General features: G+C 71.4%; 51 protein-coding genes and 3 tRNA genes (2 of these 54 running past the window's edge). 30 read left to right on the top strand and 24 right to left on the bottom strand.

Annotated elements, in window-relative coordinates; all coding sequences use genetic code 11:
- The 3 genes in view from DX116_RS17090 to nudC are tightly spaced (at most 4 nt apart) and all read left to right on the top strand, a layout consistent with a single transcriptional unit that may run on beyond the window.
- Positions 1–3,215: the 3' portion of an ATP-dependent helicase gene (locus DX116_RS17090; protein WP_119705389.1), read on the top strand. The gene continues 10 nt to the left of window position 1, outside the view; 3,215 of the gene's 3,225 nt are visible here — the last part of the coding sequence; its start codon lies beyond the left edge, outside the window; the stop codon is at positions 3,213–3,215.
- Entirely contained in the window at positions 3,212–6,391 is a 3,180-nt protein-coding gene (locus DX116_RS17085) for an ATP-dependent DNA helicase (protein ID WP_233556861.1), read from the top strand. The genes DX116_RS17090 and DX116_RS17085 overlap by 4 nt, the downstream gene beginning before the upstream one ends.
- A gap of 4 nt (positions 6,392–6,395) precedes the next feature.
- Positions 6,396–7,268, top strand: a complete 873-nt coding sequence (gene nudC / locus DX116_RS17080; RefSeq protein ID WP_119705388.1) for an NAD(+) diphosphatase — start codon at positions 6,396–6,398, stop codon at positions 7,266–7,268.
- Between the two features lie 103 nt (positions 7,269–7,371).
- Here the strand turns inward: nudC and DX116_RS17075 are convergent, their stop codons facing one another.
- Positions 7,372–7,614, bottom strand: coding sequence for a mycoredoxin (locus DX116_RS17075; protein ID WP_119705387.1), 243 nt, complete (start codon positions 7,612–7,614; stop codon positions 7,372–7,374).
- Positions 7,615–7,777: 163 nt separating this feature from the next.
- Between DX116_RS17075 and DX116_RS17070 the strand changes: the two genes are divergently transcribed.
- Both DX116_RS17070 and DX116_RS19995 read left to right on the top strand, forming a co-directional pair.
- A complete protein-coding gene (locus DX116_RS17070) occupies positions 7,778–9,832 on the top strand; it encodes an ATP-dependent DNA helicase UvrD2 (RefSeq protein WP_119705386.1) in 2,055 nt (684 codons plus the stop codon).
- A gap of 381 nt (positions 9,833–10,213) precedes the next feature.
- Positions 10,214–10,387 carry a hypothetical protein gene (locus DX116_RS19995; RefSeq protein ID WP_158592023.1) on the top strand — a complete coding sequence of 58 codons (174 nt, stop codon included), beginning with the start codon at positions 10,214–10,216 and terminating at the stop codon, positions 10,385–10,387.
- Between the two features lie 60 nt (positions 10,388–10,447).
- Here DX116_RS19995 and DX116_RS17065 read toward each other — a convergent pair whose 3' ends face one another.
- Together DX116_RS17065 and DX116_RS17060 are read right to left on the bottom strand one after the other, a co-directional pair.
- Entirely contained in the window at positions 10,448–11,323 is an 876-nt protein-coding gene (locus tag DX116_RS17065) for an HpcH/HpaI aldolase/citrate lyase family protein (protein WP_119705385.1), read from the bottom strand.
- A gap of 23 nt (positions 11,324–11,346) precedes the next feature.
- Complete coding sequence (locus tag DX116_RS17060; RefSeq protein ID WP_119705384.1) at positions 11,347–12,396, bottom strand: HpcH/HpaI aldolase/citrate lyase family protein; 1,050 nt, start codon at positions 12,394–12,396, stop codon at positions 11,347–11,349.
- A 185-nt stretch (positions 12,397–12,581) separates the two neighbouring features.
- On the opposite strand from DX116_RS17060, the gene kdpF reads away from it, so the two are divergent.
- Genes kdpF through DX116_RS17030 form a run of 6 tightly spaced genes read left to right on the top strand, consistent with a single transcriptional unit; the run spans position 12,582 to position 20,135 of the window.
- Entirely contained in the window at positions 12,582–12,671 is a 90-nt protein-coding gene (gene kdpF, locus DX116_RS17055; protein ID WP_119705706.1) for a K(+)-transporting ATPase subunit F, read from the top strand.
- Positions 12,672–12,677: 6 nt separating this feature from the next.
- Positions 12,678–14,336, top strand: coding sequence for a potassium-transporting ATPase subunit KdpA (kdpA, locus tag DX116_RS17050; protein WP_119705383.1), 1,659 nt, complete (start codon positions 12,678–12,680; stop codon positions 14,334–14,336).
- Positions 14,333–16,327, top strand: a complete 1,995-nt coding sequence (gene kdpB, locus DX116_RS17045) for a potassium-transporting ATPase subunit KdpB (protein WP_119705382.1) — start codon at positions 14,333–14,335, stop codon at positions 16,325–16,327. Before kdpA ends, kdpB begins: the two co-directional genes overlap by 4 nt.
- Before the next feature lie 2 nt (positions 16,328–16,329).
- Positions 16,330–16,923, top strand: coding sequence for a potassium-transporting ATPase subunit KdpC (gene kdpC, locus DX116_RS17040; RefSeq protein ID WP_119705381.1), 594 nt, complete (start codon positions 16,330–16,332; stop codon positions 16,921–16,923).
- 12 nt (positions 16,924–16,935) lie between these two features.
- Positions 16,936–19,458 carry an ATP-binding protein gene (locus DX116_RS17035; protein ID WP_233556860.1) on the top strand — a complete coding sequence of 841 codons (2,523 nt, stop codon included), beginning with the start codon at positions 16,936–16,938 and terminating at the stop codon, positions 19,456–19,458.
- Positions 19,455–20,135: a response regulator gene (locus DX116_RS17030; protein ID WP_119705380.1), complete on the top strand. Its 681-nt coding sequence runs from the start codon at positions 19,455–19,457 to the stop codon at positions 20,133–20,135. Before DX116_RS17035 ends, DX116_RS17030 begins: the two co-directional genes overlap by 4 nt.
- A gap of 88 nt (positions 20,136–20,223) precedes the next feature.
- On the opposite strand, the gene DX116_RS17025 is transcribed toward DX116_RS17030, so the two are convergent.
- The 7 genes from DX116_RS17025 to DX116_RS16995 form a co-directional block, all read right to left on the bottom strand.
- On the bottom strand, positions 20,224–21,078 hold the full coding sequence (locus DX116_RS17025) for an NAD-dependent epimerase/dehydratase family protein (protein ID WP_119705379.1): 855 nt from the start codon (positions 21,076–21,078) through the stop codon (positions 20,224–20,226).
- A 57-nt stretch (positions 21,079–21,135) separates the two neighbouring features.
- Positions 21,136–21,453 (bottom strand): TFIIB-type zinc ribbon-containing protein, encoded by a 318-nt coding sequence (locus tag DX116_RS17020; protein WP_119705378.1) that lies wholly within the window; start codon positions 21,451–21,453, stop codon positions 21,136–21,138.
- A 54-nt stretch (positions 21,454–21,507) separates the two neighbouring features.
- Positions 21,508–21,744, bottom strand: coding sequence for a hypothetical protein (locus DX116_RS17015; RefSeq protein ID WP_119705377.1), 237 nt, complete (start codon positions 21,742–21,744; stop codon positions 21,508–21,510).
- 40 nt (positions 21,745–21,784) lie between these two features.
- Positions 21,785–22,126 carry a TraR/DksA family transcriptional regulator gene (locus DX116_RS17010; RefSeq protein WP_233556858.1) on the bottom strand — a complete coding sequence of 114 codons (342 nt, stop codon included), beginning with the start codon at positions 22,124–22,126 and terminating at the stop codon, positions 21,785–21,787.
- Between the two features lie 4 nt (positions 22,127–22,130).
- On the bottom strand, positions 22,131–22,550 hold the full coding sequence (locus DX116_RS20375; RefSeq protein WP_158592022.1) for a pyridoxamine 5'-phosphate oxidase family protein: 420 nt from the start codon (positions 22,548–22,550) through the stop codon (positions 22,131–22,133).
- Positions 22,551–22,647: 97 nt separating this feature from the next.
- Positions 22,648–22,720: transfer RNA gene (locus DX116_RS17000), tRNA-Lys, on the bottom strand.
- A gap of 42 nt (positions 22,721–22,762) precedes the next feature.
- Positions 22,763–24,310 (bottom strand): phytoene desaturase family protein, encoded by a 1,548-nt coding sequence (locus DX116_RS16995; RefSeq protein WP_119705374.1) that lies wholly within the window; start codon positions 24,308–24,310, stop codon positions 22,763–22,765.
- Between the two features lie 97 nt (positions 24,311–24,407).
- Here DX116_RS16995 and DX116_RS16990 point away from each other — a divergent pair, with 97 nt between their 5' ends.
- A complete protein-coding gene (locus DX116_RS16990; protein ID WP_119705373.1) occupies positions 24,408–25,394 on the top strand; it encodes a pirin family protein in 987 nt (328 codons plus the stop codon).
- A 39-nt stretch (positions 25,395–25,433) separates the two neighbouring features.
- On the opposite strand, the gene DX116_RS16985 is transcribed toward DX116_RS16990, so the two are convergent.
- Together DX116_RS16985 and DX116_RS16980 are read right to left on the bottom strand one after the other, a co-directional pair.
- Positions 25,434–26,024, bottom strand: coding sequence for a hypothetical protein (locus DX116_RS16985; protein ID WP_147393702.1), 591 nt, complete (start codon positions 26,022–26,024; stop codon positions 25,434–25,436).
- Between the two features lie 30 nt (positions 26,025–26,054).
- Positions 26,055–26,720: a histidine phosphatase family protein gene (locus tag DX116_RS16980; protein WP_119705371.1), complete on the bottom strand. Its 666-nt coding sequence runs from the start codon at positions 26,718–26,720 to the stop codon at positions 26,055–26,057.
- 96 nt (positions 26,721–26,816) lie between these two features.
- On the opposite strand from DX116_RS16980, the gene DX116_RS16975 reads away from it, so the two are divergent.
- A complete protein-coding gene (locus tag DX116_RS16975; protein WP_119705370.1) occupies positions 26,817–28,577 on the top strand; it encodes a glycerol-3-phosphate dehydrogenase/oxidase in 1,761 nt (586 codons plus the stop codon).
- Entirely contained in the window at positions 28,574–29,362 is a 789-nt protein-coding gene (locus DX116_RS16970) for a DUF4097 family beta strand repeat-containing protein (RefSeq protein WP_119705369.1), read from the top strand. The genes DX116_RS16975 and DX116_RS16970 overlap by 4 nt, the downstream gene beginning before the upstream one ends.
- Before the next feature lie 58 nt (positions 29,363–29,420).
- On the opposite strand, the gene DX116_RS16965 is transcribed toward DX116_RS16970, so the two are convergent.
- Both DX116_RS16965 and orn read right to left on the bottom strand, forming a co-directional pair.
- Positions 29,421–29,493: transfer RNA gene (locus DX116_RS16965), tRNA-His, on the bottom strand.
- Between the two features lie 61 nt (positions 29,494–29,554).
- On the bottom strand, positions 29,555–30,166 hold the full coding sequence (gene orn, locus DX116_RS16960) for an oligoribonuclease (RefSeq protein ID WP_119705368.1): 612 nt from the start codon (positions 30,164–30,166) through the stop codon (positions 29,555–29,557).
- A gap of 144 nt (positions 30,167–30,310) precedes the next feature.
- Between orn and DX116_RS16955 the strand changes: the two genes are divergently transcribed.
- Positions 30,311–31,090: a DsbA family protein gene (locus tag DX116_RS16955; RefSeq protein ID WP_147393701.1), complete on the top strand. Its 780-nt coding sequence runs from the start codon at positions 30,311–30,313 to the stop codon at positions 31,088–31,090.
- Here the strand turns inward: DX116_RS16955 and DX116_RS16950 are convergent.
- The 3 genes from DX116_RS16950 to DX116_RS16940 form a co-directional block, all read right to left on the bottom strand.
- Entirely contained in the window at positions 31,087–31,437 is a 351-nt protein-coding gene (locus DX116_RS16950; protein WP_119705366.1) for a fluoride efflux transporter FluC, read from the bottom strand. The genes DX116_RS16955 and DX116_RS16950 overlap by 4 nt on opposite strands.
- Positions 31,434–31,817 (bottom strand): fluoride efflux transporter CrcB, encoded by a 384-nt coding sequence (gene crcB / locus DX116_RS16945; RefSeq protein WP_119705365.1) that lies wholly within the window; start codon positions 31,815–31,817, stop codon positions 31,434–31,436. Before crcB ends, DX116_RS16950 begins: the two co-directional genes overlap by 4 nt.
- Positions 31,818–31,949: 132 nt before the next feature.
- Complete coding sequence (locus DX116_RS16940) at positions 31,950–32,573, bottom strand: LysE/ArgO family amino acid transporter (RefSeq protein WP_119705364.1); 624 nt, start codon at positions 32,571–32,573, stop codon at positions 31,950–31,952.
- Between the two features lie 71 nt (positions 32,574–32,644).
- On the opposite strand from DX116_RS16940, the gene DX116_RS16935 reads away from it, so the two are divergent.
- On the top strand, positions 32,645–33,517 hold the full coding sequence (locus tag DX116_RS16935; protein ID WP_199716110.1) for a LysR family transcriptional regulator ArgP: 873 nt from the start codon (positions 32,645–32,647) through the stop codon (positions 33,515–33,517).
- A gap of 72 nt (positions 33,518–33,589) precedes the next feature.
- Complete coding sequence (locus DX116_RS16930) at positions 33,590–34,402, top strand: mycofactocin-coupled SDR family oxidoreductase (protein ID WP_119705362.1); 813 nt, start codon at positions 33,590–33,592, stop codon at positions 34,400–34,402.
- Between the two features lie 14 nt (positions 34,403–34,416).
- Here DX116_RS16930 and ykgO read toward each other — a convergent pair whose 3' ends face one another.
- The 4 genes from ykgO to DX116_RS16910 are packed head-to-tail and all read right to left on the bottom strand — an operon-like array spanning position 34,417 to position 36,085.
- Positions 34,417–34,539 carry a type B 50S ribosomal protein L36 gene (ykgO, locus tag DX116_RS16925; protein ID WP_119705361.1) on the bottom strand — a complete coding sequence of 41 codons (123 nt, stop codon included), beginning with the start codon at positions 34,537–34,539 and terminating at the stop codon, positions 34,417–34,419.
- On the bottom strand, positions 34,536–34,724 hold the full coding sequence (gene rpmF, locus DX116_RS16920; protein ID WP_119705360.1) for a 50S ribosomal protein L32: 189 nt from the start codon (positions 34,722–34,724) through the stop codon (positions 34,536–34,538). The genes ykgO and rpmF overlap by 4 nt, the downstream gene beginning before the upstream one ends.
- 39 nt (positions 34,725–34,763) lie before the next feature.
- Complete coding sequence (locus DX116_RS16915) at positions 34,764–35,840, bottom strand: GTP-binding protein (RefSeq protein WP_119705359.1); 1,077 nt, start codon at positions 35,838–35,840, stop codon at positions 34,764–34,766.
- Positions 35,837–36,085, bottom strand: a complete 249-nt coding sequence (locus DX116_RS16910; protein WP_119705358.1) for a type B 50S ribosomal protein L31 — start codon at positions 36,083–36,085, stop codon at positions 35,837–35,839. The genes DX116_RS16915 and DX116_RS16910 overlap by 4 nt, the downstream gene beginning before the upstream one ends.
- A 68-nt stretch (positions 36,086–36,153) precedes the next feature.
- Here DX116_RS16910 and rpmB point away from each other — a divergent pair, with 68 nt between their 5' ends.
- The 3 genes from rpmB to rpsN are packed head-to-tail and all read left to right on the top strand — an operon-like array spanning position 36,154 to position 36,865.
- On the top strand, positions 36,154–36,390 hold the full coding sequence (rpmB, locus tag DX116_RS16905; RefSeq protein ID WP_119705357.1) for a 50S ribosomal protein L28: 237 nt from the start codon (positions 36,154–36,156) through the stop codon (positions 36,388–36,390).
- Positions 36,390–36,560, top strand: coding sequence for a 50S ribosomal protein L33 (gene rpmG / locus DX116_RS16900; protein WP_119705356.1), 171 nt, complete (start codon positions 36,390–36,392; stop codon positions 36,558–36,560). Before rpmB ends, rpmG begins: the two co-directional genes overlap by 1 nt.
- A complete protein-coding gene (gene rpsN / locus DX116_RS16895) occupies positions 36,560–36,865 on the top strand; it encodes a 30S ribosomal protein S14 (protein ID WP_119705355.1) in 306 nt (101 codons plus the stop codon). The genes rpmG and rpsN overlap by 1 nt, the downstream gene beginning before the upstream one ends.
- Before the next feature lie 75 nt (positions 36,866–36,940).
- Here rpsN and DX116_RS16890 read toward each other — a convergent pair.
- Positions 36,941–37,017, bottom strand: a tRNA-Arg gene (locus DX116_RS16890).
- A 70-nt stretch (positions 37,018–37,087) separates the two neighbouring features.
- Between DX116_RS16890 and DX116_RS16885 the strand changes: the two genes are divergently transcribed.
- The 5 genes from DX116_RS16885 to DX116_RS16865 all read left to right on the top strand — a co-directional run bounded on the left by DX116_RS16885 (position 37,088) and on the right by DX116_RS16865 (position 43,978).
- Positions 37,088–38,275, top strand: a complete 1,188-nt coding sequence (locus tag DX116_RS16885) for a PrsW family intramembrane metalloprotease (protein ID WP_158592021.1) — start codon at positions 37,088–37,090, stop codon at positions 38,273–38,275.
- Positions 38,276–38,377: 102 nt separating this feature from the next.
- Positions 38,378–40,090: a dynamin family protein gene (locus tag DX116_RS16880; protein WP_158592020.1), complete on the top strand. Its 1,713-nt coding sequence runs from the start codon at positions 38,378–38,380 to the stop codon at positions 40,088–40,090.
- Positions 40,087–41,736, top strand: a complete 1,650-nt coding sequence (locus DX116_RS16875) for a GTPase (protein ID WP_119705353.1) — start codon at positions 40,087–40,089, stop codon at positions 41,734–41,736. Before DX116_RS16880 ends, DX116_RS16875 begins: the two co-directional genes overlap by 4 nt.
- A 71-nt stretch (positions 41,737–41,807) precedes the next feature.
- Entirely contained in the window at positions 41,808–43,490 is a 1,683-nt protein-coding gene (ettA, locus tag DX116_RS16870) for an energy-dependent translational throttle protein EttA (protein WP_119705352.1), read from the top strand.
- Positions 43,491–43,495: 5 nt separating this feature from the next.
- Complete coding sequence (locus DX116_RS16865) at positions 43,496–43,978, top strand: GNAT family N-acetyltransferase (protein ID WP_199716109.1); 483 nt, start codon at positions 43,496–43,498, stop codon at positions 43,976–43,978.
- 80 nt (positions 43,979–44,058) lie between these two features.
- On the opposite strand, the gene DX116_RS16860 is transcribed toward DX116_RS16865, so the two are convergent.
- A complete protein-coding gene (locus DX116_RS16860) occupies positions 44,059–44,532 on the bottom strand; it encodes a MarR family winged helix-turn-helix transcriptional regulator (protein WP_199716108.1) in 474 nt (157 codons plus the stop codon).
- A gap of 99 nt (positions 44,533–44,631) precedes the next feature.
- Here DX116_RS16860 and DX116_RS16855 point away from each other — a divergent pair, with 99 nt between their 5' ends.
- On the top strand, positions 44,632–45,177 hold the full coding sequence (locus tag DX116_RS16855) for a YceI family protein (RefSeq protein ID WP_119705350.1): 546 nt from the start codon (positions 44,632–44,634) through the stop codon (positions 45,175–45,177).
- A gap of 84 nt (positions 45,178–45,261) precedes the next feature.
- Here DX116_RS16855 and DX116_RS16850 read toward each other — a convergent pair whose 3' ends face one another.
- Complete coding sequence (locus DX116_RS16850; RefSeq protein WP_119705349.1) at positions 45,262–45,837, bottom strand: TetR/AcrR family transcriptional regulator; 576 nt, start codon at positions 45,835–45,837, stop codon at positions 45,262–45,264.
- Between the two features lie 103 nt (positions 45,838–45,940).
- Here DX116_RS16850 and DX116_RS16845 point away from each other — a divergent pair, with 103 nt between their 5' ends.
- The 4 genes from DX116_RS16845 to DX116_RS16830 all read left to right on the top strand — a co-directional run.
- Positions 45,941–47,086 (top strand): acyl-CoA dehydrogenase family protein, encoded by a 1,146-nt coding sequence (locus DX116_RS16845; protein WP_119705348.1) that lies wholly within the window; start codon positions 45,941–45,943, stop codon positions 47,084–47,086.
- Positions 47,087–47,131: 45 nt separating this feature from the next.
- Entirely contained in the window at positions 47,132–48,349 is a 1,218-nt protein-coding gene (locus DX116_RS16840) for an acetyl-CoA C-acetyltransferase (RefSeq protein WP_119705347.1), read from the top strand.
- The gene (locus tag DX116_RS16835) at positions 48,349–49,131 is read left to right on the top strand and encodes an SDR family oxidoreductase (protein WP_233556856.1); all 783 of its coding nucleotides are present in this window, start codon (positions 48,349–48,351) and stop codon (positions 49,129–49,131) included. Before DX116_RS16840 ends, DX116_RS16835 begins: the two co-directional genes overlap by 1 nt.
- A 230-nt stretch (positions 49,132–49,361) precedes the next feature.
- Positions 49,362–56,115, top strand: partial view of a type I polyketide synthase gene (locus DX116_RS16830; RefSeq protein ID WP_119705346.1) — the 5' portion only. 2,261 nt of this gene lie beyond the right edge of the window; the window shows 6,754 of its 9,015 coding nt (coding positions 1–6,754); the start codon lies at positions 49,362–49,364; its stop codon lies beyond the right edge, outside the window.

The following is a 56,115-nucleotide window of genomic DNA, read 5'->3' as shown; positions in this document are numbered from 1 at the left end:
AGTACGTGCTGCAGACGCCCGACGTCCAGCCGCCGCGCGTGCCCGAGCTCGACGACGAGCAGCGGGCGGTCGTCGACCACCCGGGTGGTCCGCTGCTGGTGCTGGCCGGCCCCGGCGCGGGCAAGACGTCGACGCTGGTCGAGGTGGTGGCCCGGCGGGTCGACGAGGGCTTGGCGCCCGAGCAGATCCTGGTGCTGACGTTCAGCCGCAAGGCCGCCGACGAGCTCAAGTCGCGCATCGCCCGCCGGCTGGCCCGCACCACGGCGTCCACGCCGGCGATGACGTTCCACTCCTACTGCTACGCCCTGGTGCGCCAGCAGCAGGACCCCAGCGACTTCGTGCGTCCGCTCCAGCTGCTCAGCGCCCCCGAGCAGGACGCCATGATCCAGCGCCTGCTGGGCGAGGGCGACGCCGAGGAGTGGCCGCCGCTGCTGCGTCCGTCGCTGCGCACCAGGGGCCTGGCCGACGAGATGCAACGCTTCTTGTCCACCGCACGGTCGCGCAACCTCGACGCCGTCGACATCCTGCGCCTCGGCGAGCAGCACGGCCGCGACGAGTGGACGGCCGCGGCCCGCTTCTTCGACGACTACACGGCGGTCGCGGCCTTCGACAACACGATCGACTACTCCGACCTGGTGTTCCAGGCCGTCCAGCTGCTGCGCGACCCCGCCCGGCGCGACCGGGTCCGCTCGGCCTACCGGCTGGTCGTCGTCGACGAGTACCAGGACACCGACCCGCTCCAGGTCGAGCTGCTGCAGGCTCTGGCCGGTGACGGCAACGACGTGATCGTCGTCGGCGACCCCTACCAGTCGATCTACGGCTTCCGGGGGGCCGACGTGCGCGGCATCCTCGACTTCCGCACGCAGTTCCCGAAGGCCGACGGACGTCCGGCCGACCTCGTCGTGCTGAGTCGCACGAGCCGGTACGGGGCCACCATCTCGGCCGCGGCAGCATCGATCGTCACCAACAAGGGGGTGCTCGGGGCGCTCGACGGCCGCGAGCACGACCGGCTCCGGCACCTCACCCCGCGCCGCCGGCGCGACGGCGACGTGCACGTCGAGACCTTCGCCACGCCCACCGCCGAGGCCGAGCACATCGCGCTGATCCTGCGCGAGCAGCGGCTCGCCCGCGAGGTGCCGTGGGGCGACATGGCGGTGCTGGTGCGCACGGCCGCCGACATCGCGCGCTACCAGCGCTCGCTCAGCGCCGCCGGGGTGCCGGTGGTGGTGGCCGGTGACGAGCTGCCGCTGGCCGCCGAGCCGTCCGTCCGGGCCCTGCTCGCGGCGCTGCGGGCCGCCGACGACCTCGCCCACGACCGAGCGCTCGACCCTGCGGCGGCCGACGCGCTGCTGTCCGGGCCGTTGTGCGGCCTCGACGCGCCCGCGCTGCGGCGCGTGGGTCGGGCGCTCCGCGAGGCCGACCGCAGCGACGAGAGCGGCCCCCGCCCGTCCCGCCTGCTGCTGGCCGAGGCGCTCTCGCAGCCGGCGGTGCTGCGCACGCTGGCGCGCCCCGACCAGCCGCTCGGGCAGTCGGCCGCTCGAGCCTCGCGCCTGGCCTCGCTGCTGCGGCGCGCCGCCGACCAGGTCACGGCGGGCGAGCCGGCCGAGCGGGTGCTCTGGACGTTGTGGTCGGGCACCCCGTGGCCCGAGCGGCTGCGCGCCGAGGCGCTCGGCGACGGCGAGGGAGCGGCCCGGGCCGATCACGACCTCGACGTCATGTGCGCCCTCTTCGCCCAGGCAGCCCGCGCCGAGGAGGAGCAGCAGCGCCGCGGCCTGACGACCTTCGTCGCCGAGCTCGAGGCCCAGCAGATCCCGGCCGACACCCTGGCGCAGGGAGCCATCGCCCCCGACGCCGTCCAGCTCATGACGGCGCACCGCTCCAAGGGGCTCGAGTGGCGCACCGTCGTCGTCGCGGGCGTGCAGGACGGCACGTGGCCCGACGTCCGGCACCGCGGCAGCTTCCTGCGCACCGAGCGGCTCGGCCCCGGCGGCGAGATCACGCCGCCCACGGCCAAGGAGGCGCTCCGCGAGGAGCGGCGGCTGTTCTACGTGGCGTGCACGCGGGCCGAGGAGCACCTCGTCGTCACCGCGGTCGAGAGCGGCCGCGAGGACGGCGACCAGCCGTCGGTGTTCGTCACCGAGCTGTGGGACCACCTGCACCCGCCCGTCGACGGGCCGGTCGAGCGGGCCCCCAAGCGCCGTCCCGACCGGCCGCTGTCGCTGCGCGGGTCCATCGCGGCCTTGCGCCGGCTGGGCGAGACGACGCAGAGCGACGTCGTGCGCGACCGGGTGGCCCGCTCGCTGGCGATGCTCGCCGAGCGTCCCGGCGCCGCCACGCGACCGGCGCGGCCCGAGCGCTGGTGGGGCATGAGTGGCGTCACCCGCAACGAGACGCCCATGGTCGCGCCCGACGCCACCATCCGGCTGTCCGGCAGCTCGGTCAGCTCGATCGTCGAGTGCCCGCTCAAGTGGTTCTACGACCACGAGGTCAAGGCCTCCACCGGCACCACGACGGCCCAGGGGTTCGGGTCCGTCGTGCACGCCGTCGCCGCCGAGGTCGCCGAGCAGCGGCTGCCCGCCGACGCCGACGCACTCGGGGCGTACGTCGACTCGGTGTGGGACCAGCTGGCGTTCGCCGCCGACTGGATCGGCCAGCGCGAGCGGGCCGAGGCCCGCGACGCCCTCGTGCGATTCGTGCAGTGGCACCTGCAGCACGGGCGCACGACCCTGGCGGCCGAGCACGAGTTCCTCGTCACCACCGCGATCGAGGGGCGCACCGTCGCCCTCGGCGGCTCGATGGACCGCGTCGAGCTCGACGACGACGGCGTCCACGTGGTCGACCTCAAGACCAGCAAGTCCGTCGCCGAGCGCAAGGACCTCGCCGAGCACCCGCAGCTGGGCTTCTACCAGCTCGCGGTCGACCTCGGTGCCACCGACGACCTGGCCCCCGGTGCGCGGGCGGCCGGTGCCGAGCTGGTGCAGCTGCGCAACGGCGAGAAGAAGCTCCCCGACTACCCGGTCGTGCAGCCGCAGGACGCCCCACCGGCCGACCTGCCGTTCTTCGCGCTCGAGCAGCTCACGCGCTCGGTGCGCGTCATCGCCGACGAGCAGCTCGCCGCCACGCCCAGCGAGAAGTCGTGCCGGCACTGCGAGTTCCGCCGGGCGTGCCCCGCGGTGCCCGAGGGTGCGACGATCCTCGGGGGAGGCCAGGCATGACCGAGCTGCGCACGACCGACGACCTCGACCACGTCTTCCAGGGCATGTTCCCGGCGCCGCCGGGGCGTGAGCCCTTCCGGTTCTCGCCGCCCCAGCTGGCGGCCATCACGGCCCCCGTCGACCGTCCCAGCGTCATCATCGCCGGTGCCGGATCGGGCAAGACCACGGTCATGGCCGCCCGTGTCGTGTGGCTCGTGGGCCACCACGGCATCGCCCCCGAGCGCATCCTCGGCCTGACGTTCACCAACAAGGCCGCCGCCGAGCTCGGCGTCCGCATCCGCCGGTCGCTCACGGCTCTCGACGTCGAGGCCGACGGCGAGCCCACCACGTCGACCTACCACGCCTTCGCCGGCACCCTCATCGCCGAGCACGGGCTGCGCCTCGGCATCGAGCCCGATCTGCGCATCCTCTCCGACGCCTCGCGCTTCCAGCGGGTCGCGCAGGCCATCGAGTCGTACGACCGGCCGCTGCTCGAGGTCACCACCAGCGTGCCCCGCCTGGTCGGCGACGTCATGGCGCTCGACGGCCAGCTGTCCGAGCACCTGGTCACGACCGACGAGCTGCGCGCCTTCGACACCGCCCTCGTCGCGTCGCTGCAGGGTGCCGACAAGCACTACGCGGTGCAGGACGCCGGCATCGCCGCCGCGCGCAAGCGCACCGAGCTCAGTCACCTCGTCGACCGCTACCGCAGGGCCAAGGCCGTTGCCGGCGTCATGGACTTCTCCGACCAGATGGCCTGGGGAGCCGAGCTGTCGGCCGTCGCCGAGGTGGCCGACTCGCTGCGCGAGCGCTTCGACGTCGTCCTGCTCGACGAGTACCAAGACACGTCCGTCGCCCAGCGCGACCTGCTCAAGAACCTGTTCTCGGGCCCCGACGCCGACCACGGGCGCGGCCACCCCGTCATGGCGGTGGGCGATCCGGCGCAGGGCATCTACGGGTGGCGCGGGGCAGCAGCGGGCAACCTGATCGAGTTCCTCGACCAGTTCCCGACGTCCGACGGGGGCCGTGGCGCCCAGTTCTCGCTGGTCGAGACCCGCCGGTGCGGCAAGAGCATCATCGGCGCGGCCAACGAGCTCGCCGCCGAGTTCTACGCCACGTCGGCCGACGTCCAGCCGCTGCAGGCGCACCCCGAGAACGCCGAGGGCGAGGTCGAGGTAGCACTGCACCCGACCGTGGCCGACGAGGTCGCGGCGGTCGTCTCCGGCGTCCGCGCGGCGATCGAGGCAGGTCACCCGCTGTCGGAGATCGCCGTCCTCGTGCGCGTGGGCGGCGAGAACGGCGAGATCGTCGCAGGTCTTCGCGAGGCCGGCATCCCGTTCGAGGTCGTCGGGCTCACCGGGTTGCTGGCGCAGCCCGAGGTGCAGGACCTGGTCTCGGTGCTCGAGGTCGTCGACGACGTCACGGCCAATCCCGCGATGCTGCGACTGCTCACGGGCCCGCGCTGGAACATCGGCGCCCGTGACCTGGCGCTGCTCGGGCGCCGGGCCGCGGCCCTCAGCGGACGCGTGTTCGGGCGCGAGGGCGACCTCAGCCTCGACCAGCAGCTCGCCAAGGCCGTCGAGGGGGCCGACCCCACCGAGATCGTGTCGTTGGCCGACGCCGTCGAGGACCCGGGCGACCTGCCCTACTCGCCCGAGGCTCGCGTGCGGTTCCAGTCGCTGTCCGCCCTGCTGTCGGGCCTGCGCTCGCACGTCGGCGAGCCGCTCTACGACTTCGCCCGCCGCGTCATGCACGCCCTCGACCTCGACGTCGAGCTCGAGGCGTCCGGCTCACCCTCGGGCCTCGACAACATCGCCCTGCTGCTCGACGCGATCGCCGCGTACTCGGCCGACGACGCCTACGCCTCCCTGGCGGGCCTGCTGGCCTATCTCGAGGCCGAGGAGCGCTACAACGACGGCATGGAGGTCTCCACCCCGTCCGACGCCGACTCGGTCAAGCTGCTGACGGCGCACAAGGCCAAGGGCCTGGAGTGGCGGGTCGTCTTCGTGCCGTTCATGGCCAAGGGCGTGTTCCCGCACGCTCGCGGCCGCTCGCGATGGGTCGGCAGCGCCACGACGCTGCCGGTGGCGCTGCGCGGAGACGCCGACCAGCTGCCCGACATCGAGGAGTGGACCTTCGCCGGCGACAAGGAGTACCGCGCGCTCAACTCCGCCGATGCCCTGCAGGAGGAGCGACGGCTCGGCTACGTCGCCTTCACGCGCGCCAAGCTCGAGCTGCACGTGTCGGGCCACTGGTGGGGACGCACCGCGACCCGTCCGCGCGGTCCGTCCCCGTTCCTGGTCACGACCCGCGACTGGTTGGCGGCACGCGGCGTCGAGCCGCGTGTGTGGGCCGACGAGCCCGCCGCCGACGACCGCAACCCGCTCGCCGAGCAGCGTCTCGCGGTGTCGTGGCCGGCGTCCCCGGCCGACCTGACGGCCCGGCACCGGCTGGCCGCTCTGGTCGACGCCCACATCGACGACCCCGGGTCGCCGGCACTGCCCGAGTTCGGCGCCCCCGACGAGCAGGCCGAGCTCGCGATCGTCCAGCAGATCGAGGACGAGCTCGAGCTGCTGGTCGCCGAGGCCGACCGGGCGGCCGACCCCGTCCGCACCATCAGCCTGCCGCCGACCCTGTCGGCCACCACGGCGCTGCGCCTGGGCGGCGAGCGCGACGACCTGCTGGCCGAGCTGGCCCGTCCCATGCCGCGCGAGCCGGTGGCGGGCGCCCGGTTCGGCACCCGCTTCCACGCCTGGGTCGAGGCGCAGCTCGAGGGAGGCCAGCAGACGCTGCTCGACCCCGCCGACCTGCCGGGGCGCGGCGACACCGACATCGGCAGCGACGCCGAGCTCGACGAGATGACCGCGAAGTTCCTGGCCGGTCCCTACGGCGGCACCACGCCGTACGCGATCGAGGCCCCGTTCTCGATCATGCTGGGCGGGCAGCAGGTCATCGGACGCATCGACGCGGTCTACCGCACCGACCGGGGCTTCGACGTCGTCGACTGGAAGACCAACCGGCAGCCGACCTCCGATCCGCTGCAGCTGGCCATCTACCGGCTCGCGTGGGCCGAGCTGCAGGGCATCGACCCCGCGACGGTCGACGGCGTCTTCTACTACGTGCGTCTCGACGACGTCCGGCGCTACACCGACCTGCCCGACCGCGCCCAGCTCGAGGAGCAGCTCGGGCTAACGTGAGGGAGTGGACTTCGCCTTCGATCACGCCCAGCACGACCGAGCAGGACACCTCCGCAAGGACGATGCGTGGCGCACGCTCCCGCCCGGCGCCCCCGAGATCCAGGTGCTCGTCATCGGCGGTGAGCACGTCCCCACGACCGGTGGATCCGGCCTGCGGTGGGTCTCGCTCGACGAGGCGCCCGACGGCGAGTGGCTCTTCCTCGGCCTGAAGGGCGATCAGCGCTACGCCGCCGTGATGGTCGACCGCGTCCCCGACGAGCTCGAGCCCGCCAGCCTGCGGATGCTGGGCCCCAGCATCGACCCGGGTGAGGCGTCGCTGGCCGTGCACGCCGTCGGCATCGCCCGCTGGCACCAGACGCACCGCTTCTGCGCGCGCTGCGGCGCGGCGACCGACGTCGCCGCCGCCGGGCACGTCCGCATCTGCCCGGTGTGCACGGCGCACCACTTCCCGCGCACCGATCCGGCCGTCATCATGCTGATCACCGACGACCAGGACCGCGCCCTGCTCGGTCGTCAGCCGGTCTGGCCCGAGGGCCGCTTCTCGACGCTCGCGGGCTTCGTCGAGCCGGGGGAGACCCTCGGCGACGCCGTGCGACGCGAGGTGATGGAGGAGGTCGGCGTGCCGGTCGGCGACGTGACCTACGCGGCCAGCCAGCCGTGGCCGTTCCCGTCCAGCCTGATGCTGGGCTTCTTCGGCCGTGCGCTGTCGTACGACATCCGGGTCGATCAGGACGAGATCGCCGAGGCGCGCTGGTTCACCCGCGACGAGGTGACCGAGCTGACGGGCTCGGGCGAGCTGCTGCTGCCGCCGAACGTCTCGATCTCCCGGTGGCTGCTCGAGCAGTGGCACCAGGGGCCGCTGACGGGTAGCTGGTGAGTCAGCTCACGTCAGCCCGATGCCCGTCAGCGGCACGCGCTCGTCCCTCGCGCTCCACCGCGCTCCGCGCGGCCTGCTCGGCTCGCTGACGCTCGCCGCAGGGTCAGGAGGCGAGCTGGGCCTTGATCTGCGCCAGGCTCGGGTTCGTCAGCGCCGTGCCGTCGGCGAAGACGAGCGTCGGGACGGTCTGGTTGCCGTTGTTGGCCTTCTCGACGATCAGCGCGGCATCGGGCTGCTGCTCGATGTCGACCTCGTCGAAGGCGATGCCCTCGCGCTTGAGCTGACCCTTCAGGCGGTGGCAGTAGCCACACCACGGGGTCGAGTACATCGTGAATGTCTCGGACATGAGGCGCCCTCTCTGACGACGGTTGCTGGGGTGTCAACCGATCGTGCGGATCGTACATTCCCGGCCACGGGCGCCTGTGGCCGCACGGCTCGGGCTGTCGGACCGGACGACTAGGGTTGGGGTGTTCGCCCACGACCTGCCGTGATCTTCTCGAGGAGCCTGAGTGCCTGATGCCGACGACCTGCTGATCGGCCTCGACCCCGAGCAGCGTGAGGTCGCCCTGGCCCTGCGCGGGCCGGTCAGCGTCGTCGCGGGAGCCGGCACCGGCAAGACCCGCGCCATCACGCACCGCATGGCGTACGGGGTGGCCACGGGCGTCTACAAGCCCACCGAGGTGCTGGCCGTCACGTTCACGACCAAGGCCGCCAACGAGATGCGGGTGCGCCTGCGCGCCCTGGGCGCCGAGGGGGTGCAGGCCCGCACGTTCCACTCCGCCGCGCTGCGACAGGCGCGCTACTTCTGGCCGCACGTCTACGGGGGCGAGTTCCCCGAGGTCACGCAGTCCAAGTTCTCGCTGGTCGCCGAGGCGATGCGACGCCTCGGGCAGCGTGCCGACACCCCGTTGCTGCGTGACCTGTCGTCCGAGATCGAGTGGGCCAAGGTCTCCAACATCGTGCCCACGGCCTATGCGGCGGCCGCCGGACCGGCCCGCCGCGAGGTCGCCGACCTCGACCCGGGCCAGGTCGCCAACGTCCTCGCGGCCTACGAGGAGGTCAAGCGCGAGCGGGGCCGCATCGACATGGAGGACATCCTGCTCGTCACGGCCGCCATCCTGGCCGACGACGAGCGCATCGCGGCCACCGTCCGCCAGCAGTACCGCTGGTTCGTGGTCGACGAGTTCCAGGACGTCAACCCGCTCCAGTCCACGCTGCTCGACCTGTGGCTCGGCGGACGCAACGACATCTGCGTCGTCGGCGACCCGCGGCAGACGATCTACTCCTTCGCCGGGGCGTCGCCGCGCATCCTGGCCTCGTTCGCACGGCGCCACGAGGGCGCGCAGCGCATCGAGCTGGTGCGCAACTACCGGTCGACCCCGCAGATCGTCGCCGCTGCCAATGCCGTGTTCGCCCGGGCGGCCACGACCGACGACATCCGGCTGCAGTCGCAGCAGGAGCCCGGCGACCCGGTCAGCTACATCGGCTACCCCGACGAGCCGGCCGAGGCCAGCGCCGTCGCCAGCGAGATCGCCCTGCTGCACCGGCGCGGCATGCCGTACCGCGAGATGGCGATCCTGTTTCGCATCAACGCCCAGTCCGAGGCCTTCGAGGAGGCCCTCGGCGAGCACGGCATCCCGTACGTCATGCGCGGTGCCACCGGCTTCTTCAACCGGGCCGAGGTGCGCCAGGCCGTGACGCTGCTGCGCGGCTCGGCCCGTGGCGGAGAGGCCGAGGGGCAGCACCTCGTCGACGACGTCCGGGCGATCCTGTCGGCGATGGGCCACACCGACGAGCCGCCCAGCGGAGCGGGAGCCGTCCGCGACCGGTGGGAGTCGCTGCACGCGATCGTCTCGATGGCCACCGACCTGGCCGAGAGCGATCCCGACGCTGGCATGACGACCCTGGTCGCCGACCTCGACCGCCGCATCGAGCAGGCCCACGCGCCCGAGGCCGACGGCGTCACCCTCGCCACGCTGCACTCGGCCAAGGGCCTGGAGTGGGACGCCGTGTTCTGCGTCGGCATGCACGAGGGCATGATGCCCAGCGTCCACGCCGACACCCCCGAGATGGTCGAGGAGGAGCGGCGGCTGTTCTACGTCGGCATCACCCGGGCCCGCCACGACCTGATGATCTCGTGGGCGGCCACCCGCAAGGCCGGCGGTCGCGGCAACCGGCAGCCCACCCGCTTCCTCGACACGCTGCTGCCGTCCGGCCACGCGGCACGTCAGGTGTCGTCGCAGGCCAGGCAGCGCAAGGTCGCCAAGTGCCGCGTGTGCAACACCGTGCTCGCCGTCGCCGACCGCAAGCTCGGCCGCTGCGCCGACTGCCCGGCCACGTACGACGAGACGCTCTACGAGGCGCTGCGGACGTGGCGCAAGGAGCAGTCGACCGAGCAGGGCAAGCCGGCGTACGTCGTGTTCACCGACGCGACGCTGCAGGCCATCGCCGAGTCGAAGCCGGCCGATGTCGAGTCGCTGGCCAAGGTGCCGGGCGTCGGGCCGGCCAAGATCGACCAGTACGGCGAGGCCGTGCTCGAGCTGGTCACCGCCTCCGCGAGCTGACCCGCCCCGACACCCGCGCGGTGGACAGGCTGTCGGCGACTGCGCTACGTTGCTTCGACTGCTCGACCCATCAAGGAGGTGGACCCATGAACCCGTTCTTCGCTTCGCTCACCCACGTGACGCGCCGTGATGCCGTCTCGTTCTTCGCCGGTCACACCTCCGGAGCAGCGCACCTGAAGTAGCCCACGTCTGTTGGCACTTCTGCCGCTCCGGATCACCGATCCGGGGCGGTTTTTCGTTGTCCCGATCCATCTACCCGAACCTCACGAAAGGAGGCGCGCCATGAACACCACGCTCGACACATCTCTCATGCCCGCTACGCAGAACCCCACCCCGCCCTTCCACCACGTCACTAAGACTCACGGAACACACGGAGAGGGGGTGAACGAAGTGGCACTCTTCGAGCCCCGCAACGACCGCGTGGCGCGCGCCTGGGACGAGCTGTCCGAGATCGACCGTCAGGTGCTCCTGGAGTCGGTGCGTCAGCGCCGCGCGTACCAGGCGCACAAGTCCAGGATCTACACCGAGCTGTACGGCATGCGCGTCAACAAGTAACCCGCTGGACGTCGTCCCCGGCGGAGCCCGTGGCTCCGCCGGGGACGACCCGCGTCCGGCTCAGCGGGCGGCGATGGCCTCGGCGAAGGCGAGGATGCGCCGGGCGTCGCGCACGTGGAGCTCTTCGACCATGCGGCCGTTGAACGTCACGACGCCCTGACCGGCGGCCTTGGCCTCCTCGAACGCGCTGATCATGTCGTGGGCGTGGGCGATGTCGTCGTCGGACGGTGCGAAGGCCACGTTGGCCGGCTCGACCTGGGACGGATGGATCAGCGTCTTGCCGTCGAAGCCCATCTCGCGCCCCTGCCGCGCCTCGGCCTCGAAGCCCTCGAGGTTCTTCACGTCGTTGTAGACGCCGTCGATGATGACCTTGCCGCTCGCGCGGGCGGCCAGCAGCGACAGCGACAGCGCCGTGAGCACCACCGGGTTGCGCCCCGGCACGTGCAGGCCGAACGTCTCGTTGACGACGTCGTTGGTGCCCATCACGATGACCGTGAGCCGCTCGTGGGCGGCGCAGATCTCCTCGGCGTGCAGCAGCGCGCCGGGCGTCTCGATCATGGCCCACAGCTGGGTCTTCTCGGGTGCGCCGGCGGACTCGAGGGCCGCCACGAGCTGCATCACCTCGTCGGCAGAGCCGACCTTCGGCACCAGCACGGCATCGGGCCCCGCCGCGGCTGCGGCCGCGATGTCGTCGTCGTGCCACTGCGTGCCGATGCCGTTGACGCGGATCGCGAGCTCGCGGTGCCCGTACTCGCCCGACCTGACCGCGGCGCACACGCGCTCGCGTGCCTCGGGCTTGCTGTCGGGCGCCACGGCGTCCTCGAGGTCGAGGATCAAGGCGTCGGCGTCGATGCCCTTGGCCTTCTCGAGCGCGCGCTCGTTGGCCCCGGGCATGTAGAGGACGGAGCGGCGGGGGCGGAGGATTGCGTCAGTCATGTGCGTCCTTCGGGGGTCTGGTCTCAGAGGTCGTAGGCGGCGGCGAGCTCGGGATCGCGCTCGGCCAGGGCCTTGGCGAGGTCGAGCATCACGATGCACTGCTTGCAGGACGCGTCGTCCTCCATCTTGCCGTTGATCATGACGGCGCCGGAGCCGTCGCCCATGGCCTCGACGACCTGCTTGGCGTGCGCGACGTCGGCGGGGTCGGGGGAGAAGACCTTCTTGGCGATGTCGATCTGCACGGGGTGCAGGCTCCACGCGCCGACGCAGCCGAGCAGGAACGCGTTGCGGAACTGGTCCTCGCACGCCACGACGTCCTTGATGTCGCCGAACGGTCCGTAGAACGGGAGGATGTCGTTGCCCGCACAGGCGTCGACCATGCGGGCGATCGTGTAGTGCCACAGGTCCTGCTGGTACGTGGTGCGGCCCTGCGTGAGGTCGTCGCCGGTGGGGTCCTGGCGCACGAGGTAGCCGGGGTGCCCGCCGCCCACGCGGGTGGTCTTCATGCGGCGGCTGGCCGCGAGGTCGGCCGGGCCGAGCGAGATGCCCTGCATGCGCGGGCTGGCGGCGGCGATCTCCTCGACGTTGGTCATGCCCTCGGCGGTCTCGAGGATCGCGTGCACGAGGATCGGGCGGGTGATGCCGGCGCGGGCCTCGAGCTGGGCGAGGAGACGGTCGACGTAGTGGATGTCCTGCGCGCCCTCGACCTTGGGCACCATGACGACGTCGAGCTTGTCGCCGATCTCGGTGACCAGCGTGATGAGGTCGTCGAGCGCCCAGGGCGAGTCGAGGCTGTTGATGCGGGTCCAGAGCTGCGTGTCTCCGAAGGTGGTCGCCTTCGCGATGTCGACCAGGCCCTGACGGGCGGCTTCCTTGTTCTCGATCTTGATGGCGTCCTCGAGGTTGCCGAGGATGATGTCGACCTTCTTCGCGATGTCCGGCACCTTCGCGGCCATCTTCGGGTTGCTCGGGTCGAAGAAGTGGATCATCCGGCTCGGACGGAACGGGATGTCGGCGACGGGCGTGGGAGCGCCGACGGCGAGGGGACGGAGGAAGGCTCGGGGATTGCGCACGCGGGGGCATCTCTCGATCGGGAACAGTCGTCGGACGACAAAACTACCGGCCAGTATGTCTGTCGCCACCTGCAGCGTCGGCAAAGCGTGGCGCACGTCTCACCGGGCGTATGGATCGCGTCAAGACGTGTCAGCGTCCCGTCAAGGACGTCGAACGGCGGTCGCGGCGGGTGTGGTGTGGTCACATGACCTTCGAATCCGTCCTCCTGCTCGTGATCGTGGCGGCGCTGTTGACCTATCTGGTCGCGGCCCTCGTCCGTCCCGAGAAGTTCTGAGCCGCCATGTCAGACACAACCTCCGGCCTGCTCACCATTCTCACCCTCGTCGTGGTGCTCGCCGCCGTGTACGTGCCGTTCGGCGACTACATGGCCCGCACCTTCACCTCGACCTCCCACACGCGGGTCGAGTCGCGGCTCTACCGCCTCGTCGGGGTCGACCCCGACTCCCCGCAGACCGCCCGGTCCTACACCGTCAGCGTCCTCGGGTTCTCCGTCGTGAGCATCGTCGCGCTGTACGCGATCCTGGTCGGCCAGCAGGCGCTGCCGTTCGGGCGCGACCTGCCCGGCATGCCGTGGGACATGGGCATCAACACGGCCGTCTCGTTCGTGACCAACACCAACTGGCAGTCGTACGCCGGTGAGTCGACGCTCGGCTTCGCCGCCCAGGCCGGTGGCCTCGCGGTGCAGAACTTCCTGTCGGCGGCGGTCGGCATGGCCGTCGCCGTCGCGCTGCTGCGCGGCTTCATGCGCACCCGGTCGGACGACCTCGGCAACTTCTGGGTCGATCTCGTGCGCACGACGTTCCGCATCCTGCTGCCCGTCGCCTTCGTCGCGGCGATCCTGCTGGTGTCGTTCGGTGCGATCCAGAACTTCGCCGACCACACGGTCAACGCGGTCGCCGGCGGGACGCAGGTCGTCCCCGGAGGCCCCGTCGCCAGCCAGGAGGTCATCAAGGAGCTCGGCACCAACGGCGGCGGCTTCTTCAACGCCAACTCGGCACACCCCTTCGAGAACCCCAACCCGCTCAGCAACCTCCTGGAGATGTTCCTGATCCTCGTCATCCCCATCAGCCTGACCCGCACGGTCGGGACGATGCTGGGCCGCCGCAAGCAGGGCCTGGCCGTGCTGGGCGCCATGACGGTGATGATCGGCGCGGCGCTGGCCGTCGCCACGTGGGCCGAGGCCGGGGGCCACTCGCAGGCCGCCCGTCTGGCCGGCGGTGCGATGGAGGGCAAGGAGACGCAGCTCGGCACCTGGGCGTCGGCGATGTTCGGCGTCTTCACGACCGGCACCTCCACGGGCGCGGTCAACGCCGCCCACGACTCCTTCACCCCCGCCGGTGGCGGCACCGTCCTGGTCAACATGATGCTCGGCGAGGTCTCGCCGGGCGGTGTCGGAGCCGGCATCTACGGGATCTTGATCATGGCGATCCTGACGGTGTTCATCGCCGGGCTCATGGTCGGCCGGACGCCGGAGATCCTCGGCAAGAAGATCGGCACCAAGGAGATGACGTACGTCGCGCTCTACACGCTGAGCGTCCCGGCGATCATCCTCGTCGGCGTCGGAACGGCGATCGCGCTGGGCAGCACCCCGGACGCCATGGGCAACCCGGGCGGCCACGGCTTCAGCGAGGTCGTCTACGCCTTCACGTCGGCCGCCAACAACAACGGCAGCGCGTTCGGCGGCATCACGGTGACGTCGCACTTCTTCCAGATCGCCCTGGCGCTCGCGATGCTGCTGGGCCGGTTCGTCCCGATCGTCCTGGTGCTGGCCCTGGCCGGCTCGCTCGCCAGGCAGGGCAAGGTGCCGACGACCGCCGGCACGCTGCCCACCCACACCCCCTTGTTCACCGGCCTGCTCGTCGGCGTGATCCTCCTGATCACCGGCCTGACGTTCTTCCCGGCGCTTGCTCTCGGACCCCTCGCGGAGGCACTCGCATGACGCTCACCACCCTGCTCGCCCAGCTGCCCTCGGCCCTGAGGAAGCTCGACCCCCGCCACCTGTGGCGCAGCCCGGTCATGTTCATCGTCTGGATCGGCTCGGTCATGACGACCGTCATCGCGATCGCCGACCCGTCGGCGTTCGCGTGGACGATCACCGTGTGGCTGTGGCTCACGGTCGTCTTCGGCAACCTCGCCGAAGCCGTCGCCGAAGGCCGCGGCAAGGCGCAGGCCGCGTCGCTGCGCGCGGCCCGCACCGACGTCTCGGCGCTCCGGCTGCTGCCCGACGGCACGGAGGAGACCGTCGCCGGCACCGAGCTGCGCGTCGGCGACCTGGTGATCGTGCAGGCCGGCGAGGTCGTGCCGGGCGACGGCGACGTCGTCGAGGGCGTCGCGTCGGTCGACGAGTCCGCGATCACGGGCGAGTCCGCGCCCGTCATCCGCGAGGCCGGTGGTGACCGGTCGGCGGTCACGGGCGGGACCAAGGTCCTGTCGGACCAGATCACGGTCAAGATCACGTCCGCTCCGGGTGAGACCTTCCTCGACCGGATGATCGCCCTCGTCGAGGGCGCGTCGCGCCGCAAGACGCCGAACGAGATCGCCCTGTCGATCCTGCTGGTCAGCCTCACGATCGTGTTCGTGCTGGCTGTCGTGACGCTCAAGCCCATGGCCGACTACGCCGGGGCCCCCCAGGACACGCTGGTGCTGATCGCGCTGCTGGTCTGCCTCATCCCGACGACGATCGGAGCGCTGCTCAGCGCGATCGGCATCGCCGGCATGGACCGGCTCGTGCGCGTCAACGTCCTCGCGATGTCGGGTCGTGCGGTCGAGGCCGCCGGTGACGTCAGCACCCTGCTGCTCGACAAGACCGGGACGATCACGTACGGCAACCGCCGCGCGTCCCGCCTCGTGCCCGCCGCCGGCGTGACGCAGGACGAGATGCGCGACGCCGCCCGGCTCTCGAGCCTGGCCGACCTGACCCCCGAGGGACGCTCGATCGTCGAGCTGGCCCTGGCCGAGGGCGCGCCCGCCGAGGTCGCCACCGACGGCGCCACGTTCGTCGAGTTCACGGCGCAGACCCGCATGTCGGGCGTCGACCTGGCGAGCGGGCGGGCCGTGCGCAAGGGCGCCGGCGGCTCGATCGCCGCGTGGGGCGGTGGAGTCCCGGACGACGTCCGGGCCACGATCGACGAGATCAGCGGCTCCGGTGGCACCCCGCTGGTCGTCGCCGAGCAGACCGACGGAGTCACGCGTGTGCTGGGCACCGTCCACCTCAAGGACGTCGTCAAGGAAGGCATGGTCGAGCGCTTCGCCGAGCTGCGGCGCATGGGCATCCGCACCGTCATGATCACGGGAGACAACCCCTTGACCGCCGCGGCGATCGCGAAGGAGGCGGGCGTCGACGACTTCCTCGCCGAGGCCACCCCCGAGGACAAGATGCGGCTGATCCACCAGGAGCAGGAGGGCGGACGCCTCGTCGCGATGACCGGCGACGGCACCAACGACGCACCGGCCCTCGCCGCCGCCGACGTGGGCGTCGCGATGAACTCGGGGACGTCCGCGGCCAAGGAGGCCGGCAACATGGTCGACCTCGACTCCGACCCGACCAAGCTGATCGACATCGTCGGCATCGGCAAGCAGCTGCTCATCACCCGCGGCGCCCTCACGACGTTCTCGATCGCCAACGACGTCGCGAAGTACTTCGCGATCATCCCGGCGATGTTCCTGGTCGCCTACCCGTCGCTCGACCGGCTCAACGTCATGCACCTGGCGACACCGCAGTCGGCGATCCTCTCGGCGGTGATCTTCAACGCCCTCGTCATCGTGGCGCTCATCCCGCTGGCGCTCAAGGGGGTCGCGTACCGGGCCGCCTCGGCGGCGGCGATCCTGCGGCGCAACATCCTCGTCTACGGCGTCGGCGGAGTCGTCGCACCGTTCGTCGGCATCAAGCTCATCGACCTGATCGTCTCCACCATCCCAGGGATCGGATAACCATGAACCGTCTCCACCTCTCGAGCGGCTTCGTCCGCCAGAGCCTCGTCGGGCTCAAGCTGCTCGTCGTCATGACCGTCGTGCTCGGCGTCGTCTACCCGGCCGCCGTCTGGGGCATCTCCCAGACCGCGTTCCACGAGAAGGCCAACGGCCAGATCGTGTCGGTCGACGGCAAGGACGTCGGCTCGAAGCTGATCGGCCAGAACTTCGCCACGAAGGACGACGACCTGTTCCACGGTCGACCGTCGGCGGGGGACTACGACGGCCTGGCGTCGGCGCCGTCGAACCTCGGCCCGTCCAACCCGGACCTGCTGTCGGCCATCAAGAAACGGCAGGCGACGATCGCCGCGATCGAGGGCGTCGACGTGGCCGACATCCCCGCCGATGCTGTGACGGCGTCCGGCTCGGGCCTCGACCCGTACATCTCACCGGAGTACGCGCGGCTGCAGGTGCCGCGCGTCGCGAAGGCCCGCGGTCTCACGACGGGTGCGATCGAGAAGCTCGTGGCCGACCACACCGACGGCCGTCAGCTGGGCTTCCTGGGCGAGCCGAAGGTCAACGTGCTCGAGCTCAACCTGGCGCTCCCGGACCGGTAGGACGGGCCCGGGGTGCAGACTGAGGACGTGCAGGGCGACGAGGACCGGCGGCGACAGCGCGGCGTGCTGCGCGTCTACCTCGGTGCCTCGCCCGGCGTCGGCAAGACGTACGCGATGCTCGACGAGGGACGCCGGCGGGCCGAGCGGGGCACCGACGTCGTCGTCGGCTTCGTCGAGACCCACGGACGCGTCCACACCGCGGCCCAGGTCGAGGGCCTCGAGGTCGTGCCGCGGCTCGTGGTCGACCACCGCGGCACGCGCCAGGAGGAGCTCGACGTGCAGGCCGTCCTCGCCCGGATGCCCGAGGTCGTGCTGGTCGACGAGCTGGCGCACACCAACGTGCCGGGCGTCGGCCACGAGAAGCGCTGGCAGGACGTCGAGGACCTCCTCGCCGCCGGCATCTGCGTCATCACGACGGTCAACATCCAGCACCTGGAGTCGCTCAACGACGTCGTCGAGTCGATCACCGGCATCCGTCAGCGCGAGACCGTCCCCGACAAGATCGTGCGCGGTGCCGATGCGATCGAGCTGGTCGACATGAGCCCGCAGTCGTTGCGCCGGCGGATGGCGCACGGCAACGTCTACGCCCCCGACAAGGTCGACGCCGCGCTGTCGCGGTTCTTCCGCGAGGGCAACCTGACGGCGCTGCGCGAGCTGGCGCTGCTCTGGCTGGCCGACCGGGTCGAGGAGGGGCTCGACCGCTACCGCGACCAGCACGAGATCGACTCCACCTGGGCGACGCGCGAGCGCATCGTCGTGGCCGTCACCGGCGGCCCGGAGTCGGAGGTGCTGATGCGGCGGGCCGCCCGCATCGCCTCGCGCACCGGCGGGGGCGAGTGGCTCGGGCTCTACGTCACCCGAGGCGACGGCCTCGTGCAGATGGACCCCGCACGGCTGCACCGGCTGCACGTCATGACCGAGGACATGGGCGGCACCTTCCACTCCGTCGTCGGCGACGACACGGCCACCGCGATCCTCGACTTCGCGAAGGCCGAGAACGCCACGCAGGTGCTGATCGGGGCCAGCCGGCGCGGTCGCCTGTCGACGCTCGCCAACCCCGGCGTCGGCGAGATCGTCATCGCCGAGTCGGGCGACATCGACGTCCACATCGTCACGCACGACCAGGCACGGCGTACCAAGACCAACGTGCGGGCCACGCCCGAGCTGAGCCGTCGGCGCCGTCTGTACGGCTACCTGCTCGGGGTGCTGGGACCGTTCGTGCTGTCGGGCCTGCTGCTCGTGACGCCCGACTTCCACGGCCTGCCGACCGAGGCGATGTTCTTCATGGCCCTGGTCGTCGGGACGGCCATCGCGGGGGGACGCTGGCCGGCGGTGGCGTGCTCCCTGATCAGCGGCTTCGCGCTCAACTTCTTCTTCACGCCGCCGCTGCGCACCGTCACGATCGCCAGCGGCGACAACGCCTTCGCCGTCGTGCTGTTCGTCGTGGTGGGTGTCGCGGTGTCGTCCGTCGTCGGGCTGGCAGCGCGTCGCACGGCGCAGGCCGAGAAGGCCAGCGCCGAGGCGGACGCCCTGACCGTGCTGTCGCACAGCCTGCTGCACGCCGGCGACTTCCAGACCCTGCTCTCGAACGCCTGCGAGCTGTTCGGCATGGCCGGGGCGGCCGTCGTCACCGGCGACGGAGAGGTCCTCCACGCCTACGGCCGGCCGATCGAGAGCACCGATGCCGCCGACGTCGTGATGCCCATCGACGCCGACTCGAGCCTGGCCCTGGTCGGCCGTGCGCTCCCGGCCGCCGACCAGCGGCTGCTCAAGGCGTACGCGGCGCACGCGTCGGTGCTGGGCGAGCGGCGTCGCGCGGCTCAGGAGCGCAGCGAGCGTCGGGTGCTGGCCGAGACCGATCGCACCCGTACGGCGCTGCTCGCCGCTGTCTCCCACGACCTGCGCTCGCCCCTGTCGGCCGTGAAGGCTGCCGTCAGCAGCCTGCGCAACACCGAGATCCGCTGGTCGCCCGAGGACGAGCAGGCGCTGCTCGAGACGGTCGAGGAGGGCGCCGACCGGCTCGATGCCCTCGTGGCCAACCTGCTCGACATGAGTCGCATCCAGATGGGTGCGGTGACGGCCCACGTCGACGAGGTCGAGGTCGAGGCCGTCGTGCACGTCGCCCTGTCGCCGCTGACCGGGGCCGACCGCGTCGACGTCGAGGTCGACGACGCCGCGGCACTCGTCGTCGCGGACGCCGGCCTGCTCGAGCGTGTCGTGGCCAACCTCGTCGGCAACGCCCTGGCCTACGCGCCGGCACCGACGCGCGTGCGCGTCGACGCGACGGCATCTGCCGGCCGGGTCGTCGTGCGGGTCGTCGACACGGGCCCCGGCGTCCCCGCCGAGCAGCAGGAGCGGTTGTTCGAGGCCTTCCAGCGGCTCGGCGACGTCCCCCAGGGCGAGGGCATCGGTCTTGGCCTGGCGGTGGCCCGGGGGTTGACCGAGGCGATGGGCGGTACGTTGACGGCCGAGGACACGCCCGGTGGCGGGCTGACGTTCGTCCTCGACCTGCCGGGGACGGGAGCGCCGCGATGACCTTCGTGCTGGCGGTCGACGACGACCCGGCCATCCTGCGCACCCTCTCGATCAACCTGCGGGCCCGCGGGTACGACGTCGAGACCGCCGGCGACGGCCGCTCGGCGCTGCAGGTCGTCGACGAGCGCATGCCCGACGCCGTGATCCTCGACCTCGGCCTGCCCGACCTCGACGGCGTGGCGGTGCTCAAGCGGCTGCGGAGCTTCACACAGGTGCCGGTCGTGGTGCTGTCCGCCCGCCACGAGTCGGACGACAAGGTCGAGGCACTCGACGAGGGGGCTGACGACTACGTGACCAAGCCCTTCGACATGGAGGAGCTGCTGGCCCGGGTCCGCTCAGCGATCAGGCGGGCCGGGGCGGCAGAGGCGTCGCTGGTGGTCGTGGCGGGCGACGTGCGGCTCGACGTCACCGAGCGCCGCGCCACGCGGGCCGGTGACGAGGTGCGGCTGACGCCCACGGAGTGGCACATCGTCGAGGTGCTGGCGCGGCGCCAGGGGCGGCTGGTGCGTCAGGCCGAGCTGCTGCACGAGGTGTGGGGCCCGGGGTACGACCGCGAGACCAACTACCTGCGCGTCTACCTCGCGCAGATCCGTCGCAAGCTCGAGTCCGATCCGTCCCGGCCCACGATGTTCATCACCGACCCGGGCATCGGCTACCGGCTCGTGACGCCGGGCTGAGCTCGCCCGGGGCCCGAGGCGGCGCACCGCAGACGCCGTGCGGTGGGTCAGCGACCTGTCAGAGTCGCTGACCCACCGCCTCGCCGACTCACTCGGCGGTGGAGTAGCCCTTCGAGAGCAGCTCGACGAGCGTCGGACGCGTCGGGCTCCACCCGAGCTCGGACTTCGCGCGCTGGCCGTCGGCCTGCTGGTCGAGCAGCAGCGCCTCGCCGAACCCGCCCAGGCGGGCCACGGTGGCCTCGTCGGACTCGGGGACGACGGTCTCGGCGATCGCCTCGCCCAGCTCGCGCACCGTCGGGTTGACGCCCGAGACGCCGATGTAGGCCTTGCCGCCGGGTGCCTGGGTCAGCACGCGGACGTACAGATCGGCGAGGTCGTCGACGTGCACCGTCGTCCAGTGCTGCTCGCCGCTGCCGATGAGCGTGAGCCGGCCGTCCTCGACGCCGTCGACCAGCATGGCCGGGATGCCCGCTCCGCGGCCGTAGACGATGCCCGGCTGCACGACCGATGCCTTGACGTCGGACTCCAGCACGCGCTGCTCGCCGGCGGGACGCCAGGAGGTGATGGACGGCGGGTTCGGCGCATCGGTCTCGACGAACGAGTCGCCGGATCCGTAGGTCCAGATGCCGCCCGTGTGGACGAACGGCTTGTCGGTGCCCGCGAAGGCGTCGAGTGCCGCGGTGATGACGGCGTCGTTGAGGGCGGGGTCGCGCTCGTCGCTGCCGGCAGCGGCGTGCACGAGGCCGTCGTGGTGGCGCAGCTCGGAGGCGAGCCACGAGGCGTCGAACAGGTCGCCGATGACGCCGGTGGCGCCGAGATCGCTGGCCTTGAGCGACGACTGCTGGCTGCGGACGACGGCCGTCACCTGGTGCCCCTGCGCGACGAGCGCGGAGGTGACGGCTGACCCGATGAGACCGGTGGACCCGGTGAGCAGAATCTTCATGTCGTGGTCAACCCGTGCCATACCGGCGGTATTCCGGCCAGCGAGGCTCCGCCCGGCTCAGTCGAACAGCTCGGAGAGCCAGTGCTCCTTCTTCTTCTTGCGGTACGGCTGCTGCCCGTAGCCGCCCGAGCGGCTGTCGTGGCGGGGCTCCTCGTACCGGCGCTCCTCGCGCCGAGGCGCGTCGTACCGCGGCTCGGCGTACTGCTGCGGAGGGACGGGGGCGGGAGCCGGAGGGATCTCGGCGGTCGCCCGCTCCAGGATCTTGTCGAGCTCGCCGCGGTCGAGCCAGACACCGCGGCACTCGGGGCAGTAGTCGATCTCGATGCCTGACCGCTCGCTCATCACGAGGGTGGCGCTGTCGGTAGGACACTTCATACCTGACCAACTCGTGCGCCCCGGCCAGAGTTCCCACGCCCGTCGTGGTCGCCGTCAGTGCGGCAGGTGCCGGCGACCGACCTCGACGAGCTTCTCGACGGCCGACGCCACCAGCATGGCCCCGGTCGAGACGACCAGCATCCACGCGGCACCGTCGATCATGACGTGGGTCCATCGTGGGGAGCCCGGTCGGTACAGCGCGACGGCGAGCAGGGTCAGGACGCCCAGGCCGACGGCCAGCACGGCGACGGCCTCGCGGGCGCGTGACTCCGGCGACCGACGACTCGACATGTGACCCACGTTACGTCCGCGCGGATGTGCCGGCCACCCGTCACGAGCACGCCACGCAGGTGCGGGCGACGGGGCGGGCCTCGAGGCGTCCCTCGGGGATCGGCCTGCCACAGCGCTCGCACAGGCCGTAGGTTCCCTGCTCGACGCGCTCGAGGGCGTCGTCGACGTCGGCGAGCCGGGCACGCGTCTGCTCGACCATCGTGCTGACCTGCGAGCGCTCGAACGCGATCGTCGAGCCCTCGGGGTCGTGCTCGTCGTCGGCGTTGGAGTCGGCCGACGCCTCGACGATGCCGTCGAAGTCACGGGTCAGCGAGGCGAGCAGGAGCGTGGCGCGCTCCCGCTCGTCGGTCAGTCGATCTCGGGCATGCTCGGTGTCGGTCACGGCGTCAGTCGCGCAGCCGCACCCGGCGCCCGGCGATCTCGTCGGGCTCGACGGCCAGCACGATGGTGCGCTCGCCCGCCGCCCAGGCCTGGGGGCGGCGGATCGTCTGGAGGTGGGCGAGCACGGCCGGGTCATCGACGCGGCGGATGGCGCCGTGCACCGTCACCGACCAGCCCCACCGGAAGACGTCGTCGTGGTAGTCGACCTCGAAGACGACGTCGGTGCCCTGGGCGAGCTTCGAGAAGGACGTCCCGTCAGCCGTGCGTACGTGCACGACCGAGTCGTGGACGACGTAGTTGATGGGAAGCAGGTGCTGCCGGCCCTCGATGACGAAGGCCATCCGCCCGACGGAGGCGGTGTCGAGCAGCTCGAGGCACTCCGCCTCGTCGAGCCGAGCGGCACCGTCGGAGAAGAAGGCGTTCATCGGGCCAGGGTAGCGCCACGGACGGCTGGCACAGCACGCTCGGAGGTGGCCGGGAAGAAGCAAAGGCCCCATTCGGCGAGGAATGGGGCCTTCACAGTGCGGCATCAGGGACTCGAACCCCGAACCCGCTGATTAAGAGTCAGCTGCTCTGCCAATTGAGCTAATGCCGCCGAGTGGCCGAGCCACGAAGCGAGAGAAACGTTAGCAGGGGGTCACGCGCCCCCCAAATCCAGGTCTGCCTCGAGCAGTGCATGGGCCGCGTTGTGCCCTGCAATGCCGCTGACGGCGCCCCCTCGACGGGCGCCGCTGCCGCACATCAGCACGCGGGGGTGCGACGTCTGGACGCCCCAGCGCTCGGCGGCGGAGCGGGGCTTCTCGCCCTCCTCGAGCCACGGCCACTGCAGGTCGCCGTGGAAGATGTGCCCGCCCGGCATCGCGAGCGCCTGCTCGATCTGCGCGGGCGTCTTGTGCTCGACGCCGAGGATCAACGGCTCGAGGGGCTCGGCCAGGTGCTCGTCGAGCGCGGCCAGCACCTGGGCGTACGCGCGCTCGGCTGCCTCGGCGTCGGGCAGGACCTCGTACGGCGTGTGCAGGCCGAAGTAGGTCAGGGTCTGCGCCTCGGTGTCGACGAGGTCGGGACCGAGGATCGACCGGTCGGTCAGGGTGTGGCAGTACAGCTCGCCGGCAGCGCGGTCGGGGAGGGCGCCGCCGGCGGCCTGGCGCCACGCCTGCTCGAGCTCGCTCATCGACTCGCCCAGGTGGAAGGTGCCGGCGAATGCGATCGCCGGGTCGACCCCCGACCTGAGGTGCGGCAGCCGCGAGACCAGCAGGTTGACCTTGAACTGCGAGCCGGACGGCCTGGGCGGGGTCGGGCGCCCCATCAGCCCGGCGAGCGCGTGGGGCGCGATTCCGCTCAGCACGTGAGCGGCCTCGATGACGAAGCCGTCGCCGCTCACCGTGACGCCGTCGTCGCGCGCTGCCACGGAGGTCACGGTGCTGTCGGTGCGGATCGTCGCGCCGGCCTCGCGCGCGACCCGTTCGAGCTCGGCGGTCACCGCGCCCATGCCGCCGACCGGCACGCGCCACTCGCCCGTCCCGTTGCCGACGAGGTGGTAGAGGAAGCAGCGGTTCTGCACCAGGCTCGGGTCGTGCAGCGAGGCGAAGGTGCCGATCAACGCATCGGTGCCGACGATGCCGCGGACGAGGTCGTGCGCGAAGCGTCGCTCGATCGCCGACCCCAGGGGCTCGTCGACGACATCGGTCCAGATCGCCATCTCGCTGAGGTCGCGCAGGTTGCCGATGTGGGGGAGCGGCGAGAGCAGGGTCGGGGCCACGACGTCGGCCAGGGCCGCGACCTCGGCGTAGAACTGACGCCACGCCGCGAGCTCGTCGTCGGCGCCGGTGAGTGCACGGAACGACTCGCGGGTGGCTTCGCCCTCGACGGTCTCGACGAGCAGGCCACCGCCCGGGTACGGCGTGTACGAGGCCGTCTCGCGTGAGCGCAGCTCGACACCGAGGCCGAGGTCGTCGATCAGCTGCTGGGGCATCAGGCTCACGAGGTACGAGTAGCGCGACAGGCGGGCGTCGTGGCCCTCGAACGTCTGCGCGCTGATCGCCGCCCCGCCCACGTGGGGCAGCCGCTCGAGGACGACGACGTGCCGGCCGGCGCGTGCCAGGTAGGTCGCCGCGACGAGGGCGTTGTGCCCGCCGCCGACGATGACGACGTCTGCGTGCTCGTCCGCCGAGGAGGTCTGCGTCATGCCGACCAGCGTAGGGCCGTGGGAGGGGCGGGCCGGGGAATGCTTGACGTTAGTTGAATATTGAACTAAATTGAGAGATCTACTGAGGAGAAGTCAGATGCCTGCTGTGACCGTTGCCGACTGGACCGTCCTTCCCCGCGTGATCGCCGCGCCGACCCAGACCGAGGACCGTGCGCCGATCAGCGTCACCACGGCGCCGACCGGCTACGAGGGCGAGGGGTTCCCGGTGCACCGGGCCTTCGCCGGCGTCGACGCCCGCCAGCTCGACCCCTTCATCCACATGGACCAGATGGGTGAGGTCGAGTACCAGCCCGGCGAGCCCAAGGGCACGCCCTGGCACCCGCACCGCGGCTTCGAGACCGTGACCTACATGATCGACGGCGTCATGGACCACCAGGACACGCACGGCGGCGGCGGTTCGATCACCGACGGCGACACCCAGTGGATGACCGCGGGCTCGGGCCTGCTGCACATCGAGACGCCGCCGGAGTGGCTGGTCGTCAAGGGTGGGGTCTTCCACGGCCTGCAGCTGTGGGTCAACCTGCCGAAGGCCAGCAAGTGGCTGCCGCCGCACTACCAGGACATCCGCGGCACCGACGTCGGCCTGGCCTCGACACCCGACGCCGGAGCGCTGCTGCGCGTCATCGCCGGCGAGGTCGACGGCGTCAAGGGGCCGGGCTCCACCCACACGCCGATGGCCATGGTGCACGCGACCGTGCTGCCGGGCGCGGAGATGACGGTGCCGTGGCGCACCGACTTCAACGCGCTCGTCTACGTGATGGGCGGAGCGGGCTACGTCGCGCGCGACCGGCGTCCTCTGCGGGCCGGTCAGCTGGCGGTGCTGGGCCACGGCGAGACCATCACGGTGGGCGCCGACCAGCGCCAGGCGGCCAAGGACCCGGCGCTCGAGGTCGTGCTGCTGGGCGGTCTGCCCATCCGCGAGCCGATCGCGTGGGCCGGCCCGTTCGTCATGAACTCCAAGGCCGAGGTCGCGCAGGCGTTCGAGGACTTCCAGAAGGGTCGCCTCGGCACGATCCCGACCGTCCCGCACGCCGACGTCCACGGCGAGATGCTGCCCGACTAGCGGCCGGGTCCGGTCGGTGAGGCCGCGAGGCCCGTGCGGTCAGCCCTGGCAGAACAGCTGATCGTGCGGGCCCGACGTGGTGCGCGTCTCGGTGACGCGTCCGTTGACCGTGATCGTGCACGTGACGGGCACCCCCGCGGGGCCGGCCAGCGAGAACAGCTGCGCGTAGTCGGGCGGTCCGTAGGCGGTGGTGGTGAGCGACCACGAGGTGCCCGGCGAGGTGACCGTGCCGGTGGAGTGGTCGAGGCTCGTCGGGACGATGTAGCCGACGTAGGCGATCGGCGCGGCCGACGTCATGGTGAGCACGACCTTCTCGCGGGGGAGGCCGAGGATGCCGCCCTCGCCGCGGAGTCCCTTCAGATCGGGGACGCCGGCTCCGGGGAACGTCGTGCCCGGCCGAGCCGGTGCGGTGGCGGGACGATCGACGTCCTGGTCGGCCAGTCCGAGGTCGTCGGTGGCCGAGTACTCGGGCGGCTCGGTCGACGGGACGGCGACACGGACGTCGTCCTTGGGCGTCGAGCCGCCGTGGCCCAGCAGCAGCGACGCGGCGACGCCGGCGATGACCAGCAGGCCGACGACCACCGCTGCTGCTGCCGCCGACCTCGTCCTGTCGCGCTTGACCCGTCGCATGGACTCTCCAACGACCGGTCCGGCGGTTGGTTAGTCGTCGAGGGGCTCCGAGGCGGGACTGTGATCGCCCGAGACGCCCCGGACGGCGGCCTCGGCGACCCCCTCACCGAGCCACGACGTGACGGTCCACCCGTCGGCGGACGAGCCGTCCACGACGACGACGCCGGTGTTGGTCACGTAGTGGTCGGTGACGAAGTCGAGGTCGATGTTGTCGGTGCGCACCGCGCACCAGGCGCGGATGACGGCGCCGTGGCTGACGAGCGCGACGTCGTCGTGGCCGGAGGCCTCGACCTCCGCGACCACCTCGTCGAAGCGGGCGATGACCTCGCGGCCGTCCTGCGCGCCCGGCATGCGGACATCGAGGTCGCCGCCACACCACGCGAAGAGCGTCGACACGTACTGGTGCACGGCCGCCTCGTCGCGGCGTCCCTCGACGTCGCCGGCGGCGATCTCGCGCAGGCCTGCTCGCTCGACCGGCGTGATGCCACGAGCGCCGGCCAGCGGCGCGGCCGTGAGGTGCGTGCGCACCATCGTCGACACGTAGATCGCGTCGATCGGCTGGTCGCTGAGTGCATGGACGAGCTGCTCGGCCTGCTGCGAGCCCAACGTCGTGAGCCCGGGGCCGGGCACGGTCGACTCGAGGACGCCCTCGACGTTGGCGGGGGTCTGGCCGTGGCGGATCAGGATGAGGCGCATGCGCCGAGCCTACGGACGACGACGGGCCGGCGTCGGGTCGGTCACATCGGACTGCGGGCGTTCGCCGCGTTGCACGGGTACTGATTGACTGGGAGCATGCGTCCCGTCGCCCTCTCGCCCGAGAACCGCCAAGCCGCACTCGATGCGATGGCCTCCACCCCGCTCGACGTCCTGGTCATCGGTGGTGGCGTCGTCGGTGGAGGCGCCGCGCTCGACGCCGCGACCCGCGGGTTGACGGTCGGGCTGGTCGAGGCGCGTGACTTCGCCTCGGGCACGTCGAGCCGCTCCAGCAAGCTGATGCACGGCGGCCTGCGCTACCTCGAGATGCTCGACTTCCGCCTGGTCGCCGAGGCGCTCAAGGAGCGCGGCCTGAGCCTGCAGCGGCTCGCCCCGCACCTCGTTCGCGAGGTCGGCTTCATCTACCCGCTGACGCACCGGGTGTGGGAGCGGTTCTACGCCGGCTCCGGCGTCGCGCTGTACGACGCGATGAGCAAGGCGTCCGGCTACGGCCAGAACGTCCCCCTGCACCGTCACCTGACGCGCCGGGGCGCGCGCAAGCTCATGCCCGCCCTCAAGAAGGACGCCCTGGTCGGCGCGCTGCACTACTACGACGGCCAGGTCGACGACGCCCGCCACACGATGTTCCTGTCGCGCACCGCCGCGGCCTACGGCGCGCACGTCGCGAGCCGTACCCGCGTGATCGACCTGCTGCGCGACGGCGACCGGGTCGTGGGTGCGCGCGTCAAGGACCTCGAGTCGGGCGCCGAGTTCGACGTCTCGGCCAAGCAGGTGGTCAACGCCAGCGGCGTCTGGACCGACGAGACCCAGTCGTTCGCCGGCGAGCGCGGCCAGTTCCACGTCCGGGCCAGCAAGGGCGTGCACCTGGTGGTGCCTCGCGACCGCATCCGGGGCACGTCGGGCCTGATCCTGCGCACCGAGAAGTCGGTGCTGTTCGTCATCCCGTGGGGTCGCCACTGGATCATCGGCACCACCGACACCGACTGGTCGCTCTCCAAGGACCACCCGGCCGCCAGCCGCAGCGACATCGACTACCTGCTCGACCACGTCAACACCGTGCTCGAGCAGCCGCTCACCCACGCCGACGTCGAGGGCGTCTACGCCGGGCTGCGTCCGCTGCTGGCCGGTGAGGACGAGGCCACCAGCAAGCTCTCGCGCGAGCACGCGGTCGGCACGAGCGTCAAGGGCCTGGTCGTCATCGCGGGCGGCAAGTACACGACCTACCGCATCATGGCCAAGGACGCCGTCGACGCCGCCGTCCACGGCATGGAGACGCAGCTCGACCGCCACGCCCCGCCCTCGGTCACCGAGAACGTCCCGCTGCTCGGTGCCGACGGCTACGACGCGCTGTGGAACCAGCGTCACCAGATCGCCCGCACCAGTGGCCTCGGGGTCGGACGCGTCGAGCACCTGCTGCACCGCTACGGCTCGCTGGTCTCGGAGGTGCTCGACCTCGTCGAGGCCCAGCCCGACCTCGCCGACCCGCTCACAGGCGCCGACGACTACCTGCGCGCCGAGATCGTCTACGCCGCGTCCCACGAGGGCGCGCGCCACCTCGACGACGCCATCGCCCGGCGCACCCGCATCTCGATCGAGACCTTCGACCGCGGGGTGGCGGTCGCGGCCGAGGTCGCCGAGCTGATGGGCGAGGTGCTGGGCTGGACCACCGAGCAGCGTGCCAACGAGGTCGACCACTACCTCAAGCGCGTCGAGGCCGAGCGCGAGAGCCAGACCATGCCCGACGACGAGACGGCCGACGCAGCCCGCATGGGCGCGGCCGACGTCGTCCCGGTCACCACCGGCGAGGGCTCCGCCGGTGAGAGGCGGGGCGGGGCATGAGCGCCGACGACGAGACCATCGCCAACGGCCAGGCGCTGACCGACGACGAGATCATCGCCGACTACGACGTGCGGTCGCCAGCCTCTCGCACCCTGCTGACGGTCGTCGGGACGATCCTCGTGGTGACGGTGCTGGCCGGCCTGGTGCTGGGGGTCTCGATCCTCAAGCGCAGCACCTCGGTGTCGACCAGCGACATCCAGCTCGGGCAGTCGACGCAGATCGACATCGACGCCGGCGCGTCCGACCTGCACATCGTGCAGGGCGACGCCGACGTCGTCCGGGTCAAGGCCAGGATCACCAGCGGGCTGCGCGACACGCAGTTCGACATCGGCCGGCGCGGCGACCAGATCAAGATCGTCTCGGGCTGCAAGGAGTGGCTCAACCCGGGGTGCGGGGTCGACACGACCCTCGAGCTGCCCAAGGGCTTCCCGGTCGTCGTCCGCACGACCTCGGGCAACATCTCGGTCGACGACCTCGCCGAGGGCGTCCTGACGATCGAGAGCGGCAGCGGCGACGTCACCGGCAAGGGCCTGCGGCTCGACGAGCTCGACGTGCGCACCGGCTCCGGCAACGTCGCCGCGACCTTCGCCAAGCAGCCGTTCGGCTTCAAGGCGACCACGCGCGACGGCGACATCCGGGCCACCCTGGGCGAGGGCAAGCGCAAGTACGCCGTCACGGCGACGTCCACCTCGGGCGACGTCTCGTCCACGATCGACTCCCAGCAGGGCGGCTCGGGCTTCATCCGCGCCAGGAGCGACACCGGCGACATCACGCTGGCGCGCTGAGCGCGTCCGCCACGACGACAAGACCCCCGGACCGAGGTCCGGGGGTCTTGTGCATCTGGGTGAGTGACGGGACTCGAACCCGCGACCACCGCCACCACAAGGCGGTGCTCTACCAGCTGAGCTACACCCACCACGCGTGCCGGGCATGCGCCCGACACGGCGAGAAATAGTCTAACGCAGGCTTCGGGCGAGCTACGACCGGCCCGTCACCGAACCGGCGACCTCGGCCGCGATGGCCTTCGCCGAGTCGGAGTCGATGCCGGGATCCGGGGTGAACACCGACCGCCGGTAGTAGCGCAGCTCCTCGATGGACTCCTGGATGTCGACCAGCGCACGATGCTCGCCGCCCTTGGCCGGAGCGGCGAAGTACGCCCGCGGGAACCACTGTCGCGAGAGCTCCTTGATCGACGAGACGTCGATCACGCGGTAGTGCAGCCAGCCCTCGAGCTCGGCCATGTCACGGGCCAGGAAGGCGCGGTCGGTGCCGATCGTGTTGCCGGCCATGGGGGCCTTGCGCGGCTCCTTGACGAACTCGCGGACGTACTCGAGCACCTGCTCCTCCGCCTCGCGCAGGCCGAGGCCCGCCTCGAGCTCGGTGATCAGCCCGGACGTCGTGTGCATCTGGGTGACGAAGTCGTTCATCTGGTCGAGCGCGGCCTGGGGAGGCTTGATCACCAGGTCGACGCCGTCGCCGAGGACGTTGAGGTCGTAGTCGGTGACGAGGGCCGCCACCTCGACGAGGGCGTCCGCCTCGAGGGAGAGCCCGGTCATCTCGCAGTCGATCCACACCAGCTTGTCATTCACCCACCGCACACTAGTCCAGCCGGGCGGTCGGGCTCGGACGGTGGTGAGGGGGCGGCTGCGGACCGGCCGCTACCCTCGTCAGGAACCTTCGTGGACGGCGCAGCGTTGGTCCAGGTGGCGACCACCCCGAACCAGGAGACAGCAGTGAGCAACGACCGACAGAACCGAGCAGCCCGCGCAGAGCAGATGCGCAAGGAGCGTGAGAAGGCCGATCGCAAGCAGCGCAACCTCATCACGGTGGGCATCGTCGTCGTGGTCATCGCGCTGATCGCGGTCGGCGGCTACGGCATCAACGCCGCCAGCAAGGCCAACGAGAAGGAAGACAAGGTCGTCCAGCCGGCCAACGCGACCAAGGACTTCGGCATCGTCTACGACGCGGCCGCCGCCGGGGCCACCCCGCCCGCGGACGCCAAGCCGGTGTCGGTCGAGGTCTACGAAGACTTCCAGTGCCCGATCTGCCGCAGCTTCGAGGAGCAGAGCGGTGACTTCCTCCGGCAGCAGGTCGCCAGCGGCGCCGTCACCGTCACGTACCGGCCGTTCTCGTTCCTCGACGACACCGGCGGAAGCCCGAACGACTACTCCAAGCGGTCGACGAGCGCCGCGCTGTGTGCGCTCGACAAGGGCGGTGTCGCCGACTACATCAAGGTGCACGACTACCTCTACGCCAACCAGCCCGACGAAGGCACGCCCGGCCCGGAGAACGCCGCGCTGGCCAAGGCCATCGACGGTCTCGGCATCTCGGGCGTCGACTCGTGCGTCAAGACCGAGAAGTTCGTGCCGTGGGTCAAGAAGGCCCGCACGACGGCGTCCGACTCCGATCGCAAGGTCGACTCCACCCCGACGGTCTACGTCGGCGGCAAGGCGGTCGAGAACCCGTCGCCGCAGGGCCTGCAGGCTGCGATCGACGCTGCCAAGGCCGCCTAGCGCGCCACCGCGTATCCGCAGGCAGCCGCCGCGACGCTCACGGTCAGCATGACCAGGGCGTTGACGGCGGCTGCTGCGTATCGGCGGTCGAGCACCAGGTGGGCGGTCTCGACGCTCGCCGTGCTGAACGTCGTGTACCCGCCCAGGAAGCCGGTACCGAGGACGGCGTGCGAGGTGGCGCCTGCGCCCGCCCCCACGAGCAGGCCCAGCGCGAACGAGCCGGTGACGTTGATGAGCAGCGTCGACCAGGGCAGGCGGGACGACACGCGGGGGCGCACCCACAGGTCGACGACGTACCGGGTGCCGGCGCCGAGACCGCCGGCCAGGGCCAGCGACAGCGGTGTCATCGCGTGACCGCCCGTCCGGCGGCGACGCCCGTCAGCGCCGCGACGAGGCCGAGAGCCACGCTGCCGATCGCGTAGGCGGCGCCCAGCGCGACGTGGCCGTCGCGCAGCAAGGTGTCGGTCTCGACGGCCAGCGAGCTGTAGGTGGTGTAGCCGCCGAGGAAGCCCGTGCCCAGGAGCAGGCGCACCTGCCGGTGACGCCCCGAGTCGTCGCTGCGCAGCGCGAGCGCCGCCAGGAGGGCGCCGAGGACGAACGCCCCTGTCACGTTGACCAGCAGCGTGCCGACCGGCAGCTCGTGCCCGGGGTTGAGCCACTCGCCGATGCCGTAGCGGACCAACGAACCGGCCGCTCCGCCCGCGACCACCACGAGGAACGACTTCACCCCTCCATCAGACCACGCCCCGAGGCGACGTCATCACCTCTGTACCCGGGTCGCCGCATCGGTGATGACGTCGTGGGGACGTCATCACATCGGTACCTGGGTCGCCGCATCGGTGATGACGTCCGCGAGGGATCAGGGGGTCAGACCACGCAGGAGCGTCGCGGCGATGACGACCATGACGGCGGCGATGACGGCGTCGAGCACGCGCCACGCCGACGGCTTGACGAACACCGGCTGCAGCAGGCGGGCCCCGAAGCCGAGGGCCGTGAACCACACGACGCTGGCGGCGACCGCGCCGGCGCCGAACCACCACCGCTCGTCGCCGTGCGTGCCGGCGACGGAGCCGAGCAGCACGACGGTGTCGAGGTAGACGTGCGGGTTGAGCCACGTCAGGGCCACGGCGGTGCTGACGGCGGGCCACAGGGCCGATCCGGACGCGTCTGCGCGAGCGTCGATGGATCCTGGCCGCCAGGCACGCCGAGCAGCCAGGGCGGCGTAGGTCAGCAGGAAGGCGGCACCTGCGACGCGCATGACGTCCACGAGCCACGGTGCGAGGTCGAGCAGCGAACCCAGGCCGGCGATGCCCGCGACGATCAGCACGGCGTCCGAGACGGCACACACCGCCACCACCGGCAGCACGTGCTCGCGCAGCAGCCCTTGACGCAGCACGAAGGCGTTCTGGGCGCCGATGGCCACGATCAACGACAGGCCGAAGCCCAGCCCGGATGCCACGGCCACGGCCGTCTCGTGCGTCATGGTCCGACCGTAGGATCGAGCCTCGGTGAAGTCCAACGAATGTTCTTGACGGCGCATTAGCATTGCTTCACATGGACCTGGCTCAGCTGGTGGCCCTCGCCGCCGTCGTCGACGAGGGCTCGTTCGATGCCGCGGCCACGTCCCTGCACGTCACGCCGTCGGCCGTCAGCCAGCGCATCAAGGCGCTGGAGCAGTCCGCGGGCCAGGTGCTGGTGCGGCGCACGAAGCCGACGGCGGTCACCGCGGCGGGGGAGTCGTACCTGCGGCTCGCGCGGCAGATCGACGTGCTCGTGCGCGACGCGGCCGCCGAGACCAGTGCCGGTCGTCCGGGTCCTGTGACGGTGCCCATCGCGGTCAGTGCCGACTCGATGGCGACGTGGGTGCTGCCGGCGCTCGCGACGGTCGGTCCGGGCGTGTGCTTCGACCTGCACCGCGACGACCAGTCGCGCACGGCCGAGCTGTTGCGCTCGGGCACCGTCATGGCGGCCATCACCTCGGTCGACGAGCCGGTGCAGGGCTGCCGCTCGACCCGCCTCGGCACGACCCGCTACCGGCCGATGGCGACGCCGGCGTTCGTGGACCGATGGTTCGCCGGCGGGGTGAGTGTCGATGCCCTCGCGGTCGCGCCGATGGTCGTGTTCGACCGACACGACGACCTGCAGGAGCGCTACCTGCGTCGCCGCACGCGGCGCCGGCTCGACCCGCCCCGGCACTACGTGCCCGCGTCGGCCGACTTCGCCGAGGCGGTGGCACTCGGTCTCGGCTGGGCCGTCCTGCCGCACGAGCAGTCGGACGAGCCCGAGCGCCTGGGCCGGCTGGTCGAGATCGACCCTGGCCAGCACGTCGACGTCGTCCTGCACTGGCAGCAGTGGACGTTGCAGACCCCGGCGCTGGAACGGGTCGCCGCCGCGATCAGGGGAGCGGCGGCCGACCACCTGCTCTAGGCCCTTCCTTTATGGCATTGCGTGCCATTATGGTGAGACGCAGGACACATCAGACAGAAGCGAGGGGTTTCCATGGCACGGCTGAGCGGCAAGGTCGCATTCATCACCGGCGCAGCGCGGGGGCAGGGGCGCGCTCATGCGATCCGGCTCGCGTCCGAGGGGGCCGACATCCTCATGCTCGACCTCGCGGGCCCGCTCCCGGGCGTCCCCTACGACTCCGCGACGCCGGACGACCTGGCCGAGACGGTGAGGCTGGTCGAGGCCACGGGCCGGCGCGTCGTGTCGACCGTCGGCGACGTGCGAGATCTCGAGAGCATGCGCGACTTCGTGACCCGCGGGGTCGAGCAGCTCGGCGGCCTGGACATCGTGGTGGCCAACGCGGGCATCTGCATCCCGGCGACGTGGGACCAGGTGACGCCACAGATCTTCAAGGACACGATGGACATCAACGTCACCGGCGTGTGGAACACCGTCATGGTGTCGGCCGACCACCTCATCGCGCGTGGGGGCGGCTCCGTCGTGCTGATCAGCTCGTACGCGGGCAAGAAGGTCCAGCCCTTCATGGTCAACTACACGACCAGCAAGCACGCCGTCACCGGCATGACGCGAGCCTTCGCCGCCGAGCTGGGCCGGCACAAGATCCGCGTGAACAGCGTCCACCCCGGCGCTGTCGACACGCCGATGGGCTCAGGCGACATGCAAGGCTCGCTGGCCCGGGCTGGCGAGTCCAACCCGGCCCTCAACGCGATGGGGACGCCGTTCCTGCCGCAGTTCGCGGCCTCGGCCGACGAGATCTCGTCCACCGTGCTGTTCCTGGCGTCCGACGACTCCAGCTTCATGACGTCCGAGCACATCAGCGTCGACGGAGGCGCGCAGTACTTCTGAGTGTCGCGGCGTCGTCAGCCCTGGCGCCCCTTCATGCGGGGGTTCTGCTTGTTGATGACGAACGTGCGGCCGCGCCGCCGGACGACCTGGGCGCCGGGCTGCTTCTTGAGCGACCTCAGGGAGTTGCGGACCTTCATGACGTGCTCCTGGTGGACGAGCTGGGATCGACGAGTCCGCGCTGGACCGCGCGGACCAGGCGACGCGGCACCCGGTGGGTGGTGCCGTCGACGGTGACGGGCACGAGGGCGACGGGGGTCGCCTTCCAGCTCGACCGGCGGTGGCGGGTGTTGCTGCGCGACGTCTTGCGCTTCGGGACGGCCATGGTTCTCCTTCAGGCAGGTGGACGAATGGGTGGACGGGGTCAGGCGGGTTGACGCGTGGGGCCCAGCCAGGGCTCGAAGCCGTCCTCGTGGCACTCCCAGATCGAGCCGCGCTCGGCGAGCTCGGCATCGGTCAGCAGGCACGCGCGGAAGGTGGCGACGAGCTCGTCGCGGCCGTCGTCGATGCCCGTGACCAGCAGCCGGGTGTGCGGCTCGGTGCTGCCGTGCTGGCAGGGTCCGACGCTCAGCTGGCCGCCGGCGCCGTCCCACTCGCAGACCTGGCCGTGGCGGGTGGGCAGCCAGAAGCAGCCGCGCGAGCGACGCGCGCCACCGCCGAGGGCCTCGAGGTTGGACATCAGCCGCTCGGGGTGGAACGGCCGGTCCGACCGCAGCTCGATGCTCCACGCGTCGCCCGCCTCGAGCAGCCCGACGTGGGCGCCGTGGCCGGGGTCGACCCAGGCCTCGGCGTCGGCGTGGGGGCGACGGCCCCCGACGATCGCGGCGGTGTCGATCGCGAGGTGGTCGATCACCTCACGGGTACCGGGACGCATCAGCATCCGCAGCACGTCGCGGTCGGTCTCGTCGATGTCGCCGACGACCACCACGGCGTCGGCGTACTCGACGAGAGCGGCCTGCACCTCGGCGACGCCGCGCGTGTCCTCGACCGACGTGTGCAGCGCGCGCTCGCGCAGCAGGTCGTCGCCCAGGACGTCGTCGCGGGCCGACGGTCCGTCGACGACGGCCAGCACCGAGGCGACGTGCAGCTTCGCCGACAGCACCTGGTCGTGCGTCAGGATCGCGCAGACCTGCTCGGCGCCCGACGCGATCGGCAGGTGGGCGATGATCGTGCCCCAGCGGCCGTCGTCGGCGAGGCGCTCGAGCGTCGGCATGATGTCCTCGCGCAGGGCGCACCCCACGCACGCGTGGTCGAGGTCGACGTGCACGTGCTCGACCACGCCGTCGACGTCGCTCACGAGACGGGTGAGGCGTTGCGCCTCGACGTCGATCGTGTGCCGCACGGTCACGGCGCGCGGGGCGTCCCACTGCAGGGCGATCATCGCGTGGGCCATCGCGTCGGCGTCGAGGCCGGCCAGCAGCACCAGGGGAGTGGTCGTCATCGGCCCGTGCCGTAGCGCCGGTTGAACTTCTCGACCCGGCCCTCGGTGTCGAGCACGCGGCCCCGGCCGGTCCAGAAGGGGTGGCTCGCGGTCGACACGTCGACGTCGACCACGGGGTAGGTCGCGCCGTCGATCTCGACCGTCTGGCCCGAGCCGGTCAGGGTCGACGACGAGACGAAGACGAGGTCGCCGGACCGGTCCCTGAACGCGACCGGGGCGTAGGTCGGGTGGATGCCCTTCTTCATGCGGTCCTCCTGTGGGTAGACTTAATGACAATGATTGTCATTCTACACCACACGGAACAGGAGCTCACATGTCACGGGTCTGCCAGGTCACGGGCGCCGAGGTGGCGTTCGGCCGCAACGTCTCGCACTCGCACCGCCGCACCAACAGGCGGTTCGACGTCAACATCCAGAAGAAGCGCTACTGGGCGCCGAGCCTGGGGCGCCACGTCACGCTGCGGCTCAGCGCGCGCGGCATCAAGACCGTCGACGTCCGCGGGATCGACGCCGTGGTCGCCGACATCCGAGCCCGAGGGGGGCGGCTCTGATGGCGTCGAGGAGCAGTGACATCAGGCCGATCGTGAAGCTGCGGTCGACCGCCGGCACGGGATTCACGTACGTCACGCGCAAGAACCGGCGCAACGATCCCGACCGCATCGTGCTGCGCAAGTTCGACCCCGTGGTGCGTCGGCACGTCGACTTCAGGGAGGAGCGCTGATGGCCAAGCGCAGCAAGATCGTGGCCAACGATCGGCGCAGGGCCACCGTCGAGCGCCTGGCCGACCGGCGTGGCGAGCTGCGGGCCGCGGCCAAGGACGTCCGCCTGCCGATGGCCGACCGGATGGCGGCAGGACGAGCGCTGGCCGCGCTGCCGAGGGACTCCTCGCCCGTGCGGGTGCGCAACCGCGACCAGGTCGACGGGCGCCCCCGCGGCTTCGTCGGCCTGGCCGGGCTCTCGCGCATCCGGTTCCGGCAGGCCGCCCACCGAGGGGAGCTGCCCGGCATCACCACGTCCAGCTGGTGACCCCTGGCCCGCGTGCGTTGCGTCATGGGAACGGTGGCGTCCGACCCTCGGTTCGCATGACGCAACCTCGCGAGGTGGCGCGCCCGGCAGGATTCGAACCTGCGACCTAGAGATTAGAAGGCTCTTGCTCTATCCAGCTGAGCTACGGGCGCCAGTGACCCCAGCGTATCGGCGTGGCTCGGCGCGGTGGCGGGGCCGCTGCCATCCCCTACGATGTGGCGGGTGACAGACGCTGCTGCCGCCTCGTACCGGCCCGCCTCGATGCTGGCCCGAGAGCCCGTCCAGCAGTCCGGGCGCACGGCCCTCGTCGTGCTGTTCGCGCTCGTCGCGATCGGAGGAGTCGTCGGCGGCGTCGTGATCTCGCTGAGCGCCGGCGACTCCGAGGGGGCCGGTCTTTCGGTCTTCTACGCCATGATCCCGCTGCCGTTCCTGTGGTTCTGCTTCTGGTGGCTCGACCGGTACGAGCCCGAGCCGCTGCGCTACAAGCTGGCCGCCTTCGTGTGGGGCGGCGTCGTCGCGGTCGCGATCGCGCTGGTCGTCGAGGTCTGGGCGCAGAAGGCCTTCGACCTCAGCGACGAGGCGACGGCCTCGTTCGTGGCACCGCTGGCCGAGGAGCCGGCCAAGTGCCTCTTCCTGCTGCTGACGTTCGTGCGGTGGCGCCGGGTGATCGACGGCGTGCTCGACGGCCTGATCTACGCCGGGATCGTCGGCATCGGCTTCGCCTTCGTCGAGAACATCGGCTACTACGCGAGCAGCTACCTGGGCTCGCCCGACATCGCCCTCGCCGGCTCGCAGGGCGCCACCACGACGTTCGTCGTCCGCGGCATCTTCAGCCCGTTCGCGCACCCGTTGTTCACGTCGGCGTTCGGCATCGCGATCGGGCTCGCCGTCACGCGCAAGAGCACGATCGCCCGCATCCTGATCGGCACCGTCGGTCTGGCGGCCAGCGTCGGCCTCCACGGTCTCTGGAACGGGTCGTTGAGCTACGGCCCGTCCGACGGCACCGGGTTTCTGCTCGCCTACCTGGTGCTGGCCTGCCTGCTGGCGGTCATCGCCGCCGTGGCCATCGTGGTGCGGGTGCGTCAGGTGCGGGTGCTCGAGCGCTCGTTGTCGTACGTCGCCGAACGCGGGTGGATCCACCCCGCCGAGATCCCGTACCTGTCGCGCTTCGGCTACCGCAAGGCCGCGCGACGCTTCGCCCGCGGCAACCACGGCAAGGACGCCGCCAAGGTCGTCACGCGGTACCAGCGGCTGGCGACCGAGATGGCGTTCCTGCACGACTCCTTGATGAGCGGTCACAGCAGGCCCCAGGGCGTCGAGCGCACCTACGCGCTGCTCGACTCGATGTACGCGCTGCGGCCCGACCTGCGACTGCCGCCGGCGCTGCACAGCACCCGCCGTCACTACTGACCCACCCGTTGCAGGTCCGGTGGACGCGAGGAGGCCTCAGGTCGACTAATCTGTGCGTACCACCCGCCCGCTGCATGTCTTCGTCGACGAGAGGAGCTCACCGTGCCCGGCGACCACGCTTCGGCCGAGCTCCTGGCGGCCATGAGCTCGCTGCTGCTCAGCGTCCGCGACGTCCCGCTCGTGCTCGACGCCGAGGGTGCGGGCCGCGCGCGCTCGATCAAGTCCGACGTCGTCGACCAGCTGTCCGACTACATCCTGCCGCGGCTGGTGCAGCTCGACGCGCCGCTGCTCGCCGTCGTCGGAGGCTCGACGGGTGCGGGCAAGTCGACGCTGGTCAACTCGATCGTGGGGGAGCGGGTCACCGAGTCCGGTGTGCTGCGCCCCACCACCCGCTCGCCGGTGCTGGTGCACCACCCCGACGACGCCGAGTGGTTCCAGCCCGACCGCATCCTGCCCGACCTGCCGCGCACGTCCGAGACCGGCAACGGCACCTACGCGCTGCGGCTCGCCTCGACCACGCGCATCCCCCAGGGGCTGGCGATCCTCGACGCCCCCGACGTCGACTCCATCGACAAGGGCAACCGCGAGCTGGCGGCGCAGCTGCTGGCCGCGGCCGATCTGTGGCTGTTCGTCACCTCGGCCGCCCGCTACGCCGACCAGGTGCCGTGGGACTACCTGCGCCAGGCCGCCGAGCGCAGCACGTCCGTCGCCGTCGTCCTCGATCGCACCAGCGACGAGGCGCTCATCGAGGTGCGGGGCCACCTGGCCCGCATGATGACGTCGCGCGGCCTGTCCGACTCGCCGTTGTTCACGGTGCCCGAGTCGGGTCTCGACACCGACGGCCTGCTGCCGCCCGAGTCCGTCGCCCCCATGGTCGGCTGGCTGCACGAGCTGGCCGCCGACCCGGTGGCCCGGCAGATGGTCGTGCACCGCACCCTCGACGGAGCCGTGCGCCACCTCGTGCTGCGCGCGCACGACGTCGCCGACGCCATGGACGCCCAGGTCGAGCTCGCCGAGACGCTGTTCGGCACGGCCGACGACGCCTATCGCGAGGCGCTCGACAGCATCACCCGGCAGACCGCCGACGGCACCTTGCTGCGCGGCGACGTGCTGGCCACCTGGCAGGAGTTCGTCGGCACCGGCGAGCTGCTCAGCTCGGTCGAGGAGAAGGTCAGCCGCATCCGCGACCGCTTCGTCGGCGGCCTGACCGGCAAGCGCACCCGCTCCACCGAGATCGTCGACGCGATCGAGACGAGCGTCCGCGTGCTGCTGGTCGAGCACGCCGAGGCGACGGCCGAGACGGTCGCGCGCACGTGGGGCACGTCGCCTGCCGGGCGCGGGCTGGTCGACGGCGCGGCGGGGCTCGACCGCGCCTCCTCCGACTTCCGCATCCGCGCCGAGCGGGCCGTGCACGACTGGCGCCAGGGCGTCATCGAGCTCGTCCGCGTCGAGGGCGCCGACAAGCGCATGACCGCCAAGTTCCTCGCGTTCGGGGTCAACGGCATCGCCGTCGCGCTCATGGTCACGATGTTGTCGCGGGCGACCGCGTCCGACGAGGCCGGCGCGGCGGCCATCGGCCGCAAGCTGCTCGACGCGATCTTCGGAGCGGCGGAGGTCGACGCTCTGGTCGCCCGCGCCCACGACGACCTCGTGACCCGGGCGGCGTCGCTGCTCGAGACCGAGGTCGCGCGATTCCACCAGCTGCTCGAGGCACCCGCTAGTCTCAGGGCCCACCAGACGGCGCTGCGCGAGGCCGCCCGCAAGGCCGAGTACTCCCGCCACGCCGACTTCCTGAACGGAGAGGTGACGTCATGACGACCTCCGCGCCGGTCACCGACGCCGTCTACGGCGGCGACCGCAACGACGTGGCCCACCGTCTCGACGGCCTGACCAGCGCAGTCGCGGCGGCCCAGGGTCGCATCGACGCCGAGATCCTGGCCCCGGCCGAGATGCTCACCGAGCGCGCCACCGAACGTCTCACCCTGTCGGGCGAGCACACGATCGTCGCGCTGGCCGGGGCGACCGGGTCGGGCAAGTCGTCGCTGTTCAACGCCCTCACCGACCTCGAGCTCGCCGGCGTCGGCGTCCGCCGTCCCACCACGTCGTGGGCGCTGGCCTGCGCGTGGGGTCCTGACGGCGCGCAGGGCCTGCTCGAGTGGATGGGCATCCCGGCGCGTCACCAGGTCTCCCGCATGAGCATGCTCGACCAGTCGTCCGAGGACACCAAGCTCGACGGCCTGGTGCTTCTCGACCTGCCCGACCACGACTCCACCGAGGTGTCGCACCACGTCGAGATGGACCGGCTCGTCACGCACGCCGACCTGCTGGTGTGGGTGCTCGACCCCCAGAAGTACGCCGACGCCGCGATCCACGACCGCTACATCCGGCCCATGGCCGCCTACAGCGACGTGACGCTGGTGGTGCTCAACCAGATCGACCGCATCCCGTTCGAGCAGCGCACCCGCGCGCTCACCGACGTCCGCCGCATCCTGGCCGACGAGGGACTTCCCGACGTCCCCGTCATCGGGGTGTCGGCCACGCGCGGCGACGGCGTCGACGAGCTCAAGCGCGAGCTGGCCGCCCGCATCCGCGCCAAGTCGTCGGCCAAGGCCCGTCTGGCGTCCGACATCGCCGCTGCGGCGGGTGTCATCGAGCAGGTGGGTGGCTCGCGCAAGGCAGCCGGTGTCACCGACGAGGCCCGACGCTCGCTCGACGAGGCACTGGTCGACTGTGCCGGCGTGCCGCAGCTGGTCGAGGCCGTCGAGGCGTCCACGCGCCGGCGCGCCGCGCACCACACGAGCTGGCCGATCGCACGGTGGGTGGGGCGTCTCGGCGCCGATCCGCTCGACGAGCTCGAGCTCGACACCGACGTGTCGCTGACCGCGATGGCCAGGTCGACCGCCCCCGAGGCAGGGCGGGTGCAGCGTGCCCGGGCCGAGCTCGCGGTGCGCGAGGTGGCCGAGCGTGCCTCCGAGGGCCTCGAGCGCCCGTGGCGCGATGCCGTGCGCGACGCGGCGAGCCCCCAGGACGCCGACGTCGTCGACGAGCTCGACACCGCCATCCGCGCCACGAGCAGCGACATCGCGCGTCCGGCGCCGTGGTGGAGGCTCGTCCACGCCGTCCAGCTGCTGGCCGTCGTGGCCGCGGTCGCGGGTCTGCTGTGGCTGGTGGCGCAGGGCATCGACGCCGCAGCGTCGTTCGGCCTGCCCGACCTCGGCTCCGTGGGTCCCGTCCCGCTCGCCGCCGTGGTCGTGGTCGGCGCGCTGCTCGGCGGCCTCGTGCTGGCCGCCGTGTCGGGCCTGGCCGCCGGTGCCGGAGCCCGCCGCAAGGCCCGCACCACCGACGAGGCGCTGCGCAGCACCATCGCGACGATCGCCGCCGACCGGGTCGTCGGTCCGGTCGAGCGCGAGCTCGGGCGCTACGAGACCTATCGCTCCGGCATCGCCGCCGCGCTCGCCTGACGGCGGCCTGCCGGCCTCTCGCACGCTGACCGCCGTGGGGTCGGTGCGGTCTGCTCGATAGTCTTGTCGGCATGGCTGAATACGTCCTCGCACTGCAGAACATCCGCAAGGCCCACGGCGACAAGGTGGTGCTCGACAACGTCACCTTGTCCTTCCTCCACGGTGCGAAGATCGGCGTCGTCGGTCCCAACGGCATGGGCAAGTCGTCGCTGCTCAAGCTCATGGCGGGGCTCGACCACCCCAACAACGGCGACATCGTCCGCGACCCCGACGCCACTGTCGGCATGCTGCAGCAGGAGCCCCCGCTCACCGAGGGCAAGACCGTCCTCGAGAACGTCGAGGAGGCCGTCGCCGAGATCAAGGGCAAGCTCGACCGCTACAACAAGATCAGCGAAGAGCTCGGCGAGCCCGACGCCGACTACGACACGCTGCTCGCCGAGATGGGCGACCTGCAGACCGATCTCGACACCCACAACGCGTGGGAGCTCGACTCGCGTCTCGACCAGGCCATGGACGCCCTGCGCTGCCCGCCCGCCGACGAGCTCGTCGACCACCTGTCGGGTGGTGAGCGTCGCCGCGTGGCGCTGTGCAAGCTGCTGCTGCAGCAGCCCGACCTGCTGCTGCTCGACGAGCCCACCAACCACCTGGACGCCGAGAGCGTGCAGTGGCTCGAGGGTCACCTCAAGAACTATCCCGGCGCGGTCCTGGCCGTGACCCACGACCGGTACTTCCTCGACAACGTCGCCGAGTGGATCGCCGAGGTCGACCGCGGCCAGATCCACGGCTACGAGGGCAACTACACGACGTACCTCGAGAGCAAGAAGGAACGCCTCAAGATCGAGGGCCAGAAGGACGCCAAGCGCGCCAAGATGCTCGAGCGCGAGCTCGACTGGGTGCGGTCCAACGCCAAGGGCCGCCAGACCAAGAGCAAGTCGCGTCTGGCGCGCTACGAGGAGCTCGCGGCCGAGGCCGAGAAGTCGCGCAAGGTCGACACCAGCGAGATCAACATCCCCGCGGGTCCGCGTCTCGGCGATGTCGTGCTGGACGCCAAGGGGCTCACCAAGGGCTACGACGGTCGGCTGCTGTGGGACGACATCAGCTTCACGCTGCCGCGCGCCGGCATCGTCGGCGTCGTCGGCCCCAACGGCGTCGGCAAGACCACGCTGTTCCGGATGATCACCGGCGAGGAAACGCCCGACTCCGGCACGCTCGAGGTCGGCAAGACCGTCAAGATCAGCTACGCCGACCAGAGCCGCGGCGAGATCGCCGGCGACAAGAACGTCTGGGAGGTCGTCTCCGAGGGGCTCGACTTCATCAAGGTGGCCAACTTCGAGATGAACAGCCGCGCGTACGTAGCGTCGTTCGGCTTCAAGGGTCCCGACCAGCAGAAGAAGGCCGGCGTGCTGTCGGGCGGTGAGCGCAACCGTCTCAACCTGGCGCTGACGCTCAAGCAGGGCGGAAACCTGCTGCTGCTCGACGAGCCCACCAACGACCTCGACGTCGAGACGTTGTCGTCGCTCGAGGACGCCCTGCTCGACTTCCCGGGCTGCGCCGTGGTCACGTCGCACGATCGCTGGTTCCTCGATCGCATCGCGACGCACATCCTCGCCTGGGAGGGCGATGACGAGAACCCGGCCAACTGGTTCTGGTTCGAGGGCAACTTCCAGTCGTACGAGGACAACAAGATCGAGCGCCTCGGCGCCGACGCCGCCCGTCCCCACCGCGTCACGCACCGCCGCCTGACCAGGGACTGAGCCTGGTGGCGGTCGACGTCGTCCGCTGGGCCGAGCGGCTTGGTGTCCCGGCGTCGCAGGTGGCGTCCCTGCTCGGGGCGTACCACCTGCAGACCGAGGCAGAGAAGGGTCTGTCCGTCGGCTCGTGGGCCGAGCTCCCCGGTCGATACCGTGCCGAGGTCGACGAGCCCTGGGCGATCTTCGGCGACGATCTGCTGCTGGCCATCCTCGCCGGCGACCCGGTCGGGTGTGTCGCGCTCGACGAGTCGGCGTCCGAGCCGCAGGTCAAGCGCCTCTGGGTCGACCCCGGGTCGCGCGGCAGCGGCGCCGGAACGGCCTTGATGGCGGGGGCGATGCGTCTCGCGTCCGATCGCGGTCACCGCTCTCTCGGCCTGTCGGTGTGGTCGTGGCGCGCGGATGCGATCGCCGTGTACCGCAGGATCGGCTTCGAGGTCGTCGACTCGTGGGAGGAGCGTGACGAGCTCGTCTGCCTCCGCGCTCGGCTGTGAGGGCGTGCGCATCGCCGTGGGCCCGCCCCACGGCGCCAGGGGCCCAGCGCTCGTGCCGATGGGATCTGGAGGCCGGAACCTCAGAAGTTCTTGCCGTGGAGGGTCTGCATGACGCGGGTCATGATGTGGCCGAGGGCCTGCAGCTCGTCGGCGTCGGCGTTGGCGATCAGGTAGTCGTGGACGCCCGTGACGTGGGTGTGGGCGGCCGACTCGAGCACGCTGAACCCGTGGTCGGTCAGCACGGCGGAGACGCCGCGGCCGTCGTCGGAGCACTGGCCCCGCATGACGATGCCCTCGCGCTCGAGCCGGGCGATGGTGTGGGTGACGCGGCTGCGCGAGTGCGAGACGGCATCGGCGAGCTCGGCCATGCGAATCGCTCGCCCCGGCGCCTCTGAGAGCCGGACGAGGATCTCGTACTCGGGCATCGAGATGCCGTGCTGCGTGCGGAGATCACGATCGAGACGGTCCATCAGCACCGTGGTGCCCCCGAGGAAGACCCGCCAGATGCGCTGCTGCTCGGCGTCGAGCCATGGGGTGTCGGTCGCTTTCTCCATGTGATCCATCCTACGTCGAGTCGGGGCTGGTTGAATCTTGAACGGCATGCTAGATTCCTGCTTGTTGAAATATCAACTATAGCCTTCCAAGGAGCAGTCATGAGCAGCACCGCAGTCACCACGGGCACCTGGGCCCTCGACCCCAGCCACACCGAGATCGGTTTCACGGTCCGCCACCTCGTCAGCAAGGTCCGCGGCAAGTTCGAGACGTTCGAGGGCACCATCACCAGTGCCGACGACGTCACCGCCTCGTCGGTCAACGTCTCGATCGACCTGGCCTCGGTCAACACCGGCACGGCCGACCGTGACGCGCACCTGCGCTCCGGCGACTTCTTCAATGCCGAGGAGAACCCCAAGATGACGTTCGTCTCGACGAGCATCGTCGAGAAGGGCGAGGGCGAGTTCGTCGTCACCGGCGACCTGACGATCAAGGGCGTCACCAAGTCGGTCGACCTCGCGACCGAGTTCCTCGGCGAGGGCGGCGACCCGTGGGGCGGCACGCGCGTCGGCCTCGAGGCCTCGACGACCATCAGCCGCAAGGAGTTCGGCATCGACTTCAACATCCCCGTCGACGGCGCCGACAAGCTCATGATCGGCGACAAGATCACGATCAACATCGTCGCCGAGGCCGTGCTCCAGGCCTGATCCACCGCGTCCGCTCGCCGGCGCGAGCGGTTCACGGGCGTCCGGTCACCCCCCCCGAGGCCGGACGCCCTTGTGCCGCTCGCGTCAGCGGGCGACGACCATGCGCACCGCCAGATCGGCGTGCAGGCTGGCGAGCTCGTCGCCCGAGCGCGACCCGCCTGGCTCGAACCATCGCACCAGGTCGACACCGAGCGACAGCAGCGAGAACGCCGTGCCCGGCACATCCGTGACGTCCAGGACGCCCTGACCGACCCCGTCGGTCAGGGCGTCCTGCATCGTCCGCTCGATGCTGCGGCGGATCGCGCCGACCTCGGCCCGGTGCTCGGGGGTGAGGGCGTGGTACTCCCACTGGACGATGCGGCCCACGCGGCTGTGGACGGCGTGCCAGAGGCTGAACTCGTAGACCATCGTGCGGATGCGCGCGACCGGCTCGTCGTGGGTCAGGGCGGCTCGGTTGATGACGTCGAGGGCGGCGCGGTGCCCCTGCAGGCTGACCGTGTAGAGCAGGCTCTCCTTCGAGTCGTGGTGGACGTAGACGGCCGCGGGGCTCATGCCGGCGCGGGACGCGATGTCGCGCGTCGTCGTCGCGGCGAAGCCCTTCTCGGCGAATGCCTCGACGGCGGCGTTGATCAGCCGTTCGCGAGCCGTGATCGTCGTCATGTCACTCCTTCGTCGGTTGACAGCATGACGGACTGCTTGCATGCTAAGCAAGCGCTTAGTGCGTGAGACGGCTGGCGGATGTTCGAGCACGAGGTGGCATGGCATGAAGCGGATGATCTTCGACGACGACCACGACGCGTTCCGCGACTCGTGCGCGGCCTTCCTGGCCAAGCACGTCACGCCGAACCTCGAGACCTACCTCGAGCAGAAGGCCCTGCCGCGCGAGTTCTGGCGCGCCGCCGGCGACGAGGGCTTCCTGGGCCTCGAGATCCCCGAGGCCTTCGGCGGTTCCGAGGCCGGTGACTTCCGCTTCAACGCGGTCTGGGCCGAAGAGCTGAGCAAGCTCAACGCCGCCCTGGCCTCGTGCGCGGCGATCCACTCCGACATCGCGGTGCCGTACATCATCGACCTCGGCACCGACGAGCAGAAGCAGCGCTGGCTCCCCGGGTGCGCCACGGGCGAGATCGTCACGGCGATCGGCATGACCGAGCCCGGCGGCGGTTCCGACCTGGCGGCCCTCAAGACCACCGCGGTCCGCGACGGCGACGCCTGGGTCGTCAACGGATCGAAGACCTTCATCACCAACGGCTTCTCCGCCGACCTGGTGCTGACGGCCGTGCGCACCTCGCCCGAGAAGGGCGCGAAGGGCATCACGCTGTTCGCCCTCGAGGCGACCGATCCAGGCTTCAGCCGCGGGCGCAAGCTCGACAAGGTCGGCCAGGCCGAGGCCGACACGTCCGAGCTGTTCTTCGAGGACGTGCGCGTCGGCGACGACCGCGTCATCGGCGAGGTCGACCGCGGCTTCATCTACATGATGGAGCGTCTGCCGCAGGAGCGGCTCTCGTGCGCGGTCTCGAACGTCGCCCACGCCAAGCAGATCCTGGCCGAGACGATCCAGTACGCCCACGACCGCCAGGCGTTCGGCCAGTCGATCGGCAGCCTGCAGCACAACAAGTTCCTGCTGGCCGAGCTGGTCACCAAGATCGAGGTCGCCGAGGCGTACGTCGACCAGGCCGTCCTGGCCCACACCCAGGGCCAGGCGACGGCGACCGACGCGGCGAAGGCCAAGTGGTGGTCGTCGGAGATCCAGAACGACGTGCTCGACCACTGCGTGCAGGTGCACGGAGGCTACGGCTTCATGAACGAGTACCGCGTCGCGCGCGCCTGGCGCGACGCCCGCGTGAGCAAGATCTGGGCCGGATCCAACGAGATCATGAAAGAGCTCATCGGCCGCGACCTCGGCTTCTGAGCCGCCCCCACGACATCGTCACGACCCCATCCGAAAGGCACGATCATGCCCGAAGCAGTCATCGTCTCCACCGCCCGTTCTCCGATCGGCCGCGCCGGCAAGGGTTCGCTCAAGGACATGCGTCCTGACGACCTGTCGGTGCAGATGCTCCAGGCCGCGCTGGCCAAGGTGCCCGGACTCGACCCGCGCGACATCACCGACCTGCACCTCGGCGTGGGTCAGCCGGCGGGGGAGTCGGGCCACAACCTGGCTCGTGTCGTGGCGGTGCTGGCCGGCATGGACCACCTCCCGGGCGTGACGGTCAACCGCTACTGCTCGTCGTCGCTGCAGACCACGCGCATGGCCTTCCACGCGATCAAGGCCGGCGAGGGCGACGTCTACATCTCGGCCGGCGTCGAGACCGTCAGCCGTTTCGGCAACGGCTTCGCCGACGTGCCCGGCTCGGAGAACCCGTTGTTCGCCGACGCCGTGGCGCGTACCGCCCAGCGCGCCGAGGGCGGAGCCGACACCTGGACCGATCCGCGCGAGGCGGGCCACCTGCCCGACCAGTACATCGCGATGGGCCAGACCGCCGAGAACGTCGCGCAGCACCTGGGCATGAGCCGCCTGGAGCAGGACGAGTTCGCGGTCCGCAGCCAGAACCTGACCGAGCAGGGCATCGCCGACGGCTTCTGGGCCAAGGACATCACGCCGGTGACCCTGCCCGACGGCACGGTGGTCAGCGCCGACGACGGTCCGCGCGCCGGCACGACGCTGGAGGGCATCAGCGGCCTCAAGCCGGTCTTCCGCCCCGACGGCACGGTCACGGCCGGCAACGCGTGCCCGCTCAACGACGGCGCCGCGTCCGTGGTGATCATGAGCGACACCAAGGCCAAGGAGCTGGGCCTGACGCCGCTGGCCCGCATCGTGTCGACCGCGGTGACGGGCCTGTCGCCCGAGATCATGGGCCTCGGCCCGGTCGAGGCGATCCCCGCCGCGCTGCGCAACGCCGGCATGGGCCTGGACGACATCGACCTGTTCGAGATCAACGAGGCCTTCGCCGTCCAGGCGTGGGGCTCGGCCAAGGTGCTGGGCATCCCGCTCGACAAGCTGAACGTCAACGGTGGCGCGATCGCCGTCGGTCACCCGTTCGGCATGACCGGTGCGCGCATCACCAGCACCCTGATCAACTCCCTGCAGCACCACGACAAGCAGTTCGGCGTCGAGTCGATGTGCGTCGGTGGCGGCATGGGCATGGCCATGGTCCTCGAGCGGCTCTCCTGATGACCGCCGCCATGCTGCCGGCCGAGGACACCGGCCGCTTCACCGGCAAGGTCGCCGTCGTGACGGGCGCGAGCCGCGGCATCGGACTGGCGATCGCCGAGCGCATCGTGGCCGACGGCGGACGCGTGTGCATCACGGCCCGCAAGGCCGATGCGCTCGCCGAGGGGGTCGAGTCGCTGGGCGGGCCCGAGCACGCGATGTTCGTCGCCGGGGCCGCCGACGACGGCGCCCACCAGGACGAGGTGATCGCCGCGACGACCGACGCGTTCGGGCCGATCGACTTCCTCGTCAACAACACGGGCATCAATCCTGCGTACGGACGCACGATCGACATCGACCTGGAGGCCGCCGACAAGATCTTCCGCGTCAACGTGGTCGCCGCGATCGCATGGGCGCAGAAGGTCTACCGCTCGTCGATGGCCGAGCGCGGGGGAGCGATCGTCAACGTCGCGTCCGTCGCGGGTCAGCGCCCGGCCCCGGGCATCGGCGTCTACGGCGCGTCCAAGGCCGCGCTGATCCACGTGACCGAGGAGCTCGCGGTCGAGCTGGGCCCCGACATCCGGGTCAACGCGGTGGCCCCGGCGGTCGTCAAGACCAACTTCGCCAAGGCGCTCTACGAGGGGCGCGAGGACGAGGTCGCCGCGCCCTACCCGCTCAAGCGCCTCGGCGTCCCGTCCGACATCGGCTCGGTCGTCGCGTTCCTGCTGTCGCAGGACGCGGCGTGGATGACGGGTCAGACGCTGACGGTCGACGGCGGCGTCCTGCTCACCGGCGGCGTCTGACCGGCTCGCCCTCCTACGCTCACCCCTTGCGCTTGTCGACAGGACCTTTCGACACGCTCAAGGGGCGGAGCAGCTCGGGGGGCGGGGTGGCCGAGGGTGGGCGACGTGACCCGGGTCTCAGCAGAAACATGAGGAAACCCTCGCATAAAAGTTGAGGAAGTCCTCATGTTTTGCGAGAATAGTGGGACCGCCCGTCGATCCAGCGACGGCAGTACCCCGAGGGATACCACGTGACCACGTTCGACACCCCGCTCGTCTCCAGCCCCACCTCCGAGCGCCGCGGAGCGCTCGTCGACCGCTTGGTCGGTGGCTCGCCGTACGCGATCGCCTTCGGCGGCCAGGGTGCGGCCTGGTTGGAGCCGTTGTCCGGACTCATCCGTGACTTCGCCCTCGAGGCCGACCTGGAGGCCCTCGTCGAGCGAGCCGAGTCGATGCTGGCGCCCGTCGCCCCCGAGCTGGCCCGCGTCGGCGTGACCTTCACGCCGCTCGCCTGGGCCGACGTCCTCGCCTCGTCGGAGTCCGCCGACGACGAGGACGCCCCCGAGCTGCCGACCTCCGAGGTGCTGGATACACCCGGAGCGTCGGTGCCCGGCATCCTGCTGGCCCAGCTGGCCGGCATCCGCGCGCTGCGCCGCCAGGGACTCGACCCGCAGACCGTCGCGCCGAGCGCCGTCGTCGGTCACTCGCAGGGCTACCTGGCCACCCAGTCGTTGGCGGGCGTGCCCGACGACGAGCTGCTCGCCGTCGCTCGCCTGATCGGTGCCGCCGCCCAGCTCGTGGGACGCCGCCGGGGTCTCCTCGGCCAGACCATGCTCAGCGTCTCGAACGTCGTCCCCAGCCGCATCGACGAGATCCTGGCCGAGCTGCCGTCCTCGCTGCGCGTCGTGTCGCGCCTGCGCAACGGACGTCGCAGCGTCGTGCTGTCCGGCCCGGCCGAGAGCCTGCGCATCGTCGAGGCCCGCTTCGACGAGATCGCCGCGGCCGAGAAGGCCGATCGCGACCGCAAGGTGTCCGGCGGCTCGCCGTTCGCGCCCGTGCTGGAGCCGCTGCCGGCGCAGCTCGCCTTCCACCACCCCGACCTGGCCGAGGCCGCTGATCTCGTCGCCACCTGGGCCGGTGCCTGCGGCCTCGACGCCGAGACGGCCCGCTCGCTGACGATGCGCTCGATCGTCGACCCCGTCGACTGGATCGCGTCGCTCGAGCAGGCGATGGACTCCGGCGCGAGCTGGGTGCTCGACCTCGGCCCCGGCGACCTCGCCGCGCGCCTGTCGTCGCGCGAGCTGGACGTCCGCGGCGCCCGCGTGATCGCGACGACCACGCGCCGCGGCCACCGCGAGCTGACCGCCGCCGGTGCCGCTCCGCACCCGTCCACCCCGTGGTCGGCGTACGAGCCCACGGTCGTGACGCTGCCCGACGGATCGGTGCACGTCGAGACCCGCTTCACGCGGCTGACCGGCAAGTCGCCCGTGCTGCTGGCCGGCATGACGCCGACGACGGTCGACCCCGCGATCGTCGCGGCCGCCGCCAACGCCGGCTTCTGGGCCGAGCTCGCCGGTGGCGGTCAGGTGACCGAGCAGATCTTCGCCGAGAACGTCGAGCGGCTGGGCGAGCTGATGACGCCCGGCAGCACGTACCAGTTCAACTCGCTGTTCCTCGACCCGTACCTCTGGAAGCTGCAGCTGGGGCAGAAGCGCCTCGTGCAGCGGGCCCGGGCCGCGGGCTCGCCGGTCGACGGCGTCATCGTGACGGCCGGCATCCCCGAGCTCGACGAGGCTGTCGCGCTGGTCGAGGAGCTCGGCGAGGTCGGCATCACCCACGTCGTGTTCAAGCCCGGCACCGTCAAGCAGATCCGCCAGGTCGTCGCGATCGCCAAGGCCGTCGCCCCGATCGCCGTCCACGTGCAGATCGAGGGCGGCCGCGCCGGCGGCCACCACTCGTGGGAGGACCTCGACGAGCTGCTCATCGCGACGTACGGCGAGCTGCGCGCGCTCGACAACGTCGTCGTGTGCGTCGGCGGCGGCATCGGCACGCCCGAGGTCGCCGCGGCGTACCTGACGGGCGACTGGGCCGCGCGCCACGGATTCCCGCGGATGCCGCTCGACGGCGTCCTGATCGGCACGGCCGCGATGGCCACGCTCGAGGCCACGACGTCGCCGGCCGTCAAGCAGCTGCTGGTCGAGACCAGCGGGACGAGCACCTGGGTCGGTGCCGGCACCGCCAAGGGCGGGATGGCGTCGGGTCGCAGCCAGCTCGGCGCCGACATCCACGAGATCGACAACGCGGCCTCCCGCACCGGACGCCTGCTCGACGAGGTGGCAGGCGACGCCGAGGCGGTCGCCGCGCGTCGCGACGAGATCGTCGAGGCGCTGAACCGGACCGCCAAGCCCTACTTCGGCGACGTCGAGACCATGACGTACGGCCGGTGGCTCGCCCGCTTCCTCGAGCTGTCGGGCACGCCTGAGTGGCTCGACGTCACGCTGCGCAACCGCTTCGTCGCGATGCTGCAGCGCGCCGAGGCCCGCCTCAACCCCGCTGACCGCGGACCCATCGAGACGCTCTTCGCCGACGCCTCCGCGGCCGACGACGGCGCCTCCGCGCTGCAGCGTCTGCGCGACGCCTACCCGGCCGTCGACGACGTCACGCTCCACCCGGCCGACGTCCTGTTCTTCGTCGACCAGTGCCGCACCCCCGGCAAGCCCGTCAACTTCGTGCCCGTGCTCGACCAGGACGTCCGTCGCTGGTGGCGCTCCGACTCGCTGTGGCAGGCGCACGACGCCCGCTACACCGCCGACGAGGTCTGCATCATCCCCGGCACGCTCGCGGTCGCCGGCATCGACCGGGTCGACGAGCCCGTCGCCGAGCTGCTGCGCCGGTTCGAGGACGCCACGATCGACGGCCTGCTCGCGTCCGGACGCTCGCCGCAGCGGGTCGCCGGACGCCGCCGCGTCGACGACGACGCCGGTGAGGCGCTCTCGCTCGTGCTGGCCGCCCCCGACCTGGTCTGGGCCGGCCGCACGGTGCGCAACCCCGTCCACCGTCTCGGTGCCGGCTGGGTCGTGGTCGACCCGCAGCGTGCCGAGCACCCCGAGACCGGCGCGACCCTCGTTCAGGTGTCGGCCGATGCCGCCGAGCTGACGGTCCCGATGGCGCGCCCGCTGACCCTGCGCATCACGGTCGACCGCTCCACCTACGTCGGCGCCGCGCCGGTCGTCACGACCGATGCCGCCGCCGAGGCCATGAGCGCGCTCGTCGTCGGCGCTGCCGGCGGCACCGTCCCGACCGTCGCCGACGGACGGGCCACCGTGACGGCTGCGTGGGACCCCGACCTGGTCGCCGACCACGCGGGCGTGACCGGTGCCTCCGTGCCGGTCCACCCCGTCCCCGACGTGCTCGTCGGACTCGCGTGGCCGTCGGTGTTCGCCGTGCTGGGCGACGCCTCCACCGCCGACGGCACCCCCGTCATCGAGGGGATGCTCGACCTGGTGCACCTCGACCACGCGATCCGGCTGACCGGCACGGTGCCGGCGACGCCGACCGATCTCGAGATCACCTCCGTGATCGACTCGATCGAGGACACCGACTTCGGCCGCGTCGTCGCCGTCGACGTCACGATCACCACGACGTCCGGCGAGGTCGCCGTCCTGCGCGAGCGCTTCGCGATCCGCGGACGCACGGGAGCCGGCCAGCTGGCCGACCCCGATCGCGCCGGCGGCTCGCTCGGTGCCGACGTCCGCGACACGCCCCGCAAGGCGCGCGGCTCGGCGTCGCTCGTCGCACCGTCCGACCTGCGCGCGTTCGCCGCGGTCACGGGCGACCACAACCCCATCCACACCAGCGTCGCCGCCGCCCGCCTGGCCGGCCTCGGCGACCCGATCGTGCACGGCATGTGGATCTCCGCCGCGGCCCAGCAGACGGTCAGCGACCGCCGCATCACGGGGTGGACGACGCGCTTCATGTCGCCCCTGGCACCCGGTGCACCCGTCTCGATCCAGGCCGACCGGGTCGGCCTCGACGCCGGCGCCGAGGTCGTCGACGTCACGGTGCGCTCCGGCGGAGACGTCGTCATGTCGGCGACCGCGCGCCTCGAGGCGCCCCGCACGGCCTATGCGTTCCCGGGCCAGGGCATCCAGCACCCCGGCATGGGCATGGCCGCCTACCAGCGGTCGAAGGCCGCACGCGAGATCTGGGACCGCGCCGACGCCCACACCCGCGAGGCCCTCGGCTTCTCGATCCTGACCGTCGTGCGCGACAACCCGACGACGCTCGTCACCCGCGGCGTCACCCACAAGCACCCCGACGGCGTGCTGTTCCTGACGCAGTTCACCCAGGTCGCGATGGCCGTGCTCGGCGCCGCCCAGATGGCCGAGCTGCGCGAGTCGGGCTCGTTCGTCGAGGGCTCGATCCTGGCCGGCCACTCCGTCGGCGAGTACAACGCGCTCGCCGCGGTGTCGGGCGTCATCCCGCTCGAGGCCGTCGTCGAGGTCGTGTTCCAGCGCGGTTCGGTCATGCACGGCCTGGTGCCTCGTGACGCGGCCGGACGCAGCGACTACCGCCTCGCCGCGATCCGTCCCTCGCAGATCGGGCTGACCGACGACGACGTCACGGCGTTCGTCGACGGCATCGCCGACCGCACGGGCGAGTTCCTGCAGATCGTCAACTACAACCTCAAGGACTCGCAGTACGCGATCGCCGGCACGGTCGCCGGCCTCGAGGTGCTGGAGACCGAGGTCAACCGTCGCCGCGCCGAGTTCGGCGGCAAGGCCGCGTTCATCCTGGTGCCGGGCATCGACGTCCCGTTCCACTCCACGGTGCTGCACGGCGGCGTGCCCGACTTCCGCGCGCGTCTGCAGGAGCTGCTGCCGGCGACGATCGACCCGACGATCCTGGAGGGCCGCTACGTGCCCAACCTGGTGCCGCGGCCGTTCACGCTCGACCGCGCCTTCCTGCAGGAGATCGCCGACCTGGTGCCGTCGCAGCCCCTCGACGAGGTGCTGGCCGACTACGACGCGTGGACCACGCGCCCGGGCGAGCTGTGCCGGATCGTGCTGATCGAGCTGCTGGCCTGGCAGTTCGCCAGCCCCGTGCGCTGGATCGAGACGCAGGACCTGTTCTTCACCTCGGTCGCCGACGGCGGACTGGGTGTCGAGCGCTTCATCGAGATCGGCGTCGGCCAGTCGCCGACCGTCGCCAACCTGGCGTCGTCGACCCTCAAGCTGCCGGGACGCTTCGGACCGGCCGTGCAGGTGCTCAACTTCGAGCGCGACAACGCCGCCGTCTTCTCGACCGACGAGGAGCAGGTCGTCGTCGAGGACGAGGCGCCGGCGACGCCGACCGAGCCCGTCGAGGCCTCCGCCGCCCCGGCTGCGGCCCCGTCGACAGGCTCGGGGAGCAGCGGTGGCCCCCGTCCGGCCGACCTGACGTACGACGCGGCCGACGCCACCCAGCTGCTGATCGCCTGGTGGACCAAGATGCGTCTCGACCAGATCGGTGCCGCCGACTCGATCGAGTCGCTGTGCGACGGAGCCTCGTCGCGTCGCAACCAGCTGCTCGTCGACCTGGGCGGTGAGCTGGGGCTCGGTGCCATCGACGGTGCCGCCGACGCCGACATCCCGTCGCTGTCGACGCAGGTCAAGGGCCTGGCACGCGGCTACAAGCCGTTCGGCCCGGTGCTGACCGAGGCCGTCGGCGACCACCTCAAGAAGGTGCTCGGTCCCACGGGCAAGCGCCAGGCGGCCATCGCCGAGCGCGTCACCGACGTGTGGCAGCTCGGCAGCGGCTGGGCGAGCCACGTGCTCGCCGAGCTCGCGATGTCGAGCCGCGACGGATCGAGCGTCCGCGGCGGCGAGTTCGGGTCGCTGACCGCGATCTCGTCGGCGGCCGACGTCGACGCCGCGGTCGACGCGAGCGTCCAGGCCGTCGCCGCCCGCCACGGCGTCAGCGTCTCGCTGCCGGCGAGCGGCGGGGGGGAGGCCACGATCGACGCGGCCGCCCTCGGCGAGTTCACCGCGCAGATCACCGGCCCCGACGGCGTCCTGGCCTCGTCGGCGCGGCTCGTGCTCGACCAGCTGGGCCTCACCCCGGTGCCGACGGTCGTCGAGCCCGACGCCGCGGACGCCGAGGTGCTGGCGCGCGTCGAGTCCGAGCTGGGCAGCGACTGGGCCCGCCTGACGGCTCCCGCCTTCGACCCGCTCAAGGCCGTCGTGTTCGACGACCGCTGGGCGTCGGCGCGCGAGGACCTCGCACGCCTCGCCGTCGGCCAGACCGTCGACGCGACCTTCGTGGGAGCCGGCGCGGTCGTCTCCGCGCAGGCCACGTGGTGGTCCGAGCACGTCGACGACGCCGAGCTCGCGGCCCGCTTCCGTCAGATCGCGTCCGACGCGCTCGCCACGACCGCCGGCCAGTGGGCCGACGACCTCGCGGTGGTGACGGGTGCCAGCAAGGGCTCGATCGCCGCCGGCGTCACGGCGCAGCTGCTCGCGGGCGGTGCGACGGTCGTCGCCACGACCTCGGGCCTCGACGCCCGCAAGCTGGCCTTCTTCAAGGACCTGTACCGGACGCACGCCGTCCACGGTGCCGCCCTGTGGGTCGTGCCGGCCAACATGGCCTCGTTCGCCGACGTCGACGCGCTGGCAGGCTGGGTCAACAGCGAGCAGACGCAGACCCGGGCCGGTGCCACCACGGTGCTGAAGCCGGCCATGACGCCGACGCTGCTCTTCCCGTTCGCGGCCGGTCGTGTCGCCGGTGACCTCACCGACGCGGGCAGCCGCACCGAGGTCGACATGCGCATCCTGCTGTGGTCGGTCGAGCGCCTCATCGGCGCGCTGTCGGCGCACGGACAGGACCACGACATCGACGCCAAGCTGCACGTCGTGCTGCCGGGCTCGCCCAACCGCGGCATGTTCGGCGGCGACGGCGGCTACGGCGAGGCCAAGGCGTCGCTCGACGCCCTGGTGTCGCGCTGGTCGGCCGAGCGCACGTGGGGCG

The sequence above is a fragment of the Aeromicrobium endophyticum genome (assembly GCF_003586285.1).
In the GTDB taxonomy this organism is placed as follows: Bacteria; Actinomycetota; Actinomycetes; order Propionibacteriales; family Nocardioidaceae; genus Aeromicrobium; species Aeromicrobium endophyticum.
The sequence above is the reverse complement of the archived record's forward strand: the minus strand, read 5'-3'. Positions and strand labels throughout refer to the sequence as shown.

What these genes read in the sequence shown, in the direction of transcription:
- DX116_RS17085 (WP_233556861.1), top strand. Translation starts at nt 3,212, where the DNA reads ATGACCGAGCTGCGCACGACCGACGACCTCGACCACGTCTTCCAGGGC.
- DX116_RS17075 (WP_119705387.1), bottom strand. Translation starts at nt 7,614, where the DNA reads ATGTCCGAGACATTCACGATGTACTCGACCCCGTGGTGTGGCTACTGC.
- DX116_RS17065 (WP_119705385.1), bottom strand. Translation starts at nt 11,323, where the DNA reads ATGACTGACGCAATCCTCCGCCCCCGCCGCTCCGTCCTCTACATGCCC.
- kdpF (WP_119705706.1), top strand. Translation starts at nt 12,582, where the DNA reads ATGACCTTCGAATCCGTCCTCCTGCTCGTGATCGTGGCGGCGCTGTTG.
- kdpA (WP_119705383.1), top strand. Translation starts at nt 12,678, where the DNA reads ATGTCAGACACAACCTCCGGCCTGCTCACCATTCTCACCCTCGTCGTG.
- kdpB (WP_119705382.1), top strand. Translation starts at nt 14,333, where the DNA reads ATGACGCTCACCACCCTGCTCGCCCAGCTGCCCTCGGCCCTGAGGAAG.
- kdpC (WP_119705381.1), top strand. Translation starts at nt 16,330, where the DNA reads ATGAACCGTCTCCACCTCTCGAGCGGCTTCGTCCGCCAGAGCCTCGTC.
- DX116_RS17030 (WP_119705380.1), top strand. Translation starts at nt 19,455, where the DNA reads ATGACCTTCGTGCTGGCGGTCGACGACGACCCGGCCATCCTGCGCACC.
- DX116_RS17025 (WP_119705379.1), bottom strand. Translation starts at nt 21,078, where the DNA reads ATGAAGATTCTGCTCACCGGGTCCACCGGTCTCATCGGGTCAGCCGTC.
- DX116_RS17020 (WP_119705378.1), bottom strand. Translation starts at nt 21,453, where the DNA reads ATGAAGTGTCCTACCGACAGCGCCACCCTCGTGATGAGCGAGCGGTCA.
- DX116_RS17015 (WP_119705377.1), bottom strand. Translation starts at nt 21,744, where the DNA reads ATGTCGAGTCGTCGGTCGCCGGAGTCACGCGCCCGCGAGGCCGTCGCC.
- DX116_RS20375 (WP_158592022.1), bottom strand. Translation starts at nt 22,550, where the DNA reads ATGAACGCCTTCTTCTCCGACGGTGCCGCTCGGCTCGACGAGGCGGAG.
- DX116_RS16995 (WP_119705374.1), bottom strand. Translation starts at nt 24,310, where the DNA reads ATGACGCAGACCTCCTCGGCGGACGAGCACGCAGACGTCGTCATCGTC.
- DX116_RS16990 (WP_119705373.1), top strand. Translation starts at nt 24,408, where the DNA reads ATGCCTGCTGTGACCGTTGCCGACTGGACCGTCCTTCCCCGCGTGATC.
- DX116_RS16985 (WP_147393702.1), bottom strand. Translation starts at nt 26,024, where the DNA reads ATGCGACGGGTCAAGCGCGACAGGACGAGGTCGGCGGCAGCAGCAGCG.
- DX116_RS16980 (WP_119705371.1), bottom strand. Translation starts at nt 26,720, where the DNA reads ATGCGCCTCATCCTGATCCGCCACGGCCAGACCCCCGCCAACGTCGAG.
- DX116_RS16975 (WP_119705370.1), top strand. Translation starts at nt 26,817, where the DNA reads ATGCGTCCCGTCGCCCTCTCGCCCGAGAACCGCCAAGCCGCACTCGAT.
- DX116_RS16970 (WP_119705369.1), top strand. Translation starts at nt 28,574, where the DNA reads ATGAGCGCCGACGACGAGACCATCGCCAACGGCCAGGCGCTGACCGAC.
- DX116_RS16950 (WP_119705366.1), bottom strand. Translation starts at nt 31,437, where the DNA reads ATGACACCGCTGTCGCTGGCCCTGGCCGGCGGTCTCGGCGCCGGCACC.
- DX116_RS16940 (WP_119705364.1), bottom strand. Translation starts at nt 32,573, where the DNA reads ATGACGCACGAGACGGCCGTGGCCGTGGCATCCGGGCTGGGCTTCGGC.
- DX116_RS16935 (WP_199716110.1), top strand. Translation starts at nt 32,645, where the DNA reads ATGGACCTGGCTCAGCTGGTGGCCCTCGCCGCCGTCGTCGACGAGGGC.
- DX116_RS16930 (WP_119705362.1), top strand. Translation starts at nt 33,590, where the DNA reads ATGGCACGGCTGAGCGGCAAGGTCGCATTCATCACCGGCGCAGCGCGG.
- ykgO (WP_119705361.1), bottom strand. Translation starts at nt 34,539, where the DNA reads ATGAAGGTCCGCAACTCCCTGAGGTCGCTCAAGAAGCAGCCCGGCGCC.
- rpmF (WP_119705360.1), bottom strand. Translation starts at nt 34,724, where the DNA reads ATGGCCGTCCCGAAGCGCAAGACGTCGCGCAGCAACACCCGCCACCGC.
- DX116_RS16915 (WP_119705359.1), bottom strand. Translation starts at nt 35,840, where the DNA reads ATGACGACCACTCCCCTGGTGCTGCTGGCCGGCCTCGACGCCGACGCG.
- DX116_RS16910 (WP_119705358.1), bottom strand. Translation starts at nt 36,085, where the DNA reads ATGAAGAAGGGCATCCACCCGACCTACGCCCCGGTCGCGTTCAGGGAC.
- rpmB (WP_119705357.1), top strand. Translation starts at nt 36,154, where the DNA reads ATGTCACGGGTCTGCCAGGTCACGGGCGCCGAGGTGGCGTTCGGCCGC.
- rpmG (WP_119705356.1), top strand. Translation starts at nt 36,390, where the DNA reads ATGGCGTCGAGGAGCAGTGACATCAGGCCGATCGTGAAGCTGCGGTCG.
- rpsN (WP_119705355.1), top strand. Translation starts at nt 36,560, where the DNA reads ATGGCCAAGCGCAGCAAGATCGTGGCCAACGATCGGCGCAGGGCCACC.
- DX116_RS16875 (WP_119705353.1), top strand. Translation starts at nt 40,087, where the DNA reads ATGACGACCTCCGCGCCGGTCACCGACGCCGTCTACGGCGGCGACCGC.
- ettA (WP_119705352.1), top strand. Translation starts at nt 41,808, where the DNA reads ATGGCTGAATACGTCCTCGCACTGCAGAACATCCGCAAGGCCCACGGC.
- DX116_RS16860 (WP_199716108.1), bottom strand. Translation starts at nt 44,532, where the DNA reads ATGGAGAAAGCGACCGACACCCCATGGCTCGACGCCGAGCAGCAGCGC.
- DX116_RS16855 (WP_119705350.1), top strand. Translation starts at nt 44,632, where the DNA reads ATGAGCAGCACCGCAGTCACCACGGGCACCTGGGCCCTCGACCCCAGC.
- DX116_RS16850 (WP_119705349.1), bottom strand. Translation starts at nt 45,837, where the DNA reads ATGACGACGATCACGGCTCGCGAACGGCTGATCAACGCCGCCGTCGAG.
- DX116_RS16845 (WP_119705348.1), top strand. Translation starts at nt 45,941, where the DNA reads ATGAAGCGGATGATCTTCGACGACGACCACGACGCGTTCCGCGACTCG.
- DX116_RS16840 (WP_119705347.1), top strand. Translation starts at nt 47,132, where the DNA reads ATGCCCGAAGCAGTCATCGTCTCCACCGCCCGTTCTCCGATCGGCCGC.
- DX116_RS16835 (WP_233556856.1), top strand. Translation starts at nt 48,349, where the DNA reads ATGACCGCCGCCATGCTGCCGGCCGAGGACACCGGCCGCTTCACCGGC.